We start from the raw sequence: 49,513 nt of genomic DNA, 5'->3' as shown, positions 1-49,513 counted from the left end.
AAGCGGTTGTAATCGCCGCGAAATACGCGGCTGGGACGGCTTACGCTACGCTCCAGCCGCCCCTAAACCGAGCGTTATGTATGCGAGCTATGAGTGAACTCCAGCGTGCCATCTATGCATTGGCCTCTAGTCCAGAAATTCAGACGGGCCTATTTCCTGATTTCGTTTGTAAAGGAGATGAGCTGGTTCTAGATTTTGATGCGGCTTACGCCGAAGGAGAATTTTTTGGTTCTGCTTCAACTTCACAAAAGTTGGCATTTGAAGATCTCGATAAATATATAGAGAGCCACTCTGGCGTGCAGTTTCAAGAGCTTTATACGGATGAAAGCCAGCTATTCAGTAACCCATTTTGGGAAAAGGTGAGGGAACTGGCCCATCACTGCATTGTATCAATGGGCTGGGTATATCAGGTTCCGCCAAAGAGTGCCGCGGTCTATGTCCGTGGGTAACATACATAACAATCGCAGGCAGTATGCTACGGCCCTTCGGGCCTCCGCGGGACGCCCAACGCTATGCACATTTTGTGCGGGTCGCTGCGCTCCCAATTTCGCACAAAATGTGCATAGCATTGGTCGCCCCTGCTGCGGGCGTTATGTTTAAGACTTACCCACGTTTAGTAGACACCCTGTATAGTTAGGTTTCGACCTAACACGGAGGTGTACCATGGGTAAGAAAAGAGCTCAGGCGTATACGGAAGAGTTTCGCAGGGAGGCGGTCAAGCGGGCCGCAAAGCCCGGTGCCACCACTGCTTCAGTGGCTAGAGAGCTAGGTGTAAGTGCCCAGCAGATCTACAACTGGCGACGACAGTTCAACCGGCTCTCAGAGAAGCAATTCAATAGCTTGGATGGGGTCGATTACTCCAAGCAGGAGAGCGCTGAAGTACGCCGCCTGAAGAGAGAGCTGCATGAAGCTCGCCAGGAGGTCGAGTTTCTAAAAAAGGCAGCTGCGTACTTTGCGAACCACCAAGAGTAAAGTACGCGCTGATACGTGAGCATGTAGGGTTTTTCCCAGTCCGCTTGATGTGTCGGTGTTTGGAAGTATCTGCGGCTGGATATTACCGGTGGTTGGGCAGAGGAGAGAGTCTGAGGTCTCTTCGCAAGAAGCATGTTGCCGAGAAAGTGAGGGATACCTTCAAAGCCTTCAAGGCACGTTATGGTGCCCCTCGGATCACGCAGGAGCTGGTTGAGGCAGGGATACCCTGTTCAACCAACTATATTGCTGGAATCATGCATAGAGAGCATATCCGAGCGAGGAACGGTAAAGGCTTTCGATATAGCAGGCCGGTCGAGAGTAAGGTCAACGTCTCTGCCAACCTGCTGAAGCGATGCTTTCAGGTTGATCGGCCAAACCGACGGTGGACCAGCGACATCACTTACATCTGGGTCAGGGACCGGTGGTTGTATCTGGCGGTGGTCATGGACCTGTACTCACGTCGAATAGTGGGTTGGGCACTGGACTCGCAAATGACAGAAGAGCTCACGAAGAGTGCTCTGAAGATGGCACTGCGCGGAGGGAATCGAAGCCTGGGCTGATTGTGCATTCGGACCGAGGGGTGCAGTATCGAGCTCAGGGCTACCAGGACACGCTCTTGGCCAACCAATGCCGCCCCAGTATGAGCCGTCAGGCCAATTGCTGGGATAATGCCGCGATGGAGTCATTCTTCAGTCGTCTTAAAGTTGAGCTGGTGTACGCAACGAGCTTTGAGAGCATCAGTCAGGCGAGATCTGAGGTGTTCGAATACATCGAGGTTTTCTATAACAGAGTACGTAGGCACTCTACACTGGGCTATGTAAGTCCAGCAGAGTATGAGCGCAAATGCGCATAGTTATGGTGTCTACTTTTTGTGGGTAAGACCAGAGCCTAGTAATAGCGATTAAACGTGAAAAATAAGACACGAAAAATTCACGTAGACGGTAACGACTACATCTGGATTTGTAGTGAAGTATTGTGGCCAGTACATTTGCTACGTGTTTGGTGTGCAGGGCAAAAGAAAGCGCCTTGGTTTGAGGTTGAATTTGAAGTCCCTGTTGTCGTTATACCCAAAATAGTCGCGGAAACTATTAAAAAGGTAGAGCTAAGTAAAGGTAGGCCGGGCACCGTCGATTCCACAGTTGCTCTGAAGTGGAACTCGGCTGAACAATGTGTGGCAATATAGCTCATAACAAGGCCGGGCAATTTGCTCCAGGCCTCCGGCCCTCCGCGGGACAGCTTACTTTGCGCACCTTTTGCGCAGGTCGCTACGCTCCAATTTTCGTGCAAAAAGCACACAAAGCAAGCCGCTGCTGATTGCGGCGTTATATTTCGAGAGAGTCCATGAAAATATTCCCGATACTTTTTCTATTTCTTTCATTTAGCTTGCGGGCAATGGAAATCTCATGTGAGTCAGATTCAGAATACTACGCAAAGTCAGATATTGTTTTTTACGGCCAAGTTATAGATAGGGTTGCAGTTGTAGAAGATGATGATGAGTCGATTTGCTGGACACAGAGCAGTGGTCCTAAGTGCGGCTCGAAAATAGCGACTTTCAAAATTTCTGAGATTTTAAAAGGGGCGCCCACTGATTCAGTAAAAGTCATGGCTGGTGATGGTTGCTACTGTGTAAGTCCATATCTTGAGATGGGCGAAAGCTACGTAGTATTTGCCAAATTTAACAAGCACTACGATAGTGTTTTCTCTCTTAATGGATGCGCGACGCGGCCAATGAGCCCTGTCGAGTTTTCGGAGATCAAGAAAAAAATATAACAATCAGCGGCAGAGCGACAGCCAACGCTACGCACCTTTTGTGTTACTTGCTGGCGCTCAAACATTAACACAAAATGTGCTCCGCGCTGGCTGCGCCTGCGCTGGGCGTTAAGTCAAGGAAGGCGGTACAGCACGAATGAATCCTGTGCAGGATGTAGTTTCACAAATAGTTGGAAAGCGAGTTTGGGGGGCAAGGCCGGGTCATGGCAGCTTCCTCACACTTGAATTCGGCACCCAGGTAAAGAAACGGCCATTTCCAAGCGGAGAGTGGCACCTTTGGATTTACTGCTGCGCTTGGAAATTATCAAAAAACAATACTTTGGTGTGCCACTCAGAGTCTAAAAATTGCACTCAAATTGCATGCAACGCATTGGATGATAAGGAATTTTTGAGTCTATCTTTTGAGCCGGAGAGTGGGGCGTCGGCATTTCAGTTTTCCGAAAAGTTTTTGCTTTTAACATGGCCATATGACGAATCTGAGCAATGGATGCTCTATATGCCTAACAGTCAAGTTTTAACCTATGCGCACGATGGTCGATACTCTCTGGGTTCAGGTGAAGAAAGTCATAAGGTGTGGGATAACATGCCCCAGTGACTTAACAATCGGCTGTTATCGCCCCTGCGGGGCTGGGACGGCCTTTCCGCTGCGTCGCAGCTCCAAGTTCGCCCCAAAGCCGGGCGTTATGTTCTCACGGTAATTTATGAAGTGCAGTGTATGTAAAAATAAGAAATACTCACTGCTGAAGAAGATGTCGGCTGGGCTCGGGCTTCATGTTGCGTGCTCGGAATGTGGGCGCCCACTGGCATCAAAGAGGTGGGGGAAGCTTGTGCTGACCGTAATGCTCCAAATGGGAATTTTGATTTCCATGTTCTGGGGCATGATGGCCATGAATTATTGGTATGTTTTCTTGGGTGCTGTCGTAGCGGTGGGGTTTATATTAGTCGTAGCGTTAATCATACCGGTAGAGCCTTTCCCTACTAGTCGTAGCCGGCGGGAAGAACATAACAAGTGAATGAAGGACGACGCCCAACGCTTTGCTTCACTTTTGTGTTGCTTGCGCAACTCGCAAATTAACACAAAAGTGTGCGCGCTCGCGTGGCGTGCCTTATCCAGGCGTTCAGGCTGTAGAAAAACTCCAGAGATCCTTGGCTAGATAAATTTTTCGCGTAGAGAACGCCCTGAATTGCATTTTGCCATCCGCGACAAGTCCAGAATTCACGTAGGAACGTGATTTTCTAGGTGATTTATGATCAGAGAGGTGGGGCCGGAGTTTTTCTACAGCCTCGTTAGGCGGCGGTAAAGATCAGATAGATCATGGAAAATATCGAGATCATAAAAGATAAGTCTTCATTAGAAGGAACTTGTTACATTGAGCTAAGCCTAGGGAAATACAAAGGAGTTCACTGGGAAGAAACCAGCTTATTCTTTGATGAAGAAATTTTCGGCTTAATCGAGCCAATCTTTGAAAGGAATGTTCCTGGTTATGATCATTACAGCATGAATGATGCTGATTTTAATGCTTGGGAAAGTATCATTTCAGATCTTTTACAATTAAAGAACACTATTGAGCAATCTTCGGATTTCAACGACATCAGCGATCAAGCAGGTTTCATTTATAGTGGCACAAGAGATTATTTCGCTACTCACTACCAAGATTGCAAAATGAAACTTAGCGTACTAATCGAAGAGTTAGTAAACTGGGCAAGTATAAATATTAAACAGCATGGCTATATATCAATATTGGGCATATAGCGTGGCAGCGCCTAACAAGCGACTGTTATGTTGCACTGGCTGCAAGACTTCACTCTACATGCTGTGTTCATTATCTGCCCTCAGGGCAAATTGAGGAGCAGTGAATGCCTGACAAGGATGACTGGCGGCGGCAAGGGCAGGAGGCATATCTTCTAGGGCTAACCTTCCAGCGCAAGCCATATACGAAATATCGCGAGTCATGGGACCATGACCACTGGGATTTTTGCGGCCAGAAGCTAGCTGAATTTGCCGTAGACGGGGCGCTACATGAAGGTTATGCCACAGAGGACAATGACCGCTGGGTATGCCCTGAATGCTTTGAAGACTTCAGGGGCGAATTCAAATGGCAATTGCAGTAATAACCAACAGCAAGGCCAAGCTGGCAGGGACTCGCTGATGCGAAAGCCTGTTGGTAAAGTCCTATGTCAATCAGAAATAAATGAAATTTGAAATTCCCGTGAGAAAACTATTCCCGCTTGTTTGTTTTATGGTCGCAGGTCTTTGCCAGGCTCAGTCTCTTGACGATTTGTACCATTCATTGCCAATCCTTATTTGTCATGATGATCGATACCTGAGCTGTCAAAAAGGTGCCTCTGCCGAAGAATGTACCTTACAAGCCAAGGTTTACAGGGATAGCTGCTTGGCTGATAAAGAAATAAGCGATAGGGAGTCTTTTGGGGATGCAATGCAGTGTTTGCTTTTCAAGCACAACGGAGTTTCTTCATTTGAGGAATTTGAAGATAATTGTAACGGTGGCATGAACATAAATCTTTCAAAGTCGAAAGAGCGAATCAGGAATGAGCTTACTCCATCGCAGATAGAGCAACTGCTCGAGTGAAGTCTAAAAACTCGTGCTACGTGCGCTGGATTCGCAACAGGTTGCTCGTCTGTGCGGTGGGTGCTTTGACACATCATCGCTCGCTGACAATAACCGGCCACTGGCGCTCTCGCGCCATCGCCCTCAACCAAGCTCCATAACTCTACTGGGATTTTTTAAGTTCCGGAGACCCCCTCAACTGGCCAGATACCCGGGCAACCAGGTAGCCAGCGACGGCCACAGGGCCAGCAGCATCATCACCAGCAGCTGGATCATGATAAACGGCACCACGCCGCGATAGATGGCACCGGTGGCGACGGTGTCCGGGGCCACGCCGCGCAGGTAGAACAGCGCGAAGCCAAACGGCGGGGTCAGGAACGAGGTCTGCAGGTTGATGGCGATCATGATGCCCAGCCAGATCGGATCCACACCCATCGCCAGCAGTACCGGGCCGACGATCGGCACCACCACGAAGGTGATCTCGATAAAATCGAGGATAAAGCCCAGCAGGAAGATCACCACCATCACCAGCAGGGTGGCCCCAACCACGCCGCCCGGCAGGCTGTTGAAGAACTGGGTCACCAGTTCCTCGCCGTCGTAGCCGCGGAACACCAGCGAGAACAGTGAGGCACCGATCAGGATGGCGAATACCATGGCGGTGACCTTGAGCGTACTCTGCCCCACTTCACCGGCGCGGTCCCAGTTGAGCGCACCGCGGCTCACCGCCAGGAGACCAGCCCCCAGGGCGCCGACGGCGGCGGCCTCGGTTGGGGTTGCGGCACCGGTGATGATGGAACCGAGCACCAACACCATTAGCCCGATGGGCGGCACCAGGCTCTTCAGGGTCTCGGCCAGGTCGACACTCTCCGCGGTCGGTTTGGCCACCGCCGGCTCGCGCCGGGCCACAAAGAGCAGATAGATGATGTAGGCCGCCACCAGCAACAGGCCCGGGATGATGGCACCCACGAACAGGTCACCGACACTGACCGGCTGCGGATTGAAGATACCGGCCGACAGCTGTGCCTGCTGGTAGGCGTTGGACAGGGTATCGCCCAGCAATACCAGGGCGATGGACGGGGGGATGATCTGACCCAGGGTCCCGGTGGCACAGATGGTGCCGGTGGCCAGCCGCGGCGAATAGCCACGGTTGAGCATGGTGGGCAGGGACATCAGACCCATGGTCACCACCGTCGCACCGACGATGCCGGTACTGGCCGCCAGCAGCGCACCCACCACCACGACCGACACTGCCATCCCCGCGGGCACCCGCGAGAACACTTTGGCCAGGTTGACCAGCAGTTCCTCGGCGATCCGTGCCCGCTCCAGCATCACACCCATCAACACGAACAGCGGCACCGCCATAAGCGTGCCGTTCTGCATGATGCCGAACAGGCGGTCGGGAAAGGCCCGCAGCAGCTCCGCATCGAAGCCACCGAAGACGATGCCCAGGCCCGCCGCCAGCAGCGCCGTGCCACCCAGGGTAAACGCGACCGGATAGCCGAACATCAGCGCGGCGCAGACGGCCATGAACATCAGCAGGGGGACCAGCTCCATCATGCGCCCACCTCCTCGACGGCCTTTGCCAGGGGCTCCTCGGGTACCCTGTCGCGGGCCGGCGGCAGTGATTCCTCCTGCATCAGCTCCCCCAGGGCGCGGCACAGCTGGGCGATGCCCTGCAGCCCCAGGGTCAGCGCGGAGAGGGGAATGAGGCTCTTCAACAGAAAGATGCCGGGCAGGCCGCCGGCGCTGGAGCTGGCTTCGCGCACGGCCCAGCTGGCCACAGTGAAGTGCCAGCTGCCGAGGATGATGAAGGCACACAGGGGCAGCAGGAAGACTAGCGTGCCCACTGCGTTCACCCAGGCGCGGCCGCGGGCCGACATGCGCCGGTAGAAGACATCCACCCGTACGTGGGCATCGGTATGCAGGGCGTAGGCGAGGCCGAGCATCAGGACTGCGCCGTGCAGGTACAGGACCGCGTCCTGCAGGGCCACTGAGCCCCCGTCAAAACCGTAACGGAGGAGAACCACGGCACTCTGCAGCAGCACCATGGCTAGGGTGAACCAGCCGAGCAGGCTGCCGATCGATGTGGCCAGCCGGTCAAGTTGCCGGGCGATGCGTACCAGGGGGAGCATGGGGACTTTTCTCTCTACATCTTATTGTTCTGTGTGCCAAGACTACCGCCGGCGCCAGCCCGGTGCCAGTGGCGGCAACGGGCGACATGTAACCTGTTTGTCACATTTCATTCATAGAATCGTCACCCGTTGTTCCTAGCATCGCCGCTGAAACATACGCACACACTGGAGTTATCCAATGAACAAACGAATTCTGGCCACGTCCCTGGCGGCCCTGACCATCGCCGCCTCCCAGGCGGCCTCCGCGGCCCGCGATCATATCAGCATCGTCGGTTCCTCCACCGTCTACCCGTTCACCACTACTGTGGCGGAGCGTTTCAGCCGCGCGACCCAGTTCAAGACTCCGGTCGTGGAATCCACCGGCACCGGCGGCGGCATGAAGCTGTTCTGCCAGGGTGTGGGTGAGAGCACCGCGGACATCACCGGTGCTTCCCGCCGTATCAAGCAGTCCGAGCTGGACATGTGTAAAGAGAACGGCGTCGACGTCATTGAAGTCCAGGTGGGCTACGACGGCATCGTGCTGGCCAATGCCAAGAGTGCAGAGACTTACAAGCTGAGCCGCAAGGACATCTTCCTGGCCCTGGCCAAGGAAGTGCCGAATCCGGACGGCTCCGAGACCCTGGTCGCGAACCCCTACAAGACCTGGAAAGACGTCAACCCGGCGCTGCCGAATGTGAAGATCGAAGTCCTGGGCCCGCCCCCCACTTCCGGTACCCGCGACGCCTTCGCTGAGCTGGCAATGGAAGGTGGCTGCAAGAAGTTCGACTGGATCGCGGCCAAGAAAGACCAGGACAAGAACGCCTACAAGTCCATCTGCCACAACGTGCGTGAAGACGGCGCCTACATCGAAGCCGGTGAGAACGACAACCTGATCGTCAACAAGCTGGTGGCCAACCCCAATGCCCTGGGTATTTTTGGCTTCAGCTTCCTGGACCAGAATGCCGACAAGGTGCACGGCTCTGTCATCGAGGGTCACGCGCCCACGTTCGACAGCATTGCCGAGCAGAGCTACCCGGTATCGCGCCCGCTGTTCATCTACGTGAAGAAAGCCCATGCGAGCGTCATCCCTGGCATGAAACAATTCCTGGCTGAGTTCACCAGCGAGCGCGCCTGGGGTGAAGACGGTTACCTGGCGGACAAGGGCATGATTCCGCTGCCTACCGCCAAGCGCCAGCAGGTGGCCAAGAATGTTCGCGAAATGAATGCCCTGAGCAACCTGGCCCAGAAATAAGTTTCGATAAGATTTCGACAAGAACAGGTAGATGGATTTACCAGCCAAGCCCGCAAGGGCTTGGCTTTTCTCGTCATTGAGGTGCCGCCTTTTGCGGCCATAAAAAGCCTGAAAGAGCCGGGATAATCCGCGGCCTGGATAACAACCGAACGCACGGGGTTTCGATGCAGACACCTACCCTATTTGCCCTGCTGTTGCTGCTGGTACTGATTGCCTACGGCACCGGCTTCAGTCGCGCGGCGGCCGCAGCCCGGGGGCGCGGCGGCATGCGCAAGCTGGCAGCCCTGCCAAGTTACTACGGTACCCACACGGCGCTGTGGTGCGGTCTCCCGGCATTGTTATTGCTGGCGGTCTGGCTCGTATTCGACGAGCCGATTATCCGTGCGCTGGTCATGAACGGGGTCGCCGACATGCCGGAGACCATTGCTGGCCGCGACCTGCTCTACGCCCAGATCCAGAACCAGGCTGCCGGTAACCTTTTCGGTGAAGCAACGCCTCAGGTCGCAGCGGCGGCCGAGCGGCTGACCGACCTGCGCAACGGTGCGCAGCTGCTACAGACGTTGATGGTGCTGATCCTGTCTGTGGGCCTCGGTGCCTTTGCCATGCTGCGCTTCTCACCTCAGCTGCGCGCCCGCGAGAAGGTGGAAAAGGTATTCAGGATTATCCTGCTCGGCTGTGCCTCGGCTGCGATCCTCACCACCGTCGGCATTCTGCTGTCAGTCTTGTTCGAATCCCTGCGTTTCTTCCAGTCGGTGCCGGTGACGGAGTTCCTGTTCGGATTGCACTGGAGTCCGCAGATGGCCTTGCGCGCGGACCAGGTGGGTTCCAGTGGTGCCTTCGGTGCCGTGCCGCTCTTTACCGGTACGCTGATGGTTTCTGCCATTGCCATGTTCGTCGCGGTGCCGGTAGGCCTGATGTCGGCGATTTACCTGGCCGAATATGCCGGCAAGCGCGTACGTGCGATCGCCAAGCCGGTGCTCGAAATCCTGGCCGGGGTGCCGACGGTGGTCTACGGCTTCTTTGCCGCCCTGACGGTCGCCCCTTTCGTGCGTGAAGCGGCTGCAGCCGTCGGCCTGCAGGCCTCCAGTGAGAGTGCCCTCGCCGCCGGCCTGGTCATGGGTGTGATGATCATTCCTTTCGTATCGTCCCTGTCCGACGATGTGATCAATGCGGTGCCCCAGTCCCTGCGTGACGGTGCGCTGGGCCTCGGTTCCACCCAGTCGGAGACCATCCGCAAGGTGGTCATCCCGGCGGCGCTGCCGGGCATCGTCGGTGGGGTGCTGCTGGCGGTATCCCGCGCAATCGGTGAAACCATGATCGTGGTGATGGCCGCAGGGCTGGCCGCGAACCTGACTGCCAACCCGCTGGAATCCGTCACCACGGTCACGGTGCAGATTGTGACCCTGCTGGTGGGTGACCAGGAATTTGACAGCCCGAAGACCCTGGCAGCCTTCGCCCTGGGCCTGATGCTGTTCCTGTCCACCCTGGTTCTGAACTTTATCGCCCTGCACGTCGTGAAAAAATATCGGGAACAGTATGACTGATCTGACACAAGCACAGGTGCGCGAGCGGATCGAGCAGCGCCTCGGCAGCCGCCATCGCAAGGAAAAGCTGTTTCGCGGCCTCGGTATCGCCAGTATTGCTTTCGGCGTGTTCGCGGTTCTGCTGCTCTTTACCGACATTATCAGTAAGGGCAGCGGCGCCTTCGTGCAGACCGCCGTGCAGCTGGAGATCACCTACGACCCGGCGGTGCTGGGTATCGAAGAGGTTAACGAGGAGAGCCTGACCTGGGCCAACTTTACCGGGGTGGTGCGCGAAGCCCTGCGTGCGCGCTTCCCGGATGTGAGCAGCCGCAGTGAAAAACGGGAGCTCAATACGCTGGTGTCCACCGGTGCGCCCTTTACTCTGCGCGACCGGCTGCAGGCCAACCCGGAATTGCTCGGCAAGACCGAGACCCTGTGGTTTGCGGCGGACGACGATGTGGACACTTTCGTGAAGAGTCTCGACGACTCCGCCGAGGGATTCCGTGGCCGCACCTCCGACCAGATGGCGTCCTGGGTGCAGTCCCTGAAAGAAAGTGGCCAGCTCGAGAAACGGTTCAATACCACGTTCTTCACCAATGGTGATTCCCGTGAGCCTGAGCAGGCGGGTATCCGCGCGGCACTGGTGGGCTCGCTGCTCACCCTGCTGGTGACCCTGGCGCTGTCCTTCCCCATCGGTGTGGCCGCGGCCATTTACCTGGAAGAGTATGCGCCCAAGAACCGCTGGACTGACCTGATCGAGGTGAACATCAATAACCTGGCTGCAGTACCGTCCATCGTGTTCGGCCTGCTGGGCCTGGCCATTTTCATCAACTTCTTCGAGCTGCCGCGTTCGGCACCGCTGGTTGGTGGCCTGGTGCTTACCCTGATGACGCTGCCGACGATCATCATTTCCAGCCGTGCGGCCCTGAAGTCTGTGCCGCCGTCTATTCGCGAAGCGGCGATGGGTATGGGCGCCTCGCGTATGCAGGTGGTTCTGCACCATGTGTTGCCGCTGGCGATGCCGGGTATGCTCACCGGTGCCATCATCGGCATGGCCCAGGCCCTGGGCGAGACGGCACCGCTGCTGATGATCGGCATGGTGGCCTTTATCGTCGATGTGCCGGGCGGCATCACCGACCCGGCCACGGTACTGCCGGTACAGATTTTCCTGTGGGCGGACAGCCCCGAGCGCGCCTTTGTCGAGCGCACCTCCGCCGCGATCATGGTGCTGTTGAGCTTCCTGATCGTGATGAATGCCAGTGCAGTGCTGCTGCGCAAAAAACTCGAGCGCCGCTGGTAGCGGCTGATAGACTGGGATCGATGTGATGAACACCATGACTCTGGAAGCCACCGGCATGACTGCGCCGGCCAAGCCCCAAACCCTGGAAAACGAGACTGTGGACAGCCAGATTAAAGTTCGCGAAACCGTGGGCGCCCCCTTCTGCGACAATGCCAAGCTGAAGATGCGCAACGTGAATGTCTTCTACAGCGAGACTCAGGCGATTCACAACGTCAGCCTGGATATCGGCCGCAACGAAGTGGTTGCCATGATCGGCCCATCCGGTTGTGGTAAGTCCACTTTCCTGCGTTGCCTGAACCGCATGAACGACACCATCGAGGGCTGTCGCGTGGAGGGTGACCTGACCCTGGACGATGAACCCATCTATGGCCCGAAGGTGGATGTGGTGCCGCTGCGCGCACGGGTGGGCATGGTGTTCCAGAAGCCGAACCCGTTCCCCAAGTCGATCTACGAGAACGTCGCCTATGGGCCGAAGATCCACGGTATCGCCAGCCGTCGTGCGGAGCTGGATGAAATCGTCGAGAACAGCCTGCGCCGCGCCGGCCTTTGGAGCGAGGTGAAGGACCGGCTCGACAAACCCGGCACCGGCCTCTCGGGCGGCCAGCAACAGCGCCTGTGTATCGCCCGCGCAATCGCCGTCAGCCCGGAAGTGATCCTGATGGACGAGCCCTGCTCGGCCCTCGACCCGATTGCGACTGCCCGCATCGAGGAGCTGATCGACGAGCTGCGCAAGAACTACACCATCGCCATCGTCACCCACTCCATGCAGCAGGCGGCGCGGGTCAGCCAGCGCACGGCTTACTTCCACCTGGGCCACCTGGTCGAGGTGAACGATACGGAAACCGTCTTCACCAACCCGCAGCACGAGCTCACCGAGGCCTACATCACCGGCCGTTTCGGCTGATCGGTTGGACTACTATTGCGCTAAGAGAAGCGAACGAATTATGGAAATGCATTTCGATCAACACATATCCCGCCAGTTCAACGAGGACCTCGAGAGCATCAAGACCGAGATGCTGGAGATGGGCGGCCTGGTTACCCGCCAGGTGGCCGATGCGGTGGAGTCCCTGGCCAACGCCGACAGCGAGTTAGCTGAGAAAGTCCTGCGCATCGAGGAAGAGATCGACAAGCGGGAGATGGCCATCGATGAGCACGCTACGCTGATCATTGCCAAGCGCCAGCCAGCTGCCTCTGACCTGCGCATGGTGATGTCCATCATCCGTATCGCCCGCGATCTGGAGCGCGTCGGCGATGAGGCCAGCAAGGTGGCGAAGATGGCCATCGCGCTGACCGACGAGGGCACAGCACCGAAGGGCTATACCGAGATCCGCCATATCGCCAACGCGGTGCGCAAGATGCTCAACGATGCCCTCGATGCCTACACCCGCTTCGATGTGCAGGCGGCCATGAGCACGCTGGCGGAAGACGAGCAGGTGGATATGGATTACCGCAGTGCCGTGCGTGAAATGGTGACCTACATGATGGAGGACCCGCGCAGCATTTCCCGTGTGATCAACGTGCTCTGGACCCTGCGTTCACTGGAACGGATCGGCGACCATGCCAAGAATATCTGCGAGCAGGTGGTGTATCTGGTCGAGGGGGCGGACATTCGACATGGGCATGAGGACAAACTGAAAAAGGTCCGTTAAGAAATGGGCAGAAACAAAGGCCGCATTTGCGGCCTTTTTTCATGGAGGAGCGTGAGCGGTGAAATACCTGTTCGAAGTCAGGATCAAGGAAGGTCATACAGTGGAGGAATACGCGGATGCCTGGGTCCGCGCCTCCGAGTTGATACAACAGCATCCCGGTGCCCGCGGCACCGAGTTGCGGCGAAAAATCGGTGAACCCGACAAGCTGCTGGCCATCGCCAGCTGGGACAGCAAGTCAGCGCGTGATGCGATGGAAGCTGAGCACGATCCCAGGATTGATGAGATCATCCGCAGCGCGGCGCCCTTCGTGGAAGTGACCCCGCTGGGGGAGTTCGAGGAGCCTGAGTGGGTGGTGAAACCCGCTTAGCTTGTGAGCACAAAATAGGCCGCCCTCGGGACGGCCTCTCAGTGCGGATTAACCCCACCAATACCCCTGAGCTCGATCAGTGGCGACAGAGCACCAGGATCCACATTTCGAAAGCGCATCAATACATCCTTGTAGCTCCATCGGGTACGTCCTGTACCCGACGGTTTCGAAATGTGGATCCTGGCACTCCGTCTTCAATTCTGACTGCTGGACTTTGCCATCATTCTGAGGCCGCCCCGGGGCGGCCTGATAGCTGTCCTTCCTTCCTGAGTAGGCGGATAGCGCGTTTTGCCGCTAGCCCTGGGCGCCCAGTGCCTGCATCCGCGCCTGGGCCGCGGAGCCGATCTCACCGCCGGCCTTGGCCGCAGTCTGGTAGTGGCTGTAGGCGTTTTTCACCTCCCCCTTCTTCTCATACACCTGCCCCAGGTAATAGTGGGCGTGGGGCGTTTCCAGGTAACGCAGTGAGCGGGTCAGGTCGCGCTCGGCGTCGGTGTAGTTGTTCAGCTTGGCGGCGATGAGCCCGCGCTTCAGCCAGTGGGAGAAGAGCCCCGGATTTTTCTGCACGGCACTGTCGTAGGCCTTGTAAGCCGCCTGGTACTGCTCCTTCTGTGTCAGCAGGTCGCCCTCGAACTGGTAGAAGGCGGCCTCGCGGGGTTGCTGTTGCTGGGCGCGCCGCACCAGGCTCAGGGCCTGATCGTACTGCTTGTTGGAGGCCGCTTTCAGGGCCTGGTCGTAATTGCCGTAGGCATCCGCATCGCGCTGCAGCTGGGCGATGGCGCGCTGGTAGGCGGCGCGGTTGGCGTTGCCGGCCGGCAGTTTCTTCGCGTATTCCATGTTCGCATCGACCCGCGCCTGCGAGGGCGGGTGGCTGGCGAAGAGCGCCTCAAGGGCACCGGCCTGACGGCCCTCGGACAATCTGACGAATTTCTGCTGCAGGCGCACTGCGCCCTGGGGATCGTAACCGGCGGCGGCCATGTATTTCATGCCGTACCTGTCTGCCTCCAGCTCGTTGCTGCGGCCATAGCGGGCGATGTAGGCGGAACCGCCCAGTTGCCCACCCAAGGCTACCAGGTCACCGTAGGCAGTGTTCTGGGTGGTGGCGCCAAGCACAGCAAGGCCGGCACCGAGCACCTGCTGCTGGGACATGGCGGTGGCGGAGTGACGCGCGGCGGCGTGTACGATTTCATGGCCCAACACCGCGGCCAGTTCGGATTCGTCCTCGAGGATGGTGAGCAGGCCGCGGTTCACTGCGATCTTGCCGCCGGGCAGCGCCCAGGCGTTGGGGGTCGAGTTGTTCAGCACCACGAACTCGTAGGGCAGTTGCGGCTGGTCGGAGACCTTCGCCAGCTTCTGGCCCACGCGGCTGACATACTCCTGCAGGGCAGGATCCACGACATATTCACCACCCTGTTGCTGCTGGTTGATGGGGTACTGTTGCTCGCCCAGCGCCACTTCCTGGCCCTGGGAGATCAGAGACAGCTGACTCTCCCCGGTAACCGGGTTGACGGCGCAGCCGGCCAGAAGGGACGCTGTGAGGCCACAGCAGGTGATCAGGCGCGGAATCATGGTTGCCTCCCTGTATAATGCTTGGTTTAACAGCGATCTATTCTACACAGTCCCGGGAGAGGAGTTATGACGGCACTGCAGGTAATTGAATTATTCGCCGGCACCAATCCGGATGGCGAGCCGGTGGTGGAGCGGCTGCAGGTGCGGGTCAACGAAGACGACAGCTGTCAGCTGGTGCGCTCTCCGGCGTTCATCAAGGGCATCGCCAGTGGCGATACCATCAAGGTCAACAAGGACGACCAGCAGTTCGAACTGGTAAAGCGCTCCGGTAACCTGGCGATCCGGGTGTTCTGCCGCGGCAACAGCACTGCGCTGTCCGACCAGTTGACCCCGCAGCTGGAAAAACTGGGCGGTGAACTGGACATGGAGAGCCCCCGGTTGCTGGTCTACAGCATCCATGTGAGCTGCGGTTTCGACACCATCGAACAGATCCTCAACAGTGCCTGCGACGGTGCCAACAGTGTCTGGTATTACGGCAATGTGTACGATCCCAAAGACGGCCAGACGCCACTGAATTGGTGGCAGGACATTCTCAAGCCGGAATGATCTGCACTCCGCCGCTTCCCCCGAAACAATCCCAGAAGGACAGTCACAGACCATGCTGATAGTCATCTCCCCGGCCAAGACCCTCGATTACGAGAGCGAGATCCCGAAGCTGGAAACTACCCGGCCGGACTTTCTCGATGATTCGGCCAAACTCATTAAGGAGTTGCGGGAACTGAGTCCGCAGGATATCTCCAGCCTGATGAAGATCTCCGACAAGCTCGGGGTACTCAATTACGACCGCTTTCAGCAGTGGAAACGCCCGTTTACCGACAAGAATGCCCGCCCGGCACTGTTGGCGTTCAAGGGGGATGTGTACACCGGCCTGGAGGCCGAAACCATGGGCAAGCGGGATTTTGCCTATGCGCAGAAACACCTGCGCATGCTGTCCGGCCTGTATGGATTGCTGCGCCCGCTGGACCTGATGCAGCCCTATCGCCTGGAAATGGGCACCAGGTTTGCCAATGCCCGTGGCAAGAATCTGTATGAGTTCTGGGGAGATACACTCACCGAAGCCCTGAACCAGCAGCTGCAAAGCCTCAAGAGCCGGGAACTGGTCAACCTGGCCTCCAATGAATACTTCAAGGCGGTGAAACCGAAATTGCTGGAGGCCGAGATCATCACCCCGCATTTCCGGGACCTGAAGAACGGCGAATACAAGATGATCAGTTTCTTTGCCAAAAAGGCTCGCGGCATGATGAGCCGCTGGGCGATCGACAAGCGGGTAAAAAAAGCCGAAGAGCTGAAGGGCTTTGACGGTGGCGGTTATGCATACAATGCCTCCCTGTCGAAGGGCAACGACTGGGTCTTTACCCGCGACGAGGCGCAATGACCGCCGCCCTGCCAGACGCCCCGGCCTGTGCGCGCAATCGCGAGCCGATCCTGGCCGAACTGCGCCGACTGCTGGCGGACAGCCACCAGCTCCTCGAAATCGGCAGCGGCACCGGCCAGCACGCCATTTACTTTGCCCCCCATGTCCCGCAGCTGAGCTGGCAGACCTCCGACCTGCCAGAAAAGCTGGCGGGCATCCGCGCGTGGCAGCAGGCTCACCCGGCTGATAACCTGCCGCCGCCGGTGGCGCTGGATGTCGAGGGCCAGTGGCCGTCGCTGTCCGTCGACACTATTTTTACTGCCAATACCCTGCACATTCTGTCTGCACAGGCAGTGGAGGCCCTGTTTGCCGCGCTGCCGCGAGTACTGGTACCCGGTGGCCAGCTGATCACCTACGGTCCTTTCCGCCGGGGTGCGGATTTCGGTGCGGAGAGCAATCGGGAGTTCGATCAGTGGTTGCGGCAGCGGGATCCCGCCAGTGGCATTCGCGATCTGCACTGGCTCGATGCCCTGGCCGATGCAGCGGGCCTGATCCGCAGCGAAACCATCGCCATGCCCGCCAACAATCATCTGGTGGTTTGGCGACGTGTGGCAAAAAAATGATTTGGAACACTATTGAGGTTATTCGGTCGAGAGTAACCCGCTGAGAGTCTACGGAGGGGAGCACAGATGCCCGAGTGGTTAGAGATCGGTGTGAGCATTGCATTCGCCATCGCCGCGGTTTTTTTCTTTGGCAAATACCGGGAGAAAGCCGCTGCGTTGCATGAATGCGAGCGCATGAAGGTCCGGTTGTCCAACGACCTCAATCGCTACCGCGACGTCAAGCGCCTGCGCACCCTGCGCGACGCCCTGGTAAGCAACGACATACTGCCGGTGGATGACGAGGGTCGCGAGCACCTGTTACTGCGGGATGGCGAGATGCGCCTTCACCACCTGGTGCTGCGCCGCCAGTGCATCGCCATCGGCGAGGGAGAGAAACCCACTTACACCAAAGACGGCGAAGAGCAGCCGGTCAGGGAATTGGTATAGCACTGGAATTGAAGCGCGCAGCAACCTCAGGTTTCTGCGGTCGAGATCAGCTTGCGCGGAGGGAAATGCAACGTGAAGGTGCTGCCCCGGCCCGGTGTGCTCTGCACGCTCAGCTCGGCGTTGTGGCGCAGCAGCACATGCTTGACGATGGCGAGGCCGAGACCGGTGCCGCCACTCTCCCGCGAGCGCCCGGCATCGACCCGGTAAAAACGTTCGGTGAGACGAGGGATGTGAATCGGATCGATGCCGATGCCGTTGTCCCGCACGGAGAAATGCCCTCCCCGGTCGTCCACCCACCAGCGCAATTCGATATCACCGCCATCGGGGCTGTACTTCACCGCGTTCAGCGCCAGGTTGGCAAAGGCACTGTGCAGTTCGCCGGCATCCCCGGACAGAACCGCGTCCTGCGCGCAGTCCACGCTGATCCGGTGCCGGTCGCCGCCCAGGCTGCGCGCCTCCCGGGCGACCCGCTCCACCAGTTCGCACACGGGAATTTTCTCCCGGCCACTGTCCCGCTCCGAGGTCTCCAGTCGCGCCAGTAACAGCAGGTCGTTGACCAGGGACGTCATGCGGGTCGTCTGTTCCTGCATCTGCGCCAGTGGACGCTCCCAGGCTCTGGGCGCGAGGCCACTGCCCTCGAGGGTTTCCAGGTAGCCGGCAATCACGGTCAGGGGGGTGCGCAGTTCATGCGAGACGTTGGCGACAAAATCGCGGCGCATCTGTTCGAGGTTGTGCAGGCGGGTGATGTCGCGGACGATCACCAGGGCCTCGTCCCGGCCGTAGCGGGTAATCTCCAGCTGCAGGGTGCGGGCATCGTTACCGGGAGCTGGCAGTGTCAGCGGCCCCTGGATTTTTGGATCGTGCATGTAGCGCACGAAGCCGGGATCGCGCAGAAAATTGATCAGCGGCTGCCCTGCATCTTCCGGGCGCAGCTTGAGCATTTCCCCCGCCGCCGGGTTCCACCAGGCGATGTTGCCATCGCCTTCCAGGGCGACGATGCCCTCGCGCAGCGCACTGGTACTGTCCTGCACCCGGCGGAGCATGGCGTGAAGCTTCTGCTTCTCGCGGCGGTGGCGGCGCTGCATGCGGTAGAAATCATCGCTGATCTCGCCCCAGATGCCGAAGCTGGTGGGGGCCGGGCCCTGCCGCCCGTTGCTGAGCCAGCGGTCGAAGCGGGTCTGTTGCCACAGGATCCAGAACAGGTAAATCGCCAGGGCCAGGGTCAGGCCGAGCAGCCATTGCCCGGTAGAGAAACCGAAGATGGTGAAACCGAGGGCAATGACGAGAAAGCGGGAGAATTCGCCGATACTGCGTTCCAGCATGGTGGTATGCGGTCTCCGTGTGCGGGCGGGCGGAAACTGGGCCGCCGTGCAGGGCAGCCATTCGCGCCGCTGCCGATCAACTCCGGCCGCGCGAACGGGGCGCTCAAATCTTGCCGGGCAAGTTTGTCACACTTTTTCTGCGGATTGCACGGAAAACCGGTAGCCGGTGCCGCGCACGGTCTGTATGTAGCGGTCGTGGCCGTCGATGGCCAGTGCCTTGCGCAGGCGACGGATATGCACGTCCACGGTGCGTTCTTCCACATAAACATTGCCGCCCCAGACGTGGTCCAGCAACTGGGCACGGCTGTAGGCCCGCTCCTGGTGGGAAAGGAAGAAGGTCAGCAGGCGGAATTCCGTCGGCCCCATTTCCACCGCCTTGCCGCTGATGCTCACGCGGTGGCTGATCGGGTCCAGTACCAACTGGCCTGCGGTGAGGGGTTCGTCCGGTGTAGAGGGGCCGGCACGGCGCAGCACCGCCTTGAGGCGTGCCACCAGTTCACGGGGGGAGAAGGGCTTGGTGATGTAGTCGTCAGCGCCGGTCTCCAGTCCCTTGATCTTGTGATCCTCCTCACCCTTGGCGGTGAGCATGATGATCGGCAGGGTGGAGGTGAGCTCATCGCGCTTCAGGCGCCGCGCCAGTTCCACGCCGGACACGTCGGGCAGCATCCAGTCCAGCAGGATCAGGTCCGGCTTTTCATCGATGATCAGGGCATGGGCTTCCTGTGCATTCTCCGCCTCGAGACAGCGATAATCTGCCATTTCCAGTGCCACCCGCAGCATGTCGCGCACCGCGGCTTCATCGTCGACGATCAGTATGGTTTTGTTCTGCATTGGTCTGCCATGCCCTACCTTGGTTGCGGCTATTAGACGGCATTTGCATTACAAATATATGACTACCGGGAAGTTATCCACAGAGAACGGCCCCTGACCGGGTGGCTAGTTGGTCAGGTAGTGCATGGCGATGCCGGCGAACACCACGGCCCCGACCCAGTTGTTATTGAGGAAGGCGCGGAAGCAGGCCTCGCGCTCCCGGTTGCGGATCAACCACTGCTGGTAGGCAAACAGACCTGCGGCGGCGGTGAGCCCCAGAAAGTACATGCTACCCAGCTCGAAGCGTTGCCCGGCCAGCAGCAGCGCAAACAGCACCATTCCCTGCAGGCAGGCAGTCATGGCACGGTCCATGTCACCGAACAGCACCGCTGTGGATTTGACTCCGATTTTCAGGTCGTCATCGCGATCGACCATGGCATAGAAGGTGTCATAGGCCACCGTCCACAGCAGGTTGGCGGTATAGAGCAGCCAGGCCACGGGCGGCACCTCACCGGTGGCAGCGGCGAAGGCCATGGGAATGCCCATACTGAAGGCGGCCCCCAGCACCACCTGCGGCAGGTGGGTGTAGCGCTTGGCAAAGGGATAACAGAAGGCCAGAGCCACCGCCGGCAGGGACAGCAGTACGGTCAGGCGGTTGGTGGTGAGTACCAGCAGGAAGGCCAGCAGGCAAAGGCCGGCAAACAGCATCAGCGCCCCTTTCGGGGTGGCCTGGCCAGTGGCGAGTGGCCGCGCAGCGGTGCGCTTCACATGTCCATCGATGTTGCGATCAGCGAAATCATTGATGGCACAGCCGGCGGCGCGCATCAGCAGTACCCCGAGAGTAAACACCGCAAACAGGTGCAGGCCCGGCCAGCCACCGGCGGCCAGCCACAGCGCCCACCAGGTGGGCCACAGCAACAGCAGTGAGCCGATCGGTCGGTCGAGGCGGGCCAGTTGCCAGTAGGGCAAGGCGGTTGGCCAGCGGCGGGCGAGAGCTTGGCTGATCACGGCTTGGTGTCTCCTGTTGTCGGTTCCAGCGGGCGCGGCAACGATTCAAATTGGGCGGTAAAGGCTGCCAGGAAGGTTTCCGCCACCAGTAGCGGTTTATCCCGCAGCCAGAATATGGAGCGTCTCCCCCAGGCATTGCCCTGTTCGTCGCCAATGGCATCGACGGTGCTGCGCGGGTTGCGTTCCAGTCGGTTCAGGGTGATGGGTCCCCGGCGGATGCCGGCCTCGCTGAACAGCAGTTCCCCCAGCGGGCGGCTGTCGAGGCTGCGCAGGTAACGGGATTTCCCCTGCAGGCTGCGTATGGGCAGCACGCTGCGGGCGTACACCCAGGGTTGCCCGCGGCCAAGCAGCAGCACCTCGCGGACCAGCGCTCGCTGGCGATCCCGCAGGCCGAGGGCGCGGCGCTCCTCCAGGCTCGGCTGGCGCCAGCTCTGGTCCAGTACCTGCACGGCAAAGTCACCGCCGCTCAGCTGCTTCAGCGCTGCAGTCAGAGAGCCCGGATGCAGCAGCCAGGGCAACAGGTCGGCGGGCAGCGACTCGTGCAGGGATTCCAGTGGCTGGGCCTGCCAGTCCGCAACCGGCAGAAATGGAGACTGATACAACGCAAACCCCGCAGCAGGATCAAAAGGCCAAAGCCGCCATTGTAACGGCTGGCGGCGGCGAGGTCAGGCGCCAGCGGCTGTACTCGGTGGTGCGGGCTCCTCTATGATGATGCGCTAACGAAGAAGAATACGGACGTTTCCGGAGAAAAGAATCCTATGGGCCTGACCACCAAGATCGTGCTGGCAATGCTGCTGGGTATTGTCGTCGGCGTGCTGTTCAATTTTCTCGATACCACCCAGGTACTCGGCAGCGGAGTCACCGGCTTTATCAACAATTACCTGACCGGGGGCCTGTTCGACATTGTCGGTCGGATCTTCATTGCCTCCCTGAAGCTGATGGTAGTGCCCCTGGTTCTGGTGTCGCTGATCTGCGGTGCCTGCGCCCTGTCAGAAGGCAGCCGCGTGGGGGTCCTGGCGGGCAAGACACTGGCCCTGTACCTGCTCACCACCGCGCTGGCCATCACCCTGGCCCTGTGCCTGGCCTTCGTGTTCCAGCCCGGTGTCGGCATGGAGGGCCTCCAGGCCGATGCCACCTTCGAGCCCAAACCCTCCCCGCCCCTGTCCGAAGTGCTGGTAGATATTTTCCCCACCAACCCGGTGGATGCCATGGCCAAGGGCAATATGCTGCAGATCATCGTGTTTGCGCTGCTGATGGGATATGCCATCTCACGCTGCGGTGAGCCCGGTCGGCGCATGGCTTCCTTCTTCAACGATCTCAACGATGTGATCATGCGCATGGTGGGCGTGCTGATGGTGTTCGCCCCCTATGGGGTCTTTGCCCTGCTGGCCAACAAGATTGCCCAGCTTGGGGTGGATGCCATTTTCCAGCTTGGCAAGTACTTCCTGGTGGTGCTCGGTGCCCTGTTCCTGCACGGCCTCGGCGTTTATTCGCTGTTGCTGAAGCTGCTTTCAGGCCTCAATCCACTGGAGCTGCTCAAGAAGATGCGCCCGGCGATGGTGTTTGCCTTCAGTACAGCCTCCTCGGCTGCAACGATCCCGGTGACCCTGTCCTCGGTTGAGAAGCGCCTTGGCGTCGACAACAAGGTGGCGGCCTTTACCGTCCCGCTGGGGGCCACCATCAACATGGATGGCACCGCCATCATGCAGGGCGTGGCGACCGCATTTATCGCGCAGATGTATGGGGTGGAAATCGGGCTGGTGGGCTACCTGACCGTGGTCCTGACTGCCACCCTGGCCTCGATCGGCACGGCCGGCGTGCCCGGTGTCGGCCTGATCATGCTGGCCATGGTGCTGCAGCAGGTAGGGCTGCCGCTGGAAGGCATCGCGATTGTCATGGGCGTCGATCGCCTGCTGGACATGGTGCGCACCTCGGTGAACATCACCGGTGATGCTGTCGTCAGCACTATCGTAGCGAAAAGCGAAGGCGCCTTTTCCGAGGAGGTGTTCTACGATCGCAACTACGACAGCGTCTCCAACGGCGGCCGCGTCGAGAGCTCCCCCGGCTGACTGCGCTGGACGAAACACACCGAAAATAAAAAGGGTCGCAACTGCGACCCTTTTTAATTCCAAAGTTGCTGCCGGTTTTTTCCCGGCTGGTGAAGCTCTGGATCAGTCCTCCACCAGCTCGCGCAACTCATCTGCCTCGATATCCCCGTCGATGCGGGCAATGACCCTTCCGGCCAGGTCTGAGAGCAAGTTCAGGATGGCCTGGTCGGTGGTGTCCTGTACCTGGCTGCCGCCACGCTGGGCACTCACCTGATACGGTTCGCGGAGCTTCAGCCGTTTGAGATCCAGGCTGTCTTCATGCAGCGGCCGGCCACCGGGATCGGTGATGCGGTATGAGAACGAACCGGAGATCTCCACATGGCCGCGCTCCAGATCGATATCTCCCTCGGTGCGCATGGCGCCGAGCTGCTTGACCACGGTGAGATCGAAGTCTGTCACCAGCGATAGTCGCCCGCGGCCGTCCACGAGCGGCACTTCCTCGTCGAGAAAGAATTGACGCAGTTCGCTGTCGAATGCCGTTTGCAGGTGCTGGCTGTAGCGCTGCAGTTTGGCATCCTTGAGTGCGGTCAGGCTGCCGCCCTCCCCCGCCTGTGCCAGCAACAGGGTCAGGTTGGCACTGTTGACCGGCATGGGGATGTTGAGCGCGATGGATGCCGGCGGCAGCGACAGGCTGGGGTTGTTGTCATCGCCACCGATGCCGAGAAAGCCCTGTGCCTGGGCGGTGTGAATGGTTGAAACCAGTAGCAGGCCGGCCATGGCCAACCCGCGATGCGCGAACCTGATCACTGCACTCTCCCTGAGTTCTGCCTGTTTTTCTGTTGACCGGTTGGCTATTTCCGGTCGAATTTCTTACTAGGCTGCCACTGCAAGGGCCCGGAAGCAAAAGCAATCGCTGACCACTGGGTCGGCTTGCTCTGCAGAATCAGTGCTCAGAGCCGGGCCAGTTCCCCCAGCTCATCGGCCTCCAGCTGGTCCTCGATGCGGTCGATCAGTTGTTCCGCCATCTCGTCGAGCATGGTCTCGATGGCCTCGTCGGTGCTGTCCTCGGTTTCGCCGCTGCGGTGGGCCGTGCGCACGCGGTAGCGCTGTTCCAGGCGCAGCTCACTCAGATCAATGCGCTTTTCCTGAAGGGTCTCGCCGCTGAGTGCGTTGAGCTGGTAGCGGAATTCTCCACTCACTTTGAGAGTGCCGCGCTCGGTCTCGTAGCGGTCGGAGTTGTCGAGGTCGGTCAGCTGCTTGCTGATGGCCGCGTCAACCCGGCTGTGGAAAGTGAGGAAGCCCCCCTGATTCACCAGCGGAATGTCTTCGTCCTCGAAATGCTCGCGGAGTCGCCGGTCCAGCGCTTCCTGCAAGTGTGTGGAGAAGCGCGTTGCCGCTTTGGCCTTCAGCTGGCTGAGCCCGCCGCTGCCCGCCTGGGCCAGCAACAGGGCCAGGTCGTTACCGGCGACGGGTGTTGGAACATCTAGCCGGATCTCTTCAGTGTTGAGGGTCAGGCTCGGCGCCTGAGCCGGTTTGCCAAACAGTCCCTCCTGGGCACTGGCAGTGTGGCCGGACAGGAAAAGTGCAGCGGCGCCCAGCAGCGCCAGCAGGGCCCTGGTGGGACTGGTCCCCGCGGAATCGTTCCGTGAGTCGTCCATGGTGGTCTCCCTATTCTCTCGATATCGCCTGCGGCTCTGAAGGCCGCTTTTGTTGTTGTGGCTCATCGGTCAGGCTGCCACCGCCGGCGGCGGAGCGCAAAAATATTGGTGACCACGAAGGGCATTTGGGTATCGATTTGTGTCCCGTTAGTCACGCCTCGGCAAAACGGGGCTTGTTCTGCAGCCAGCGGGCAATGAGTTGCTGCCGGGCAGTTTCTGTCAGGGCAGGCGAGGCGGCAATGCGCTGGATCTGTGGCAGCAGGTGGGCGTCCCGTTGCAGATCGGCAACGCGGTGCTGAATCTCACCGGTCTGCCGGGTGCCGAGAATCTCACCCGGCCCGCGCAGGCGCAGGTCCTCCTCGGCGATGGCAAAGCCGTCGCTGTGCTGGCGCAGCGCCTGCAGGCGCGCCCGGCCCCCCTGGGAGAGCGGCGTGCCGTAGAGCAGCACACAGTAGCTTGCCACCGAACCGCGGCCGACACGCCCGCGCAGCTGATGTAGCTGGGCCAGCCCGAGCCGCTCGGGGTTTTCGATGATCATCAGGCTGGCATTGGGCACATCGACGCCCACTTCGATCACGGTAGTGGCTACCAGCAGGTCCACTTCGCCGGCCTTGAAGGCGGCCATGACCTGCTCCTTCTGGTCCGGCTTCAGGCGTCCGTGAACCAGAGCCACGCGCGTATTTGGCAGGGCCGCGGCGAGCTCCTCGGCAGTGGATTCGGCGGCCTGGGCCTGCAGGGTTTCCGATTCCTCGATCAGTGTGCACACCCAGTAGGCTTGGCGTCCCTGCGCTACCGCATTGTGCACCCGCTCCACCACCTCCCCGCGGCGCTCATTGGAGATGGCAACGGTATCGATCGGCTGGCGCCCCGGGGGCAACTCGTCGATGACCGAGCAATCCAGGTCGGCAAAGGCGGACATGGCCAGTGTGCGCGGGATCGGTGTGGCGGTCATGATCAGCTGGTGCGGCTGGACGCGCACCGAGCCGGACGCACCGGCACCTTTCTCCCGCAGTTCCAGCCGCTGGCGTACCCCGAAGCGGTGCTGTTCGTCGATCACCACCAGCCCCAGGTGATGAAAGACCACGTCGGCCTGGAACAGTGCGTGAGTGCCCACTATCAGCTGCGCCTCACCGCTGGCGATAGCGGCCAGCTGGTGCCGCCGTTCCGCGGCCCTGAGACTGCCGGTGAGCCAGGCCACACGGACGCCCAGTGGCTCCAGCCAGCCGGTGAAGTTGCGCCGGTGTTGGTCGGCGAGGATTTCCGTGGGCGCCATCACGGCCACTTGGGTGCCGGAGCCGATGGCGCGCAGAGCGGCCATGGCGGCCACCAGGGTTTTCCCCGCCCCCACGTCCCCCTGCAGCAGGCGCATCATCGGGCGGCTGCCGGCGAGATCATCGGCGATCTCGGCGCAGACCCGCTGCTGGGCGCCGGTCAGGGCAAATGGCAGGCGGCCGAGAAAGTCCCGCTCCAGCGCCGGGTCACCGGGCAATGCCGGAGCACGCAAGTGATCGTTGTCGCGGCGCAGGGCAAGCAGGCTCAGGTGATGCGCCAGCAGTTCTTCCAGCGCCAGGCGCTGCTGGGCCGGGTGCTGCCCCTCTGCCAGTTGGGCCAGGTCCGCACCCGCTGGGGGGCTGTGCAGGTAGCGCAGGGCCGCGGCCAGTGGATAGCGGACCGATTGCGGCAACAGCCCTGCGGGTAACAGTTCGGTTACAGCGCCGCCGTCGAGTATCGCCAGCGCCTGTTGGGCGAGGTTCCTGAGACGCGTCTGGCTCACACCCTCCGTGAGCGGGTAGATCGGGGTGAGGGTGTCCTCTGCCGGCGGGCTGTCGGCGCCCAGGATTTCGGTTTCCGGGTGTACCAGCTCGAGGCCGGCGGAGCCGCGCCGGGCTTCACCGAAGCAGCGCAGGCGCGTGCCGCGGGCAAAGCGGTTTTTCTGCGCTGCGGAGAAATGGAAGAACCGCAGCGACAGGGTGCCGCTGCCGTCCTGCAGCCTGACCACCAGGCTGCGCCGGCGGCCGAACACCACATCGGCAGCCCGCACCTCGCCCTCGATCACCGCATCCAGGCCCGGCGTCAGTGCCGCGATGGGGGTGATGCGGGTGCGGTCCTGGTAGCGCATCGGCAGGTGGAACAGCAGATCCTGCACGGTGGTGATATGCAGTTTCGCCAGCACCTGGGCAAATTTGTCACCGACACCCTTGAGGCGGGTGATCGGTAGCGTGGAGAGATCGGTCACGGGTCACCCAGGTGGCACTGGCTGATGGCGTCGCGCAGGATGTCGATGGCGCGGTGGCGGGGGAAGCTGGCCCGCCAGGCCAGAGCCACGGTGCGCCGCGGGGCCGGTGCACTGAATGGCCGGGTTTCCAGCAGGCCGCTGGCATATTGCGAGGCGGTCGCCGCCGACAGGGGCAATACCGTGATACCCAGGCCGGACGCCACCATATGACGCAGGGTCTCCAGGGAGCTGCCATCGGCAGCGGTGCGGATGCGGCCGGTACCGGACTCCTTTTCGATGGATTGCTGCAACTGCGGGCAGGCCTCCAGCACCTGGTCGCGGAAACAGTGCCCTTCCCCCAGCAGCAGCACGTTGTCCTCGGACAGCTGCTCCGGCGAGATGCTCTCCTGCTTCGCCAGCGGGTGATCCGCGGGCATCAAGACGACGAAAGGTTCGTCGTAGAGCGGCTGGGTGACCACGTCCGGCTCGGTGAATGGCAGGGCGATGATGATGGCATCGAGCTCGCCCTTGCGCAGACGCTGGCGCAGGGTCGCTGTGTAGCCTTCTTCGACGTAGAGGTGCATTTCCGGTGCCATTCGCTGCAGCTGCGGTATGAAGTGCGGGAAAAGGTAGGGCCCGATGGTGAAGATGGCTCCCACCGACAGGGGGCTGGACAATTGGTCCTTGCCCGCGCTGGCGATGTCCTTGATCGCCGACGCCTGCTCCAGCACCAGTTGCGCCTGGGCCACAATCCGCTCACCGAGGGGGGTGGCCTGGACCCGGGTCTTGGAACGCTCGAACAGGGCGACGCCCAGCTCTTTTTCCAGTTTCTTTACGGCAATGGAAAGGGTCGGCTGGCTGACGAAACAGCGCTCGGCAGCGCGCCCAAAGTGCTGTTCCTGTGCCAGGGTGACGATGTACCGCAGTTCGTTGAGCGTCATAGAAGAAACAATCGATAGTTAAAAGGCTATAGCAATTATTCATAAATAATGGCCCGCGGCCAACGGCAAGCCTGACTGGGGATACAAACCCGGTTCTTTAGTAAAAATTGCTATTTTGGGGCCCTGTTCAGCCAATGAGGCGCAAAATTTTGCTATATGTGTAGGGACAACTTGATCGGAGCAACCCCATGGGCATTTTCTCCTGGATTATTCTCGGCCTGATCGCCGGAGCGCTGGCGAAATGGATCATGCCTGGCCCGGATCCGGGCGGCTGGGTGGTGACCATCGTGATAGGGATTGTCGGCGCTTTCATCGGTGGCTGGCTGGGTTCCCTGGTCGGCATTGGCGGTCCGGTTACCGGTTTCGGGTTCGGTGACATTGTGACGGCTACCATCGGGGCATTGATTTTCCTGTTCATTTTCCGCGCTCTCCGCCGTCGGGGCAGCTGAGGCGCTTTTCCCGGGACGCCACCCCGCAGGGAGTGCGGCTGGTCGCGAGTGCCCGGGACTGGAAACCAAGCGGATTGACCGGCAGCGCTGGCGTTGCCGGTCGATTGTTTTTTTTAAGGGGGATTGCGACAAGGGGGGTGCGGTTCGGCCCGCAACTTGGCGCGAACTGTGTTATGGCAAAAGAAAAACTCTGGATATTTGGCTGTGGGGATCTGGGCGCGCGCCTTGCCCTGCAACTGGATAGGAAGTCTTACAGCGTCTTCGGCGTCCGCCGGAACCCACTGGTGGCCCTGGCCCGCAAGCGCCGGGCGGATGTGGTCAACTGGCGCCGCGGCGATGCCACCCGCGAGGAAGACATCAGCGGCCTGTTGGCAGAGGGGGCTGATATCGTGATCGCCACCTTCACCCCCGATGAATACACCGAAAGCGGCTACCGCCGCGCCTATGTGGATACGGCGACGGCGCTGGCCAGGGCAGTGGCCGGGCTGGCAAAACCGCCACGGCTGGTGATCTGGGTGTCCTCCACCCGGGTCTATGGGCAGGGCGGGGACCAGTGGCTGGACGAAGAGGTCCCGGCTGTGCCCAATGGGTTTCAGGGGAACGCGCTGCTGGCTGCCGAGGAAATCATCTCCAGTGCCCTGCCGCAGGCGGTGGTGCTGCGTTTTGCCGGTATCTATGGTCCCGGCCGAGATCGCCTGCTGTCACAGGTGAGGGCGGGCCGCTGCGCGCCGCCCGAACCGCCGCAGTTCAGCAACCGCATCCACGTGGACGACTGCACCGGCTTTATCGCCCATTTGCTGGAGCGACAGCGCGAGGGCTGGACGCCGGAAAAGGTGTATATCGGTGCTGACAATGAGCCGGTGCCCATGCACGAACTGCAGCGATGGCTGGCCCGTGCCATGGGGTATACCGGGGGGCACTTGCGCGAATACGTGACCACCAGCCAGCGCCGCTCCAAGAGGCTCTGTAACCGCCGCATGCTGGCCACCGGCTACAAGCTGAAGTTCCCGGATTACCGCGCCGGTTACAGCGCGCTGCTGGACCTGGCTTGATTCCCTGACCCGGCTCCCCGGGTCAGATCACCATTACCCCTTCCGCCTCGAACAGCGCGCCCTTCGGCAGTTGCTTCACACCGACCGCCGCGCGGGCCGGGTACGGCTGCTCGAAGAACTCCGCCATCACCTCATTGACGGCACCGAAGTCGCTGAGGTCGGTGAGGTACAGGTTCAGCTTTACGACATGGCCGAGACTGCCGTTGGCCGCTTCGCAGACTGCGCGCAGATTGCGGAAGACCTGCCGCGCCTGTTCGGTGAAGTCGTCGCTGACGATCTCCATGGTCTGCGGGTCCAGTGGGATCTGGCCGGAGAGGTACACGGTATGGTCGACTTTGACGGCCTGGGAATAGCTGCCGATGGCGGCCGGCGCCTTGTCGGTTTTTATAATGGCGCGATTGGTCATGGTTAACTCCACCACTTTCCGAAAAAGAAAGCGGGCAAATATAACGCGCCTTTTGGGGGAATGGCAGTCGCGCCAGCGCAGGGCACAGCAGAAAGTGAGACTTTTGTCGCATCGCCGGCGCAAGGCCGGGGGCCATCACAAAATCAGCCGGGCCGCGCGATGCGAATCACCGAGGGCAGGTTGCGCAGGCGCTTCATCACGCGCGCCAGGTGCACCCGGTTGCTGACCTCGAGGGTGAGGGAGATGACGCTGTTGCGGGCATCCTTCTCGTCCACATGGATCTGCTCGATGCTGGCGCCCTCTTCCGTGATCCGCGTGGCCAGCCGGGCGATGATGCCGCGCTCGGACTCCACCTCGACGCGCACATCGCCGAGGAACTCGCCCTTCACGTCCGGTGACCAGTTCACCGCCATGATGTTTTCCGGGTGCTCGCGGAAGTCCACGGTGTTGCGGCAGGACTCCCGGTGCACCACCACCCCCTTGCCGGAGCTGATGTGGCCGATGATGGTGTCGCCCGGAATCGGTCGGCAGCAGCGGGCGAAACTGATCAGCATGCCCTCCTGCTCATCGATGGTGAGCGGTGAGGAAATATTGCTGGCCCCCGCCTCTTCCTTGCCGGGCGGAGCGAGCAGCTTGGCCGCAGAGAACGCCACCTTGTTGCCGAGGCCGATCTCCTCCAGCAGGTTCTCCAGCGAGCTGCACTTGGCCTCGCGCACACCGCGCTCGATCTGCTCCTCACTGAGTTCGTCGAGCGCGGTGTCGAATTTGCCCAGCGCCTTTTCGAGCAGGCGGCGACCGAGCGCGACCGAGTCGTGGTGGCGCTGGTGCTTGAGGAAATGGCGGATGGCACTGCGGGCCTTGGCGGTGACGACGAAATTGAGCCAGCTGGGGTTCGGCTGCGCCTTCCTGTTGGTGAGGATCTCCACCTTCTGCCCGCTCTGCAGGGGCTGGGACAGGGGCGCCAGGCGCTGGTTGATGCGTACCGCCACGCAGGTGTTGCCGATATCCGTGTGCACGGAATAGGCGAAATCGACGGCGGTGGCACCGGCGGGCAGATCGATGATCTCGCCCTTGGGGGTGAACACGTAGACCTCGTCCGGGAACAGGTCGATTTTCACGTTCTCGATGAATTCCAGCGAGTCGCCGGCCCGCTGCTGCATCTCAAGCAGGCCCTGTACCCAGCGTCGCGCGCGCACCTGGCTGGTACCGCCGGTGTTGATCACCTCGTCACCGGAGGCCTTGTAAAGCCAGTGGGCGGCGATGCCGCTGTTGGCCATCTCATCCATTTCCTTGGTGCGGATCTGCACCTCGATGGGCACCCCGTGCATGCCCAGCAGCACCGTGTGCAGGGACTGGTAGCCATTGGATTTGGGGATGGCGATGTAGTCCTTGAATTCGGAAATGACCGGTTTGTACAGGTTGTGGGTCACGCCCAGCACCCGGTAGCTGGTGTCCACGCTGTCGACGATGATGCGGAAGGCGTAGACGTCCATGATCTCCTTGAACGACTTCTTCTTCGCGCGCATCTTCTGGTAGATGCTGTAGAGGTGCTTCTCGCGGCCGATCACCAGGGCATCGATGCCCTCTCTTTGCAGCCGCACCTCGATGGCGTTCTGGATCTTCTCGAGCAGCTCCTTGCGGTTGCCGCGCGCTGCTACTAAGGCGGCGCGCAGGCGGCTGGCCCGCAATGGGTAGATGGCGAAGAAGGCGCGGTCCTCGAACTCGATGCGCACATCGTTCATGCCCAGGCGATGGGCGATGGGGGCATAGATCTCGAGGGTCTCGCGGGCGATGCGTACCCGCTTCTGTGGCTTCAGGGCGCCAAGGGTGCGCATGTTGTGCAGGCGGTCGGCGAGCTTGACCAGGATCACACGGATGTCGCGCGCCATGGCCAGCGCCATCTTCTGGAAGTTCTCCGCCTGTTTCTCCGCCGGGCTGTCGGTCTCGAACTGGGTCAGCTTGGAGACGCCGTCCACCAGTTCCGCCACTTCCTCACCGAATTGCTCCACCAAGGCCGCCTTGGGAATGCCGGTGTCCTCGATAACATCGTGGAGCATGGCGGCAGCCAGGCTCTGGTGGTCCATGTGCATGCCGGCGAGGATGGTCGCCACTGCCAGCGGATGGGTGATGTAGGGCTCGCCGGAACGGCGTTGCTGCCCGTCGTGAGCCTGCTCAGCGTAGAAGTAGGCGCGGCGGACAATCTGGATCTGGTCGGGGGGAAGATACGAAGAGAGGCGGTGGGCCAGACTGTCGATGGTATGCAAAGCCGCGCGCGCCTCCCGTAAAAAACTCGAGTGCTCGATGGAGGATTAAAGGTCCTGCTCGGACAGGTACACCGGAGCAGACGGACGCTCCATCGGCGCTTCGTCCTCGTCCACCTGGTCGAGGATGCTGGCATCCACCAGGCCTTCGGCGATTTCACGCAGGGCGAGTACGGTAGGCTTGTCGTTTTCCTCGGCCACCAGCGGATCTTTGCCTCCGGTAGCGATCTGGCGGGCGCGCTTGCTGCCCACGATCACCAGCTCAAAGCGGTTGTCGACGTTTTCGAGGCAATCTTCAACGGTAATACGTGCCATAAAATCTCGGTTCCATTGCTGTGCCCGGGGCGGGCGAATTCGGGGCGCGCGGGTGCCTGCGGCTCCTCCGGCGCGGGACCGGCAAGTTTAACGCAGCCGGCGGTGTACGTAAATCGACCAGTTGTCGGGGGCGCCATGGGAGAGCCCGTGCGATGCGGGCGTCAGTCCCGCTGCAACAGTGCCTGCAGCAGTTTACCGTGACGCTGCTGCTGCCGCTCCAGTCGCTGGCGCTGGGCCATGATGATGGCCTTCAACTCCGCCAGGGCAACTTGGAAGTCGTCGTTGATTACCAGATAGTCGGCTTCAACGAAGTGCGACATTTCATCGATAGCCTGCTCCATGCGCCGTTCGATCACGCTCGCCTCGTCCTGGCCACGGCCGGTGAGCCGCTCGCGAAGGGCCTCCTGGGAGGGGGGCAGGATAAAGATACCGACGGTGTCCGGCAGCAGGCGTCGCACCTGTGCGGCACCCTGCCAGTCGATCTCCAGAATCACATCGCGCCCACTATTCAGTGTCTCCTCGACCCATTCGCGGGAGGTGCCGTAGAAATTGTCGAATACCTGCGCGTGCTCCAGGAAGGCGTTGCGATCGAGCATGGCGAGGAAAGCCTCGCGGTCGACGAAGTGGTAGTTGATACCGTCTTCCTCGCCGGGGCGTCGGGCGCGGGTGGTATGGGACACCGACACGGTGACCTGGTTGTCGCTGTCGACGAGGGCCTTGACCAGGCTGGTTTTGCCGGCGCCGGAGGGCGCTGAGACGGTGTAGAGGGTACCTTTCTGCACGACTGATCCTGTTTCCGGGGCAAATGCGCCCGGCATTATAACGAACCTGGGCTCGGATTGAGCGCTCGATGGGAACGGCTGCGGAATCACTGTGGGGTGACAGGAGGCTGCACCCCGGCCGGTTTGGGGGGGGAAGTGTTGGGAGTTTCGGTCGCGCGGTACTGCATGCGCGATCGAGCCCGGCCGGGGCCGCCCTGCGGAAGATCTCCCGACCACCACAAACCCCCTGTGGACGGTGTCACTCCCTGTTGCTAATCGCTAACGGTGGCGACTGTAGCGCCTTTGTCTGCAAAAGCCAACCGCCACCAGATGAGTCCACTCAGCAGGGTATAAGCGAAAATCCCGAGTCCGAGTGCCGCCGGTAGCAGCGGAGCAATCGCCAGCAGGATACCCAGACGCAGCAGCTCAGCGACCCGTGCCAGCCGGTGGCCGTCGAGGATGCGACCGTTGATGATGAGCGCTGCACCGAGCAGGGCAACAGCGATCACCAGCTGGCCGTAGCTGAGCTTGGCGGCCGCCCAGATCAGCACCAGAGTGGCGCCGGAATAGATGACATGCTGTGCGAGTGCATAGTAGCGCTGGCCGGCACTGATCTCGGGGTCGTAGCGCTGGAAGTCGGCCAGGTCCGATGACGGCACCGGCATGGCGGCCTCGGCATCCGCCGGCCGGTAACCGGTGCGGCGGAACCACAGGGTCAGCTTGTCCCACCAGCTCCGGGTGTGCCAGGCGTCCAGGGCCATCCGCTTGTAGTGCTGCAGATTGGCGGCCAGGGGGTCGAAGGAGTTCAGTGGTTTGCGGACCCCGTAGATGCAGGGCTCCTGCTCCAGCTCCTCCTGGTAGGTGCCGAACAGGCGGTCCCAGATAATGAAGACGCCACCGTAATTCCTGTCCACATACACCTTGTTCTGGGCGTGATGCACCCGGTGGTTGGAGGGGGTAACGAAAATCCACTCCATCCAGCGCACCTTGGGAAACTTCTGCGTGTGTACCCAGAACTGGTAGATCAGGTCGATGGCACCCGCGGTGATCAGCAGTTCGGCTGGCAGACCAATCAGCAGCAGCGGCATGTAGAAGATCCAGCCGATTGGCAGCCCCCCGCTGGGCTGACGCAGGGCGGTGGTGAGGTTGTAATCCTCGCTCTGGTGGTGCACCAGGTGGTCGGCCCAGAAGATGTTGATCTCGTGGGCAAAGCGATGCTTCCAGTAGTAACAGAAGTCGTAGGCGGCGATCGCCAGCAGCAGGTGCCAGCCGTTGTCCAGCGACCAGTTGAAGCCCATGGCCTGGTAGTAGGGCTGCAGCAGCTCGAACAGGGGAATATAGATGACCAGCAGCAGGCCCTTGCGGATCAGGCCGGTGATACGGCTCAGGATGCCGGCACTCAGGCTGCCGATGGCATCGTTGAGGCGATAGAGCCCCCAGCCATAACGTCGGTCCAGTGCCAGCTCCACCAGCACGGCGAGCAGGAAGAAGGGAATGGCCAGGGTAACGAGATTCACGGCTGCCTCTGCTTATTGTTGTCCCGTCGACAGGCATCCACGATGCCACAGCCCGCCCCGGTGGCAAATATCCACAGGGGCCGAATTTTGAAATCCGTTAGGTTTCACGGCGCAGTGTAGCGCGGTTCCCCCACGGGGGGCAGATGGTGCCCTGATGGGTTCCAGCCGCGGCTACACTCAGCAGGTTCCCGGAGTCGACGCTCCGGGTCGGTGGCGCCACAGGAAAGGCTGTCACAAAAAGTCCGATGACCCGGCGACGCCGTACACCACAGTTTCGGGGACAACCAACCATAAGGGGAACCGATCATGATCAATGCCTATGCAGCCCACGAAGCTGGCGCTGAATTGAAGCCATTCAGCTATGACCCGGGCGCACTCAAACCCAGGGAAGTGGAAATCGATGTGCTCTACTGTGGGCTCTGCCACAGCGACCTGAGCGTGATCGATGATGAGTGGGGCATGTCCGAGTACCCGGTGGTGCCGGGGCATGAGGTGGTGGGTCGTATCGGCCAGCTCGGCGATCAGGTGGACCACCTGGAAGAGGGGCAGCTGGTCGGTCTGGGCTGGCACGCGGGCTATTGTGGTCACTGCCACGACTGTAACTCGGGTCACCAGAACCTCTGCGGCGAGGCACAGCCCACCATCATCGGTCACTACGGCGGGTTCGCCGACAAGGTGCGTGCAGCGGCGTCCAGCGTGGTGCCGATCCCGGACAGCATCGATCCCGCAGTGGCCGGGCCACTGTTCTGCGCCGGCATCACCGTGTTCAATCCTCTGGTGCAGTTCGGCATCAAGCCCAACAGCCACGTGGGGGTGGTTGGCATCGGTGGACTCGGTCACCTGGCCCTGCAGTTCCTGCATGCCTGGGGGTGCGAGGTAACCGCCTTTACTTCCAATGCCAAGCGCGACGAGGCGCTGGAGCTGGGGGCGGACCACACCCTGAGTTCCCGCGATGAGGATGCGGTGGCAGAGGCAGCCGGTCGGTTCGACATGATCCTGTCCACGGTCAACGTCAAGCTGGACTGGAACCTGTACCTGTCGACGCTCAAGGCCGGCGGCCGCCTGCATTTCGTCGGTGCTACCACCGAGCCGCTGGACCTCAATGTCTTCCAGCTGATCCTCGCCCAGCGCCAGGTGTCCGGTTCACCGGTAGGCAGCCCCACCACTATTGCCGAGATGCTGGAATTTGCCGCGCGCCACAAGATCGCGCCCAAAGTGGAGCACTTCCCCATGAGCCGGGTGAACGATGCGCTGGCGCGGTTGAAGAGCGGCGACGTGCGCTATCGCGTGGTGCTGGAAGCGGGGAAATAGCTCCTTAGCTGGCTCCGGTCCCTATCTGCTCGCGTCCATGCACGATGCGGTAGAGCAGCGGTAGCACGAACAGGGTCAGTACCGTCGACGAGATGATTCCCCCGATCACCACTGTGGCCAGCGGCCGCTGAACCTCGGCACCGGTACCGTTGTTCAGCGCCATGGGCACGAAGCCGAGACTGGCCACCAGCGCGGTCATCAGCACCGGGCGTACACGGATCAGTGCGCCGTCGATGATTGCGGATTCCAGTTCACCCCGCTCCCGCCAGAGTTCGCGGATAAACGCCAGCATCACCAGGCCGTTCAGGGTGGCGACGCCGGACAGGGCGATAAAGCCGACGCTGGCGGAAATCGACAGCGGCATGTCCCGCAGCCACAGCGACAGCACGCCCCCGGTCAGCGCCAGCGGCACGCCGGTGAAAATGATCAGCGAGTCGCGCACGGAACCGAATGCAGTGATCAGCAGGGCGAAGATCAGGGCCAGGGTGAGCGGTACCACCACCGCCAGCCGCCGACTGGCGGATTCCAGCTGCTCGAAGGTGCCGCCGTAGTCGAGCCAGTAACCGGGCGGCAGGGACACCTGGCTGGCGATGCGGCTTTTCACTTCCGCTACAAACGAGCCCAGGTCGCGGTCGCGCACGTTGGCGGTGACCACCACGCGGCGTTTACCGTTCTCACGGCTGATCTGGCCCGGCACCGGGGTTAACTCCAGACTGGCGACCTCATTCATGGGAATGAAACCCCCGTCAGGCAACGGTACCGGCAGATTGCCCAGCTGATCGAGGTCGCGCCGGATAGTCTCGGGCAGCCGCACCACCAGCTGGAAGCGGCGGTCACCTTCATAGATCAGGCCGGCCACGTCACCGCCCACTGCCGTCGAGACCAGGTCCTGCAGGTCCTGCAGGTCGAGCCCATGGCGCGCCAGCAGGGTCCGTTCGGGCACCACGGAGAGCATCGGCAGGTCTTCCACCTGCTCGATGCGGGCATCCGCTGCGCCGGGTGTTCCGGCCAGTACCGCGAGGATGTCCTGCGCCGAGCTCAGCAGCAGGTCCAGATCATCCCCGAATACCTTGACCCCGAGATCGGATCGCACGCCGGAAATCAGCTCGTTGAAACGCATCTGAATTGGCTGAGTGAACTCGTAGTTGTTGCCGGGCACATGCTGCACGGCGGCTTCCAGCTCCGCCACCAGTTGCGCCTGTGGCTTGTGCGGGTCGGGCCACGCAGAGCGGGGTTTCATGATGATGAAATTGTCTGCCACGTTCGGGGGCATGGGATCCGTCGCCACTTCCGGTGTGCCGATCTTCGCCACCACTTTGTCCACTTCGGGAAAGTCGCGCAGGCGTCGCTCCAGCACTTCCTGCATGGCCACCGCCTGTTCCAGGCCAGTGCCCGGCACGCGCAGCGCGTGCATGGCGATATCACCCTCCACCAGTTCGGGGATGAATTCGGAGCCCAGGGTCGTGGCGAGCCAGCCACAGAACAGTACCAGCACCAGGGCCGTGCCAAGCACCAGCCAGCGCAGTCGCATTGCGGCGAGCAGCAGCGGTTTGTACAGGGCCTTTACCCCGGTAATGAGGGGGCTCTCGCGGCCGCGGATTTTTCCCCGCAGGAAAACTGCTACGGCTGCGGGCACCACGGTGAGGGAAAATACCAGTGCAGAGAGCAGTGCCATCACCACCGTTGCCGCCATTGGATGGAACATCTTCCCTTCGACGCCGGTCAGCGAGAACAGCGGGATATAGACCACGGTGATGATCAGCACGCCGAACAGGCTCGGCCGGATGACTTCGTCGGTGGCCTGGAACACTACCTCGAGTCGATCTTTCAGGAGCAGGCCGCCCCCCTTGTCCTGTTGTGCCTCCCTCAGGCGGCGCACGGCATTTTCGACAACGATCACGGCACCATCGACGATGAGCCCGAAGTCCAGTGCGCCGAGACTCATCAGGTTGGCGGAGATGCCGCTCTGCACCATGCCGCTGATGGTGGCGAGCATCGCCAGCGGGATCACCGCCGCAGTGATCAGCGCTGCGCGGAAATTTCCCAGGAGAAGAAAGAGCACCACGATCACCAGCAGTGCGCCCTCGAGCAGGTTCTTGCGCACGGTGGCGATGGTCTTGTCCACCAGGCTGGTGCGGTCATACACCGCTTCCAGCTTGATCCCGTCGGGCAGGGTCGGTTTGATCGTCTCCAGTGCCGCCGCTACATCCCGGGCAACAGCCCGGGAGTTTTCCCCCACCAGCATCATGGCCGTACCCAGCACGGTCTCGCGACCATCGCGGGTGGCGGCGCCGGTGCGCAACTCGCGGCCAATGGCCACTTCGGCGAGATCCGCGATACGCACCGGCGTGCCTGCGCGCACTGCAACCACCACATTTTCGATGTCGTCGATACCCTGCAGCTGTCCCGGTGCACGCACCAGCAGTTGTCGGCCATTGCCCTCGATATAGCCGGCGCCACGGTTGTCATTGTTGCGGCGCAGTGCCGCACTGACGTCGCGGAGGGTGATGCCGAAGGCGAGCAATTGTCGTGGATCCGGCGTGACATGGTATTGCTTGTCGAAGCCGCCGACCGTGTTGATCTCGGTCACGCCCGGTACCAGCGCCAGCTGCGGACGGATGATCCAGTCCTGGATTTCCCGAAGGTCCATGGCGTCGTAGGGTTCGCCATCGGCGCGGGTGGCTTCCGGCAGCGCCTCGACGGTGTACATGAAAATCTCACCGAGACCGGTGGCGATGGGGCCCATCTCCGGCTCGAGCCCGGGCGGCAGCTGGCCCTTGATGGTATTCAGCCGCGCATTGATCAGGTTGCGGGCGAAATAGAGATCCGTTCCCTCTTCGAAAACCACCGTGACCTGAGACAGGCCATAGCGGGACAGGGAGCGGGTGTACTCCAGCCGCGGCAGGCCGGCGAGGGCGGTTTCTACGGGGAAGGTAATGCGCTGTTCCGCTTCCAGCGGCGAATAGCCGGGCGCTTCGGTATTGATCTGCACCTGTACGTTGGTGATATCGGGTACTGCATCGATGGGCAGGCGCTGGTAACTCCAGAGCCCGAGACCGATCACGAGGAGAGTCAGCGATAACACCAGGTATCGCCGTGCGATGGAAAAGCGCAGAACTGACTGAATCAATGCCGACGCTCCCTAGTGATCATGCACTGCACCCGATTTCTCGATATCGGCTTTGATCAGGAAGCTATTGGCCGTCACATAGCGGTCACCGGGCCTGAGCCCGCCCAACACTTCGGTGAACTCATCGTCCCTGCGCCCCAGGGTCAGTGGGCGCGCCTCGTAAACTTCGCCCACTTTCACAAACACCGCGAACCCGTTCAGGTAAGGCTGCAAGGCCCGGTTTTCCACGACCAGCGGTACCTGTTCTTCCTCGATTACCACTTTCGCCTCTACCAGCAGGCCCGGCGGCCAGTTTTCCCCGCGATTGTCGAACGACGCCCGTGCGAGAAGGAACGGCTGGCCATCGGAAATGGGCAGCACGTCGTGGATCCTGGTTTCCACGCGGCGCTGGTCACTGGTAAGGGTGACGGTCTGGCCACGCCGGATCGCACTCTGCTGCCGGGGAAAAACCTGTAGCTCTGCCCACAGGGTGTCGTAGTTGGCCACCGTAAACAGCACGCGGTTACCGCTGAATTCGCCACTGCCGATTTCGTGCTCGACGACCAGCCCGTCGATGGGCGATACCACCGGATAGGTCTGCAGGCTGTCATTGGACTCGACGGTGGCCAGCTTCTGGCCGCGCTGTACCCGGTCTCCCAGTTCCGCCAGTACTTCGGTGACCGGGCCGGGAAAGCGGGCGCGCACATGCCGCATGTCTTCATGGGCAAGAGCCGTCCTGCCATAGAGCGTCAGTGTGCGGCGGATTCCCCCGGCACCGGCGACGGCGGTGGCGATACCGTTTTCCTCCGCCATCTGGTCAGAAATCATGACCCGGCCCTCGTAGGAGGCAATTGTCCAGGTGCTTCTTTCACCATTGCGGATCAGCAGCGTGTTGATATCAAAGGAATGCGGTTCGCGAACCGCCGCCACGCTGCGCCAGTAGTCCCCCTCGGGCTCCAGCCGAAAGCGCTGTCGTTCACCGCCGAGACGCAGCAGCTCCAGCGACAGGGTCGTGCCGCTGGTGTCCTGCAGCGGTTGCCCTGCTTCCGTGACCCAGGCCCGGAACTTTGCTTTGTTGCCCTGCTCTACCAGCTTCAACTCAACAGAGACGGCACCATCGCGGAGCAGGTACCCGCCATGGGGCCCCTGCTCTTCCACCACTGTAACCGTCTCTGAAGTTTCAGCATGTTTTACAGCGTCGGAGCCTGCATACCCATGGGCACTCCACACAGCGATTAGCGCAAGTAGTGCAACTGGCAACGGGTAAAGAGTTGGAGAGCCCCGCATGACGTGATCCGGCATCTATTTACTGAAAGCCTGCCCGGCCGGGAGGACTGGTGCAGCAGTCAGTTGTTCGATCTCCGCGCCGTAGCGCAGAGCAGCGGCGGCGGATTCGATTTTTGCCCGCTGCGCCGCAATGAGCTCCCGCCGCGCCGAAACCAGTTCCAGATAGGAGTAACGCCCGCGGCGATAAGCTAGTTCGACCTCGCGCAGTGCCGCCCGGAGGGCGGGGATGATGTCGCGGTCAAAACTGTGGACCGCAGCGACAGCTTGCTCGCGGCCGCTATAGGCCCGAAACAGCTGGCTGTAGATTTGCAGTCTGGCAGCTTTCCGTTCGACAGCAATACGCTCTAGTTCCGCTGTCGCCGAAGCTACGGCGCCGGCATTGCGTCTGCCGGAAAAGAGCGGCAGCTCAGCGAGCGCAATCAGTGTTGTTTCATCTGATTCGCTGAATCGGCGCACACCCACGGCCCAGCCAATATCCAGGTTCGACTCGGTTTCCCGCATACGGAGCTCCATGGCACGCAGCCGCTCATCGGAGGCGAATTTTGTCAGTGCGGGATTTTCTTCAGCTCGCGCATAAAGTTCAGGGAAACCCGCGCCGGGCTCTATCCGGTAGAGAGCACTGCTATCCACATCAAAGCCGGCCTCCGTGGCGCCCCACAGCGCAGCCAGGGCGCGCCTGTGAAAATCCAGCTGGCGCCGCTCTGCCTGTAAAGTGAGGCGGGACTCAGCCAGCGCCGCCTCGGCCCGCAACTGCTCCGCCTGTGGTGCGGCCGCTGCCCTGACCCGCTGGCTGACAGCCTCGAGTGCCTGCTCGGCAATACGCAGGGCCTGGCCAGCCAGTGATACCCGCTCCGTGGCTGCCGCGACCTCGACATAGCGCCGTATCACCTCCCCGAGCAGGTCCAGTGCCTGCACCTGCTGTTCCGCCGCCAGCAGATCGATGGACGCCTGCGCCGCATTCACCCGGGCCAGGCGCTGGTTGCCAAGCTCGAGTACGGATGACAGTGCAATCGTCAGCTCTGCCTCTGGTGCATCACTACTGCCGGCCACGTTTTCCAGCTCGCTTCGGATCGACAGAGGCGGTCGCTGGGCTGCGGTTTGCGCCTTGCCCATCAGTGCTGCCTCACGAAAACGGAAGACGGCAAGCTGCGGATTTTCGTTCAGTGCCCGGTCGATGGCATCGACGAGACTCAGGGTATCCCGGGCTGCGGCAGCGTGGGATAGCAGTAATAGCAGCACTGCCAGCAGCGCGGCCGGCCCCGGAAATGGCAATTGATGGCACCACCTGATAGCAGCTGAAAACATGGGCTCCTCCCGGTCCCCATCAGATATAGCGCGCCGGGTCGGGAAATGCGTACTGAAAAAGGATTCAGCTGATAAATGAAAGGAAAATTACGCGTTGAACATAGAAAAACGGCATACCGGCGTTTCAGAGGAGCACGATCCGCCGGTACAAAACAGAACTATTTCAGGACGGAACAAGCGTCGTGGCAAGGTTTATCCCTTTGCGGTTTCATCCACCCAGCGCTGCACCCGTTTTTCCAGTAGATTGAGCGGTAGGGCCCCGCCCCCTAGCACGGCGTCATGGAAACCACGGATATCGAATGCGCCCCCTAGAGTTTCCATCGCCCGTGTGCGTAACTCGAGGATCTTCAGCATACCCACTTTATAGGCCGTAGCCTGGCCAGGCCACACCAAGTAACGACGGACCTCGAAGCGCGCGGCTGCTTCCGGTAGGGACGTATTGGCGAGAAAATACTGCACAGCCTGCTCTTCGCTCCAGTCCTTGGCGTGAAGGCCGGTATCTACCACCAGCCGGACTGCCCGCCACATTTCACCGTTCAGGCGCCCAAAGCGCTTATATGGGTCGTGAAAGGCGCCCATTTCCTCTGCCAGCTGTTCGGCATAGAGGCCCCAGCCCTCGGAATATGCCATCACCCTTGTGTGTGTGCGGAATTTCGGTACACCTGAAAGTTCACGCTGAATGGAAAACTGCAGATGGTGACCGGGATTGCCTTCGTGGTAAGCAATCGATTCCATATCCGCCTTGGAATAGGCATTCATATCTGACAGGTGCGCGTAGTAGACTCCGGGCATGGCCCCGTCCGGGCTGCCTGGAAAATAATGCTGGATGCCACCATCCTGCTCGCGATGTGGCTCCACCCTTTTCACCACAAGATTCGTCTTGGGCAGCAGGCCAAAATAATCTGGCAGCTTTTTTGTAATCTCTTTGAGAAAAGCACGGCTGTCGGACAAATAGGATTCGCGCCCGGCATCGGTGTTCGGGTACAGGAACTTTGAATCCTCCCTCAGATATGTAAAGAACTCCTGCAGATCACCCTCGAATTGCACTTCTTCTCGCAGGGCATCCATTTCACCGCGGATGCGCGTGACTTCCTTGAGTCCAAGCTGATGTAGCTGATCTGGTGTCATGTCGGTGGAGGTCAGCTCCTTCAGGGAAAAGCGATAGAACGCCTCCCCGCCCGGCAGCGCACCAACGCCTCGGGCCTCGTCGTCGGTATTGACAATATCGGTCCGCAACCAGGTGAGCAGTTCCTGATAGGCCGGCAGGAAGTCATCGTGTAGGACTTGATGAGCCCTTGCGCGCACCCGATCCGCATCAGTCCGATCAATTTCACCCAAGTCGAGAAGGGCATCCAGTTTCTCCTTGGTGAAGCCCCAGATAGGGGCATCCTGCTCTGATTCCGCAAATGGCGCACCACTGACTTGCTCTTCGGCCTCGCGAATCGCCACCTCGTAAGCAAAGCGTGGCGGCCGGATTCCTTGTTTTGCTGCAGCCTGCGCTCGTAGCTTGAGTTGGTTTATGGCGCGCCCCATGGCCGCGAGGCGGGTGACCAGTGCCAGCATGTCTTCGCGATCATCGACCCGGTGGTAGTTCATAACCAGCGCGGGTAAATCGGACTGCATCCCGAACATCTGGGTGAAATAGAAGCTGGGCCAGTAAGAATTAGTGGCGTAACCCATGCGCCAGAATGGCTCGGCAGCACGGGCGCGTTCATACTGGTAGATCCACAGGTCATAGGACTCCTGGCCTGCCGGAGTCAGTTGTTGGTAGTCAAACTCCTCGTGTAGCTGTTCGACTGTAGCCGCTTTCCATGCCAGCTGTTGCGCCAGCCCCTTTGCGGAAAAATCATCGAGCTGGTCATTGAGGTCCTTGCTGCCCTTCTCCGCTAACATCAGTGGGCTGAACTGCAGTTCCTCCTCGTAGCGTGCGTCGAGCCATTCTGTGAGCCGACGCGTCTCCGCCTCGCGCTCGGCATTTGTGACTATCGCTGACGATTCTGCCTCGATAGCAGACAGGTTCTGTCCGGTAGACTCGTCGCGCTGGCATCCTGCCAGAGAAAACAAAAATCCCGCAAAAAGAACACCCGTTAAAGCTCGCATACCCCCTCCTTTTGTTTTTGCAGGGCAATACCGACAGCTAACTGGTCATTCCATTCATGCAGGATTACATGTGACAGGTGAAATGTCGATCAGAGATAATGATAAAGATCTTGCGAGCAAGGTCGGAATGCTGCCGTGCAACCCGCTTCGCTATGTGGGGGCCAGCTTTTTCTCGTAAATCTCACCTGCTCTCACCAGTCGCTGTCAGCAGGTCTTTCATGCTAACCGGCTAAAAACTTTTATTAATCAGTGGGGGGGGGAACCTTGCTGATGTGGTGGGCTTCAATATCGATAGGTAGGTTGGCTCATAGGGTGGCTGCGCGCATACGCTCTTAGAAATAGCTCTACTGGTTGTATATGCCTTCGATCCCCCTTTGTTTTTTGATTCAAGTAGGTCTCGGCAGCTTCTGCTTTACCTCGCTCAGTGCACCTAGACTGAGTGAGGCAGGTCTGAGTACACCCTGGGGGCGAGATTTGATGGTGCGCTATGACACTGCAACGTGCGGGATGGGCAGCAAATTCTTGGGCTTCAGCATGAAGCCCTATGAATATCTATTCGATATTCTGCACCTGAATGCAGAATTGCATGCTCAATCCCACTATTATTGGTGCTTATGATGGTGGCCATTTTGCCTTGGTACACCCCTTGGTACACCTTTCGGGGCAGGTAGACGCTTTACGGGAAATTTCATTATGGCCTGCTGGATACAGGGTACCGCTTGGGGAAGCCTTGCACCAATCTTCATGCGCCTGAATTGAGCGCATCGGTGATGCCAGGGCCCCACTCTTTCGTTATGCGGCAAGCCTGTTCTTTTTGAACTCAGCGTTGCTAAATCGCAACACGGTGCAGTTTTCCTTGGCAGTTCTTTGCAGCGCCTCATCAAATCCGTCGAGGCTCTTGGCTTCGATTTCTACTGAGATCTTGACGTCGACGCCCAGCTTGGCAGTGAGAAGCCTGCGTCTAACGCCTGTGCAGCTAACCAAGAGCACGTCCACAACCTTTTAGTTTCTGTCCACGGTCTTTATAGTAATGGGCCGCGTCAGGCGTGAACGGGCACCAAGCTTGGGGTCTTCACCGCTTCCAAAAACTGTTCTGACTGCTCCAAGATGTTGAATTTTGAAAAGGCCTCTTCGCATGCAGGATCGAAAGAGTGCTCAACCAATATATTCAAGCACTGCATCAAAATCTGTGTCATCCGATCCATCCGGACTGCGTATTCTGCAGGTATATTGCCGGCTGTTGGGTTGCTGAGATTGAAATCAATACGGACGCCCAGGGAGGCTGTGAATTCGACTAAGCAGTGTCTGTACTGAACTGCGAGCTCCTGAAGTTCAGCCTTCATTTGGTTCGGGCTTGAGTTTTTCTCTCCGCTAGAAATTTTTCCCAAAAATTGCTCTTGGATCTGGCTGATTTGCTTTTGCAGTTCATCGTTGATTAGTGCGATTAACCCCAAACAGGCAAAATTAGATTGTTTCGCCTGGGGATAGACTACATGGTAAAGCTCGTGGTAGTTCAAGTGTATGTTACGTATATGTCCATTAGGGGCGTTAAGCGTGCCTTTGAATTGGGTTATGGCCTCCCTTATCTCTTCCTTGTGCTGGAAATAATTGGAGAAGTTGCTTTGGCTGCGGCTGAGTCGTAGTGCTAGATCTTGCTGTTTAGCACGGTAGTGAGAAACATAAAGTGACAAAACTACCAAGCTTGCGGCGAGGAGCGCGACAGGTGTTTTCAGTATCGAGAAGATAAGAAAATTGAGTCCGGCGGATGAAAAGGAAAAAATATAACTTGAATTTATTGCCCCGATGATAATTGGAATCAGGGATAAGGTCACGGCCGATATTGTGATTATTATCAATCTTCCAGTAAAGGCTGTGTGTAGCCACCCTTTTTCATCTTGGCCGCGCCATAGTTTGCATATTTTGTTCATAATTCTGGTTCCAAATATTGGCCGAGATAATGAGGGAAAAAGCGGTTCGAAGCGTGTTTCTTCCGAGTAGATGGGCTGGGTGCGAGATGCCTACCAAGTAGGGGAGCCTTGCATCAATGCTCATGCGCAAGCATTACGCTTATAGGTGATGCCAGGCCCCCTTTCGTTACGCGGCAAGCCTATTCTTCTTCGAACTCTGCATTACTAAATCGCAATACGTTACAGTTTTCCCTCACAGTTCTTTGCAGCGCCTCATCAAATCCGTCGCGGCTCTTCGCTTCGATTTCTACTGAGATCTTGACGTCGACGCCCAGTTTGGCAGTGAACTGCTGTACCACTTCATCAATGATTGTGGCGAAGTCCAGCTTCGCTTTCACCGGGTCAAGAGCGATGGTGCCGTAGAAGTGCTTTTTAACTGCGCCTGTCGGAGCTGTTCCCGGTTTTCCTGTTTCACCGGGTGTTTTGGGGTGCGTAGTATCTGACCCACCAGTCGATACTGGTGCAGCGGCACCGCCTGTTTCAGCGGGTTGGGCCGGTTCCGGTGTTGGTTGGGCGGCTTGGCGGATGCGCTCAGCGTAGGCTGCGGCTGCTTCACGATCAATCAATAGCGATGAATCATCCAGGGGTGCGATGGAGCTGCTACCGAAGCTGAAGCCGAGGTAGCGCTCGTCCTCCTTGCCGGAAGCAAAGCCAAAGAAGTCCTCACTATCGACGCCATTAACAATTGCATTACGGAAGACGTCGTCATTCACCAACCGCGGCAAGTAAAGATAATGACAGGTGTCTTGCCAGATCTTGAGTGCCCTGACTTCTGTTACCCCTTCTTTTAGGTACCACTGTTTGAGCATGTTACGCAGGTGGATCGGGGACCACTCGTAGATTAGCCACTCTTCCTCGCGCAGTTTGTTTTCTATCGCCTGTATCAGATTGGTGGCGGTGGGTGACACTGAGACCACTTCCCAATTCAGGGTAGGCTTACCTTTGATGAACTCTTCAACCGGCGCGATCAGCCACTTGTAGGACTCTCTTATCAACTGCGTCAGGGATTGCTCCGCGCCGTCACGATTGCGCTTAGCCTGGTTCAGATGGCTCAGATCCTGGTTGAGGGTGCCGCTCTCGATATCTGCCACGATGGACTGCCAGGCTAGGTAGATACGGCCCTGATCTTTCAATCTACTAACCACGTCGAAATCTGGTGCCAGGAAGATCAAGCGGTTTTGTTTCTGGCGTCGTTGGTCGCCGCGATTTCGCAGAATTTTCTCTGCCTCGCCAAATGCCTGGTTGGTTTCCGCACGGCTGTAGGCTGCATTGGTCGGCAGTACCACCAGGCGTGGACCAGAACCATAGTCGTCAGGCACGTCAACTGACGGGGTGAAGACATGGATGCCGGCGAATTGATGGTTGCGGCCAAAGACACGGTTCACTCGGTCCTTCAATAGCGGCAGCAGCTCATCGCGCTCGCTGATATTTTGCTTGCGGCTCTCCATTTCCCGGCGCAGGTTGGGCTTGGTATCCAGCCAGTACCGGTCTTGCTCGGCATAGAGATAATGTAAGCGATCGCGCAGGCGCTTTAGAACATCCTCGAAGACACCAGTAGCCTGGCCGGGCTGCACCGTTCCGAGCAGGATGCGCTCGGCTTGAATGCCGCGAATCATCTGCTCCCGAGTGGAGGGCGCACTTCCCAGAAAGATAGTTCGGGCGGTGCGGCGTGCAGCCTGCACACCTCCGAACAAGGTGTGGTGGCCGTCAATATCGTATGGGGCGGAACGCGGCCCGTCCACCTCACGCTCGATGACCGGCTCCCAGCCTTGGGGCAGGTAATGGATACTCTTGTGGCGTACGTTGCTATCTTCAAGCGGCAGGGAGCCAGGCATGATCAGCGCGTCTCTGTTATCTGAGTTCCATAGCCGGTGGATGACGATGGCCATGTATTGGAGAACGCCGCGGGTGCGCTGAAATTTCTCGAGGGTGGACCAGTCCTCGTAGAGCCGGTCGAAAATTTCCGGGTGGATGGGGTAGGAGCGGCACAGCCGCTCGAAATATTCGTTAGACTGGGTCTCCACAGGGAATTTATCAGCGTGCTGTCGATAGAAGTCGGAAAACTGGCGGCTGATGCCTTCTACATGAGCACGCTCACCCGGGTTTTCAAACAGCCGTCTGCGCACGATTTCAAACGCTTCTTCGGTACCCACGGGTTTCCAGACAGACTCCACCCTTGCAAAGTATTTCTCAAGGGAATTCAGGGCGCGTTGACCCGTGGTGCCGCCAACCTCCAGCTCGGACTCGGGTAGCGAGGCAAGCAGTATTGCGTTGGGCACGGCCTTCATGGCCTCGGTCAGGCCCTGAATGAAGCTGATGTTGCTGTCGAAGGTGCCGGCCTTGTACTGCTTGCCTAGCTCCAATTGGCGGATAAAGGCTACCAGCTCATCGATTAGAATCACGCATGGAGCCGCCTGACGAATCAATGAGGTTAGGACCTCTTTACCCGGCGAGGTCCCATCGGCATCGCTGCCGGCGACCATTTCATAGCCTTGCTCGCCAAGCAGTTGATAGGCCAGTTCCCCCCATAACGTGTTGACGGTGGCGTTGTCATAATGACGCGGCTGGCTCGGTGACAGCTTGATACCGTCGATCACGGCGATCTTTGCACGCGGCAGATCATGAATACCAGCCTCGTCTAGCACGGGCGGTACGCCCATCAGCTTGTCGGTACTGATTTCCCGGCTGGCCAGATGGTACACCGCGAGCATGGTATGGGTCTTACCGCCGCCGAAAGCGGTCTGCAGCTGGATGACGGGATCACCCCCCTGGCCCGCTAAGCGTTGTGCTACCGAGATCAGCAACAACCGCATGCCCTCGGTGATATAAGTGCGAGAGAAGAACTTCGCCGCGTCCTGATATTCGGCAGACGCAGTCCCACTGGCCACCTGGGTGATATCGGCGGCAAACTCCGACTGCTTGAATGAGCCTTCCAGAACGTCTTTGTGGGGTCGAGCGATCTCACGCCAGGGTTTTAAACTCATGGTCTACTCCTCAAAAGTCCAGTCCGTGCTGCTCGCCGGCATGGCCGACCTCATGGGAGGCGGCGACAATGGCGTGCCAGGAACCGATTAGTTCGTTATAGGCGCGAGCTTCTTCGGCCCACTTCTTGCGCTCGCATAAAGTGTACAGGTGGTAGGCGAGCTGGCGGATGGGCTCGCCTTTATCCGGCATCTTGGCCAGCAATTCGCCCGCGGCGGATTCGCCCTGACTATTGAGGCGGCGGATCATCTGATGGCAGGCTTCCCAAATGGGGGTTCGTTTGTCACGAGTGGGATCCCAATCGGCTTCGTACTCGCTCCATTTGAGCAAGCGCACTTTACCGCCGCCGGATTCCACCACTCCTGCTTCTCGTACACCGTCCACACTGGTGCCCTTAGCCCGAGAGAGAGTATCCGCCTCGCCAAAGGGGCCGGCACTCCAACCATACTGATCGAACCAACTCGCACAAAACTGGGTATCGGCATCGAAGCTGCCAGAGTCAGGGCTCAAGTACTCGGTGATGGCACGATTGATTAGCACCAGGGCGTCGTGCACGTTCATTTTTGATCCATCCTGGTTCAACACTGCATCGTACTTCGAGAAGATGGCCATGCCGGGTCCAATTGCGGCTTGGGCTAAGTCAACAGGGGCGATGGGTGTCTGGCCGGTTTGCCCGCCGATCATGGTTTCGAGGGCTTCGGGCATCTCTTCACGCAGCTGACGCTGAAAATCTCGACGGGAGATAGATTCCGCATTGGGCTTGCGCTTGCGGCAGACGAGCACAATTGAAGAGGCCAAGGCATTACTTTGTGAACCCCTAAGCCTACGACCAAGTTCAGTTCTCATTGGCCAGGTGCCATCAATAAGAAAACCAGCACTAATAACTGCCTGTAGAAAAGTCTCCCATCCGGTATTTCCAGTTTTCGAGTCACTGGTTTCAGATTGTTTGAATGCATAGTAAATGGTTGTCGGGAACGCAGGGTGAGATTCATGGCAAATGTTTGCCATGGCACTCGTCATTCCTTCCAGAAAGAAGTTTTCGGCATTTTCCTTCCCTTTATGACGCTTAACGTCAGCTACCAGCTCTGGCATTTTGGGGGTTAGCAAGGTGGAAAATAACTGCCCAAACCTATCTCCAATAGATCGTCTTAGCCATATGTAGAAAAAATCAGATAGATCCGCATAGGGTACGTTGTCGTAATATGG

Annotated in this window: 46 protein-coding genes (1 of these 46 cut by a window edge); 23 read left to right on the top strand and 23 right to left on the bottom strand. The window is 59.7% G+C overall.

All coding sequences use genetic code 11. The annotated features are described in order from the left end of the window. From LVD12_RS11885 to LVD12_RS11855, 9 genes are all read left to right on the top strand, one after another. Positions 1–449, top strand: a 449-nt coding sequence (locus LVD12_RS11885; protein WP_237067927.1) for a hypothetical protein, incomplete at its 5' end; no start/stop codon positions are given. A gap of 214 nt (positions 450–663) precedes the next feature. Further along, the gene (locus LVD12_RS11880; protein ID WP_237067926.1) at positions 664–972 is read left to right on the top strand and encodes a transposase; all 309 of its coding nucleotides are present in this window, start codon (positions 664–666) and stop codon (positions 970–972) included. 8 nt (positions 973–980) lie between these two features. After that, positions 981–1,532, top strand: coding sequence for an IS3 family transposase (locus LVD12_RS16280; RefSeq protein WP_369413387.1), 552 nt, complete (start codon positions 981–983; stop codon positions 1,530–1,532). Between the two features lie 2 nt (positions 1,533–1,534). Beyond that, positions 1,535–1,825, top strand: coding sequence for an IS3 family transposase (locus tag LVD12_RS16275; RefSeq protein WP_369413385.1), 291 nt, complete (start codon positions 1,535–1,537; stop codon positions 1,823–1,825). Positions 1,826–2,313: 488 nt separating this feature from the next. Continuing rightward, positions 2,314–2,742 (top strand): hypothetical protein, encoded by a 429-nt coding sequence (locus tag LVD12_RS11875; RefSeq protein ID WP_237067925.1) that lies wholly within the window; start codon positions 2,314–2,316, stop codon positions 2,740–2,742. Between the two features lie 136 nt (positions 2,743–2,878). Beyond that, positions 2,879–3,337: a hypothetical protein gene (locus LVD12_RS11870; protein ID WP_237067924.1), complete on the top strand. Its 459-nt coding sequence runs from the start codon at positions 2,879–2,881 to the stop codon at positions 3,335–3,337. Positions 3,338–4,057: 720 nt separating this feature from the next. Next, a complete protein-coding gene (locus tag LVD12_RS11865) occupies positions 4,058–4,495 on the top strand; it encodes a hypothetical protein (RefSeq protein ID WP_237067923.1) in 438 nt (145 codons plus the stop codon). Between the two features lie 104 nt (positions 4,496–4,599). Next, positions 4,600–4,854 (top strand): hypothetical protein, encoded by a 255-nt coding sequence (locus tag LVD12_RS11860; protein ID WP_237067922.1) that lies wholly within the window; start codon positions 4,600–4,602, stop codon positions 4,852–4,854. Between the two features lie 80 nt (positions 4,855–4,934). Next, the gene (locus tag LVD12_RS11855; RefSeq protein ID WP_237067921.1) at positions 4,935–5,333 is read left to right on the top strand and encodes a hypothetical protein; all 399 of its coding nucleotides are present in this window, start codon (positions 4,935–4,937) and stop codon (positions 5,331–5,333) included. Positions 5,334–5,507: 174 nt separating this feature from the next. Here the strand turns inward: LVD12_RS11855 and LVD12_RS11850 are convergent, their stop codons facing one another. Both LVD12_RS11850 and LVD12_RS11845 read right to left on the bottom strand, forming a co-directional pair. Continuing rightward, positions 5,508–6,869: a TRAP transporter large permease gene (locus tag LVD12_RS11850; RefSeq protein ID WP_237067920.1), complete on the bottom strand. Its 1,362-nt coding sequence runs from the start codon at positions 6,867–6,869 to the stop codon at positions 5,508–5,510. Continuing rightward, positions 6,866–7,444 carry a TRAP transporter small permease subunit gene (locus LVD12_RS11845; protein ID WP_237067919.1) on the bottom strand — a complete coding sequence of 193 codons (579 nt, stop codon included), beginning with the start codon at positions 7,442–7,444 and terminating at the stop codon, positions 6,866–6,868. Before LVD12_RS11845 ends, LVD12_RS11850 begins: the two co-directional genes overlap by 4 nt. Positions 7,445–7,622: 178 nt before the next feature. Between LVD12_RS11845 and LVD12_RS11840 the strand changes: the two genes are divergently transcribed. The 6 genes from LVD12_RS11840 (at position 7,623) to LVD12_RS11815 (ending at position 13,514) form a co-directional block, all read left to right on the top strand. After that, positions 7,623–8,675 carry a PstS family phosphate ABC transporter substrate-binding protein gene (locus tag LVD12_RS11840; RefSeq protein ID WP_237067918.1) on the top strand — a complete coding sequence of 351 codons (1,053 nt, stop codon included), beginning with the start codon at positions 7,623–7,625 and terminating at the stop codon, positions 8,673–8,675. A gap of 164 nt (positions 8,676–8,839) precedes the next feature. Next, entirely contained in the window at positions 8,840–10,219 is a 1,380-nt protein-coding gene (pstC, locus tag LVD12_RS11835; protein WP_237067917.1) for a phosphate ABC transporter permease subunit PstC, read from the top strand. Next, positions 10,212–11,498: a phosphate ABC transporter permease PstA gene (gene pstA / locus LVD12_RS11830; RefSeq protein ID WP_237067916.1), complete on the top strand. Its 1,287-nt coding sequence runs from the start codon at positions 10,212–10,214 to the stop codon at positions 11,496–11,498. Before pstC ends, pstA begins: the two co-directional genes overlap by 8 nt. Positions 11,499–11,523: 25 nt before the next feature. After that, positions 11,524–12,402 (top strand): phosphate ABC transporter ATP-binding protein PstB, encoded by an 879-nt coding sequence (pstB, locus tag LVD12_RS11825; RefSeq protein ID WP_237067915.1) that lies wholly within the window; start codon positions 11,524–11,526, stop codon positions 12,400–12,402. Between the two features lie 40 nt (positions 12,403–12,442). Continuing rightward, entirely contained in the window at positions 12,443–13,147 is a 705-nt protein-coding gene (gene phoU, locus LVD12_RS11820; protein ID WP_237067914.1) for a phosphate signaling complex protein PhoU, read from the top strand. A 58-nt stretch (positions 13,148–13,205) separates the two neighbouring features. Further along, entirely contained in the window at positions 13,206–13,514 is a 309-nt protein-coding gene (locus LVD12_RS11815; protein WP_237067913.1) for an antibiotic biosynthesis monooxygenase family protein, read from the top strand. Between the two features lie 294 nt (positions 13,515–13,808). Here the strand turns inward: LVD12_RS11815 and LVD12_RS11810 are convergent, their stop codons facing one another. Continuing rightward, complete coding sequence (locus LVD12_RS11810) at positions 13,809–15,080, bottom strand: M48 family metalloprotease (protein ID WP_237067912.1); 1,272 nt, start codon at positions 15,078–15,080, stop codon at positions 13,809–13,811. A gap of 66 nt (positions 15,081–15,146) precedes the next feature. Here LVD12_RS11810 and LVD12_RS11805 point away from each other — a divergent pair, with 66 nt between their 5' ends. The 4 genes from LVD12_RS11805 (at position 15,147) to LVD12_RS11790 (ending at position 17,483) form a co-directional block, all read left to right on the top strand. Beyond that, positions 15,147–15,626 (top strand): DUF4265 domain-containing protein, encoded by a 480-nt coding sequence (locus tag LVD12_RS11805; protein WP_237067911.1) that lies wholly within the window; start codon positions 15,147–15,149, stop codon positions 15,624–15,626. 52 nt (positions 15,627–15,678) lie between these two features. Then, the gene (gene yaaA, locus LVD12_RS11800; RefSeq protein WP_237067910.1) at positions 15,679–16,455 is read left to right on the top strand and encodes a peroxide stress protein YaaA; all 777 of its coding nucleotides are present in this window, start codon (positions 15,679–15,681) and stop codon (positions 16,453–16,455) included. After that, positions 16,452–17,057, top strand: coding sequence for a DUF938 domain-containing protein (locus tag LVD12_RS11795; RefSeq protein WP_237067909.1), 606 nt, complete (start codon positions 16,452–16,454; stop codon positions 17,055–17,057). The genes yaaA and LVD12_RS11795 overlap by 4 nt, the downstream gene beginning before the upstream one ends. A 66-nt stretch (positions 17,058–17,123) precedes the next feature. Then, positions 17,124–17,483, top strand: coding sequence for a hypothetical protein (locus LVD12_RS11790; protein WP_237067908.1), 360 nt, complete (start codon positions 17,124–17,126; stop codon positions 17,481–17,483). Between the two features lie 26 nt (positions 17,484–17,509). Here the strand turns inward: LVD12_RS11790 and phoR are convergent, their stop codons facing one another. The 4 genes from phoR to LVD12_RS11770 all read right to left on the bottom strand — a co-directional run bounded on the left by phoR (position 17,510) and on the right by LVD12_RS11770 (position 21,225). After that, positions 17,510–18,805 carry a phosphate regulon sensor histidine kinase PhoR gene (phoR, locus tag LVD12_RS11785; protein ID WP_237067907.1) on the bottom strand — a complete coding sequence of 432 codons (1,296 nt, stop codon included), beginning with the start codon at positions 18,803–18,805 and terminating at the stop codon, positions 17,510–17,512. 126 nt (positions 18,806–18,931) lie between these two features. Beyond that, on the bottom strand, positions 18,932–19,636 hold the full coding sequence (phoB, locus tag LVD12_RS11780; protein ID WP_237067906.1) for a phosphate regulon transcriptional regulator PhoB: 705 nt from the start codon (positions 19,634–19,636) through the stop codon (positions 18,932–18,934). A 105-nt stretch (positions 19,637–19,741) separates the two neighbouring features. Beyond that, the gene (gene ubiA / locus LVD12_RS11775) at positions 19,742–20,623 is read right to left on the bottom strand and encodes a 4-hydroxybenzoate octaprenyltransferase (protein ID WP_237067905.1); all 882 of its coding nucleotides are present in this window, start codon (positions 20,621–20,623) and stop codon (positions 19,742–19,744) included. Continuing rightward, on the bottom strand, positions 20,620–21,225 hold the full coding sequence (locus LVD12_RS11770; RefSeq protein WP_237067904.1) for a chorismate--pyruvate lyase family protein: 606 nt from the start codon (positions 21,223–21,225) through the stop codon (positions 20,620–20,622). The genes ubiA and LVD12_RS11770 overlap by 4 nt, the downstream gene beginning before the upstream one ends. 156 nt (positions 21,226–21,381) lie before the next feature. On the opposite strand from LVD12_RS11770, the gene LVD12_RS11765 reads away from it, so the two are divergent. After that, positions 21,382–22,692 (top strand): dicarboxylate/amino acid:cation symporter, encoded by a 1,311-nt coding sequence (locus LVD12_RS11765; RefSeq protein ID WP_237067903.1) that lies wholly within the window; start codon positions 21,382–21,384, stop codon positions 22,690–22,692. A 102-nt stretch (positions 22,693–22,794) separates the two neighbouring features. On the opposite strand, the gene LVD12_RS11760 is transcribed toward LVD12_RS11765, so the two are convergent. From LVD12_RS11760 to LVD12_RS11745, 4 genes are all read right to left on the bottom strand, one after another. Beyond that, positions 22,795–23,478, bottom strand: a complete 684-nt coding sequence (locus tag LVD12_RS11760; RefSeq protein ID WP_237067902.1) for a hypothetical protein — start codon at positions 23,476–23,478, stop codon at positions 22,795–22,797. 143 nt (positions 23,479–23,621) lie between these two features. After that, positions 23,622–24,329: an LPS assembly lipoprotein LptE gene (gene lptE / locus LVD12_RS11755; protein ID WP_237067901.1), complete on the bottom strand. Its 708-nt coding sequence runs from the start codon at positions 24,327–24,329 to the stop codon at positions 23,622–23,624. A gap of 151 nt (positions 24,330–24,480) precedes the next feature. Next, positions 24,481–26,565 carry an ATP-dependent DNA helicase RecG gene (recG, locus tag LVD12_RS11750; protein ID WP_237067900.1) on the bottom strand — a complete coding sequence of 695 codons (2,085 nt, stop codon included), beginning with the start codon at positions 26,563–26,565 and terminating at the stop codon, positions 24,481–24,483. After that, positions 26,562–27,485, bottom strand: coding sequence for a hydrogen peroxide-inducible genes activator (locus tag LVD12_RS11745; protein WP_237067899.1), 924 nt, complete (start codon positions 27,483–27,485; stop codon positions 26,562–26,564). Before LVD12_RS11745 ends, recG begins: the two co-directional genes overlap by 4 nt. A gap of 188 nt (positions 27,486–27,673) precedes the next feature. Here LVD12_RS11745 and LVD12_RS11740 point away from each other — a divergent pair, with 188 nt between their 5' ends. Together LVD12_RS11740 and LVD12_RS11735 are read left to right on the top strand one after the other, a co-directional pair. Continuing rightward, positions 27,674–27,934, top strand: a complete 261-nt coding sequence (locus tag LVD12_RS11740) for a GlsB/YeaQ/YmgE family stress response membrane protein (RefSeq protein WP_069946452.1) — start codon at positions 27,674–27,676, stop codon at positions 27,932–27,934. A 173-nt stretch (positions 27,935–28,107) separates the two neighbouring features. After that, a complete protein-coding gene (locus LVD12_RS11735; protein WP_237067898.1) occupies positions 28,108–28,986 on the top strand; it encodes a sugar nucleotide-binding protein in 879 nt (292 codons plus the stop codon). 22 nt (positions 28,987–29,008) lie between these two features. Here LVD12_RS11735 and LVD12_RS11730 read toward each other — a convergent pair whose 3' ends face one another. From LVD12_RS11730 to LVD12_RS11710, 5 genes are all read right to left on the bottom strand, one after another. After that, complete coding sequence (locus tag LVD12_RS11730; protein WP_237067897.1) at positions 29,009–29,392, bottom strand: RidA family protein; 384 nt, start codon at positions 29,390–29,392, stop codon at positions 29,009–29,011. A 143-nt stretch (positions 29,393–29,535) separates the two neighbouring features. Continuing rightward, the gene (gene spoT / locus LVD12_RS11725; protein WP_237067896.1) at positions 29,536–31,656 is read right to left on the bottom strand and encodes a bifunctional GTP diphosphokinase/guanosine-3',5'-bis pyrophosphate 3'-pyrophosphohydrolase; all 2,121 of its coding nucleotides are present in this window, start codon (positions 31,654–31,656) and stop codon (positions 29,536–29,538) included. Positions 31,657–31,701: 45 nt separating this feature from the next. Further along, a complete protein-coding gene (rpoZ, locus tag LVD12_RS11720; protein WP_237067895.1) occupies positions 31,702–31,968 on the bottom strand; it encodes a DNA-directed RNA polymerase subunit omega in 267 nt (88 codons plus the stop codon). Between the two features lie 161 nt (positions 31,969–32,129). After that, positions 32,130–32,786: a guanylate kinase gene (gmk, locus tag LVD12_RS11715; protein WP_237067894.1), complete on the bottom strand. Its 657-nt coding sequence runs from the start codon at positions 32,784–32,786 to the stop codon at positions 32,130–32,132. A gap of 215 nt (positions 32,787–33,001) precedes the next feature. Then, on the bottom strand, positions 33,002–34,246 hold the full coding sequence (locus LVD12_RS11710) for a sterol desaturase family protein (protein ID WP_237067893.1): 1,245 nt from the start codon (positions 34,244–34,246) through the stop codon (positions 33,002–33,004). Positions 34,247–34,552: 306 nt separating this feature from the next. Between LVD12_RS11710 and ahr the strand changes: the two genes are divergently transcribed. Beyond that, complete coding sequence (ahr, locus tag LVD12_RS11705; RefSeq protein WP_237067892.1) at positions 34,553–35,557, top strand: NADPH-dependent aldehyde reductase Ahr; 1,005 nt, start codon at positions 34,553–34,555, stop codon at positions 35,555–35,557. A 4-nt stretch (positions 35,558–35,561) separates the two neighbouring features. On the opposite strand, the gene LVD12_RS11700 is transcribed toward ahr, so the two are convergent. The 7 genes from LVD12_RS11700 to LVD12_RS11670 all read right to left on the bottom strand — a co-directional run. Then, entirely contained in the window at positions 35,562–38,687 is a 3,126-nt protein-coding gene (locus tag LVD12_RS11700) for an efflux RND transporter permease subunit (RefSeq protein ID WP_237067891.1), read from the bottom strand. 12 nt (positions 38,688–38,699) lie between these two features. Beyond that, positions 38,700–39,827 carry an efflux RND transporter periplasmic adaptor subunit gene (locus tag LVD12_RS16270; RefSeq protein WP_237067890.1) on the bottom strand — a complete coding sequence of 376 codons (1,128 nt, stop codon included), beginning with the start codon at positions 39,825–39,827 and terminating at the stop codon, positions 38,700–38,702. 141 nt (positions 39,828–39,968) lie between these two features. Then, entirely contained in the window at positions 39,969–41,258 is a 1,290-nt protein-coding gene (locus LVD12_RS11690; protein WP_237067889.1) for a TolC family protein, read from the bottom strand. 192 nt (positions 41,259–41,450) lie between these two features. Further along, positions 41,451–43,358 carry a DUF885 domain-containing protein gene (locus LVD12_RS11685; RefSeq protein ID WP_237067888.1) on the bottom strand — a complete coding sequence of 636 codons (1,908 nt, stop codon included), beginning with the start codon at positions 43,356–43,358 and terminating at the stop codon, positions 41,451–41,453. A 1,040-nt stretch (positions 43,359–44,398) separates the two neighbouring features. Further along, complete coding sequence (locus LVD12_RS11680) at positions 44,399–45,286, bottom strand: hypothetical protein (protein WP_237067887.1); 888 nt, start codon at positions 45,284–45,286, stop codon at positions 44,399–44,401. A gap of 179 nt (positions 45,287–45,465) precedes the next feature. Beyond that, a complete protein-coding gene (locus LVD12_RS11675; RefSeq protein WP_237067886.1) occupies positions 45,466–48,309 on the bottom strand; it encodes an ATP-binding protein in 2,844 nt (947 codons plus the stop codon). Positions 48,310–48,319: 10 nt separating this feature from the next. After that, on the bottom strand, positions 48,320–49,513 hold the final stretch of the coding sequence (locus LVD12_RS11670) for a DUF1156 domain-containing protein (protein WP_237067885.1). It continues 1,710 nt past the right edge of the window; the window shows 1,194 of its 2,904 coding nt (coding positions 1,711–2,904); its start codon lies beyond the right edge, outside the window — the gene reads right to left on this strand; the stop codon is at positions 48,320–48,322.

The organism is Microbulbifer guangxiensis, assembly GCF_021729075.1.
In the GTDB taxonomy this organism is placed as follows: Bacteria; Pseudomonadota; Gammaproteobacteria; order Pseudomonadales; family Cellvibrionaceae; genus Microbulbifer; species Microbulbifer guangxiensis.
The sequence above is the reverse complement of the archived record's forward strand: the minus strand, read 5'-3'. Positions and strand labels throughout refer to the sequence as shown.

Coding starts and splice junctions, on each gene's coding strand:
- LVD12_RS11880 (WP_237067926.1), top strand. CDS start 664: ATGGGTAAGAAAAGAGCTCAGGCGTATACGGAAGAGTTTCGCAGGGAG.
- LVD12_RS11875 (WP_237067925.1), top strand. CDS start 2,314: ATGAAAATATTCCCGATACTTTTTCTATTTCTTTCATTTAGCTTGCGG.
- LVD12_RS11870 (WP_237067924.1), top strand. CDS start 2,879: ATGAATCCTGTGCAGGATGTAGTTTCACAAATAGTTGGAAAGCGAGTT.
- LVD12_RS11865 (WP_237067923.1), top strand. CDS start 4,058: ATGGAAAATATCGAGATCATAAAAGATAAGTCTTCATTAGAAGGAACT.
- LVD12_RS11860 (WP_237067922.1), top strand. CDS start 4,600: ATGCCTGACAAGGATGACTGGCGGCGGCAAGGGCAGGAGGCATATCTT.
- LVD12_RS11855 (WP_237067921.1), top strand. CDS start 4,935: ATGAAATTTGAAATTCCCGTGAGAAAACTATTCCCGCTTGTTTGTTTT.
- LVD12_RS11850 (WP_237067920.1), bottom strand. CDS start 6,869: ATGATGGAGCTGGTCCCCCTGCTGATGTTCATGGCCGTCTGCGCCGCG.
- LVD12_RS11845 (WP_237067919.1), bottom strand. CDS start 7,444: ATGCTCCCCCTGGTACGCATCGCCCGGCAACTTGACCGGCTGGCCACA.
- LVD12_RS11840 (WP_237067918.1), top strand. CDS start 7,623: ATGAACAAACGAATTCTGGCCACGTCCCTGGCGGCCCTGACCATCGCC.
- pstC (WP_237067917.1), top strand. CDS start 8,840: ATGCAGACACCTACCCTATTTGCCCTGCTGTTGCTGCTGGTACTGATT.
- pstA (WP_237067916.1), top strand. CDS start 10,212: ATGACTGATCTGACACAAGCACAGGTGCGCGAGCGGATCGAGCAGCGC.
- pstB (WP_237067915.1), top strand. CDS start 11,524: ATGAACACCATGACTCTGGAAGCCACCGGCATGACTGCGCCGGCCAAG.
- phoU (WP_237067914.1), top strand. CDS start 12,443: ATGGAAATGCATTTCGATCAACACATATCCCGCCAGTTCAACGAGGAC.
- LVD12_RS11810 (WP_237067912.1), bottom strand. CDS start 15,080: ATGATTCCGCGCCTGATCACCTGCTGTGGCCTCACAGCGTCCCTTCTG.
- LVD12_RS11805 (WP_237067911.1), top strand. CDS start 15,147: ATGACGGCACTGCAGGTAATTGAATTATTCGCCGGCACCAATCCGGAT.
- yaaA (WP_237067910.1), top strand. CDS start 15,679: ATGCTGATAGTCATCTCCCCGGCCAAGACCCTCGATTACGAGAGCGAG.
- LVD12_RS11795 (WP_237067909.1), top strand. CDS start 16,452: ATGACCGCCGCCCTGCCAGACGCCCCGGCCTGTGCGCGCAATCGCGAG.
- LVD12_RS11790 (WP_237067908.1), top strand. CDS start 17,124: ATGCCCGAGTGGTTAGAGATCGGTGTGAGCATTGCATTCGCCATCGCC.
- phoR (WP_237067907.1), bottom strand. CDS start 18,805: ATGCTGGAACGCAGTATCGGCGAATTCTCCCGCTTTCTCGTCATTGCC.
- phoB (WP_237067906.1), bottom strand. CDS start 19,636: ATGCAGAACAAAACCATACTGATCGTCGACGATGAAGCCGCGGTGCGC.
- LVD12_RS11765 (WP_237067903.1), top strand. CDS start 21,382: ATGGGCCTGACCACCAAGATCGTGCTGGCAATGCTGCTGGGTATTGTC.
- lptE (WP_237067901.1), bottom strand. CDS start 24,329: ATGGACGACTCACGGAACGATTCCGCGGGGACCAGTCCCACCAGGGCC.
- LVD12_RS11745 (WP_237067899.1), bottom strand. CDS start 27,485: ATGACGCTCAACGAACTGCGGTACATCGTCACCCTGGCACAGGAACAG.
- LVD12_RS11740 (WP_069946452.1), top strand. CDS start 27,674: ATGGGCATTTTCTCCTGGATTATTCTCGGCCTGATCGCCGGAGCGCTG.
- LVD12_RS11735 (WP_237067898.1), top strand. CDS start 28,108: ATGGCAAAAGAAAAACTCTGGATATTTGGCTGTGGGGATCTGGGCGCG.
- LVD12_RS11730 (WP_237067897.1), bottom strand. CDS start 29,392: ATGACCAATCGCGCCATTATAAAAACCGACAAGGCGCCGGCCGCCATC.
- rpoZ (WP_237067895.1), bottom strand. CDS start 31,968: ATGGCACGTATTACCGTTGAAGATTGCCTCGAAAACGTCGACAACCGC.
- gmk (WP_237067894.1), bottom strand. CDS start 32,786: ATGCCGGGCGCATTTGCCCCGGAAACAGGATCAGTCGTGCAGAAAGGT.
- ahr (WP_237067892.1), top strand. CDS start 34,553: ATGATCAATGCCTATGCAGCCCACGAAGCTGGCGCTGAATTGAAGCCA.
- LVD12_RS11690 (WP_237067889.1), bottom strand. CDS start 41,258: ATGTTTTCAGCTGCTATCAGGTGGTGCCATCAATTGCCATTTCCGGGG.
- LVD12_RS11685 (WP_237067888.1), bottom strand. CDS start 43,358: ATGCGAGCTTTAACGGGTGTTCTTTTTGCGGGATTTTTGTTTTCTCTG.
- LVD12_RS11680 (WP_237067887.1), bottom strand. CDS start 45,286: ATGAACAAAATATGCAAACTATGGCGCGGCCAAGATGAAAAAGGGTGG.
- LVD12_RS11675 (WP_237067886.1), bottom strand. CDS start 48,309: ATGAGTTTAAAACCCTGGCGTGAGATCGCTCGACCCCACAAAGACGTT.